At 49.5% G+C, this 57,671-nt stretch carries 46 protein-coding genes (2 of these 46 running past the window's edge); 5 read left to right on the top strand and 41 right to left on the bottom strand.

From position 1 onward, the window contains the following. The 3 genes in view from fsa to zwf are tightly spaced (at most 34 nt apart) and all read right to left on the bottom strand, a layout consistent with a single transcriptional unit that may run on beyond the window. On the bottom strand, positions 1 to 25 hold the 5' end (the start) of the coding sequence (gene fsa, locus D7Z26_RS01400) for a fructose-6-phosphate aldolase (RefSeq protein WP_120974049.1). The gene continues 641 nt to the left of window position 1, outside the view; 25 of the gene's 666 nt are visible here — the first part of the coding sequence; it begins with the start codon at positions 23 to 25; its stop codon lies off the left edge, out of view. A 34-nt stretch (positions 26 to 59) separates the two neighbouring features. Next, positions 60 to 2,054, bottom strand: coding sequence for a transketolase (tkt, locus tag D7Z26_RS01395; protein ID WP_233566545.1), 1,995 nt, complete (start codon positions 2,052 to 2,054; stop codon positions 60 to 62). After that, the gene (gene zwf, locus D7Z26_RS01390) at positions 2,032 to 3,558 is read right to left on the bottom strand and encodes a glucose-6-phosphate dehydrogenase (protein WP_120974341.1); all 1,527 of its coding nucleotides are present in this window, start codon (positions 3,556 to 3,558) and stop codon (positions 2,032 to 2,034) included. Before zwf ends, tkt begins: the two co-directional genes overlap by 23 nt. Before the next feature lie 121 nt (positions 3,559 to 3,679). On the opposite strand from zwf, the gene D7Z26_RS01385 reads away from it, so the two are divergent. After that, a complete protein-coding gene (locus D7Z26_RS01385) occupies positions 3,680 to 4,558 on the top strand; it encodes a LysR family transcriptional regulator (protein WP_120974340.1) in 879 nt (292 codons plus the stop codon). A 113-nt stretch (positions 4,559 to 4,671) separates the two neighbouring features. Here D7Z26_RS01385 and D7Z26_RS01380 read toward each other — a convergent pair whose 3' ends face one another. The 23 genes from D7Z26_RS01380 to D7Z26_RS01270 all read right to left on the bottom strand — a co-directional run bounded on the left by D7Z26_RS01380 (position 4,672) and on the right by D7Z26_RS01270 (position 37,769). Then, on the bottom strand, positions 4,672 to 6,153 hold the full coding sequence (locus D7Z26_RS01380) for a protein adenylyltransferase SelO (protein WP_120974045.1): 1,482 nt from the start codon (positions 6,151 to 6,153) through the stop codon (positions 4,672 to 4,674). Positions 6,154 to 6,321: 168 nt separating this feature from the next. Continuing rightward, positions 6,322 to 6,936 (bottom strand): DedA family protein, encoded by a 615-nt coding sequence (locus tag D7Z26_RS01375; protein ID WP_120974043.1) that lies wholly within the window; start codon positions 6,934 to 6,936, stop codon positions 6,322 to 6,324. Positions 6,937 to 6,977: 41 nt separating this feature from the next. Further along, complete coding sequence (bacA, locus tag D7Z26_RS01370) at positions 6,978 to 7,802, bottom strand: undecaprenyl-diphosphate phosphatase (RefSeq protein ID WP_120974041.1); 825 nt, start codon at positions 7,800 to 7,802, stop codon at positions 6,978 to 6,980. Between the two features lie 168 nt (positions 7,803 to 7,970). Next, positions 7,971 to 8,678, bottom strand: coding sequence for a response regulator transcription factor (locus D7Z26_RS01365; RefSeq protein ID WP_120974039.1), 708 nt, complete (start codon positions 8,676 to 8,678; stop codon positions 7,971 to 7,973). 7 nt (positions 8,679 to 8,685) lie between these two features. After that, positions 8,686 to 10,143, bottom strand: coding sequence for a sensor histidine kinase (locus tag D7Z26_RS01360; RefSeq protein ID WP_120974037.1), 1,458 nt, complete (start codon positions 10,141 to 10,143; stop codon positions 8,686 to 8,688). 18 nt (positions 10,144 to 10,161) lie between these two features. Further along, on the bottom strand, positions 10,162 to 11,352 hold the full coding sequence (locus D7Z26_RS01355; protein ID WP_120974035.1) for an MFS transporter: 1,191 nt from the start codon (positions 11,350 to 11,352) through the stop codon (positions 10,162 to 10,164). Next, on the bottom strand, positions 11,339 to 12,514 hold the full coding sequence (locus D7Z26_RS01350; protein ID WP_120974033.1) for an MGDG synthase family glycosyltransferase: 1,176 nt from the start codon (positions 12,512 to 12,514) through the stop codon (positions 11,339 to 11,341). The genes D7Z26_RS01355 and D7Z26_RS01350 overlap by 14 nt, the downstream gene beginning before the upstream one ends. 24 nt (positions 12,515 to 12,538) lie before the next feature. After that, entirely contained in the window at positions 12,539 to 12,997 is a 459-nt protein-coding gene (locus tag D7Z26_RS01345) for a divergent PAP2 family protein (RefSeq protein WP_120974031.1), read from the bottom strand. Positions 12,998 to 13,207: 210 nt separating this feature from the next. After that, positions 13,208 to 14,260 carry an SDR family NAD(P)-dependent oxidoreductase gene (locus D7Z26_RS01340; RefSeq protein WP_199731634.1) on the bottom strand — a complete coding sequence of 351 codons (1,053 nt, stop codon included), beginning with the start codon at positions 14,258 to 14,260 and terminating at the stop codon, positions 13,208 to 13,210. A gap of 19 nt (positions 14,261 to 14,279) precedes the next feature. Continuing rightward, a complete protein-coding gene (locus D7Z26_RS01335) occupies positions 14,280 to 14,612 on the bottom strand; it encodes an ArsR/SmtB family transcription factor (RefSeq protein ID WP_120974029.1) in 333 nt (110 codons plus the stop codon). A gap of 162 nt (positions 14,613 to 14,774) precedes the next feature. Next, complete coding sequence (metE, locus tag D7Z26_RS01330; protein WP_120974027.1) at positions 14,775 to 17,066, bottom strand: 5-methyltetrahydropteroyltriglutamate--homocysteine S-methyltransferase; 2,292 nt, start codon at positions 17,064 to 17,066, stop codon at positions 14,775 to 14,777. A 110-nt stretch (positions 17,067 to 17,176) separates the two neighbouring features. Further along, a complete protein-coding gene (locus tag D7Z26_RS01325) occupies positions 17,177 to 18,079 on the bottom strand; it encodes a LysR family transcriptional regulator (RefSeq protein WP_120974025.1) in 903 nt (300 codons plus the stop codon). Between the two features lie 155 nt (positions 18,080 to 18,234). Beyond that, positions 18,235 to 19,362: an Ig-like domain-containing protein gene (locus D7Z26_RS01320; RefSeq protein WP_120974023.1), complete on the bottom strand. Its 1,128-nt coding sequence runs from the start codon at positions 19,360 to 19,362 to the stop codon at positions 18,235 to 18,237. 155 nt (positions 19,363 to 19,517) lie between these two features. Continuing rightward, positions 19,518 to 19,883: an ArsR/SmtB family transcription factor gene (locus tag D7Z26_RS01315; RefSeq protein ID WP_120974021.1), complete on the bottom strand. Its 366-nt coding sequence runs from the start codon at positions 19,881 to 19,883 to the stop codon at positions 19,518 to 19,520. Positions 19,884 to 20,005: 122 nt separating this feature from the next. Continuing rightward, entirely contained in the window at positions 20,006 to 23,971 is a 3,966-nt protein-coding gene (locus D7Z26_RS01310; RefSeq protein WP_120974020.1) for a discoidin domain-containing protein, read from the bottom strand. Positions 23,972 to 24,223: 252 nt separating this feature from the next. Continuing rightward, positions 24,224 to 27,976: a phospholipid carrier-dependent glycosyltransferase gene (locus D7Z26_RS01305; protein ID WP_120974018.1), complete on the bottom strand. Its 3,753-nt coding sequence runs from the start codon at positions 27,974 to 27,976 to the stop codon at positions 24,224 to 24,226. Positions 27,977 to 28,131: 155 nt separating this feature from the next. Further along, entirely contained in the window at positions 28,132 to 29,346 is a 1,215-nt protein-coding gene (locus tag D7Z26_RS01300; protein ID WP_120974016.1) for an MFS transporter, read from the bottom strand. Positions 29,347 to 29,378: 32 nt separating this feature from the next. Further along, entirely contained in the window at positions 29,379 to 30,983 is a 1,605-nt protein-coding gene (locus D7Z26_RS01295; RefSeq protein ID WP_120974014.1) for a response regulator transcription factor, read from the bottom strand. Next, positions 30,976 to 32,760, bottom strand: coding sequence for a sensor histidine kinase (locus tag D7Z26_RS01290; protein WP_120974012.1), 1,785 nt, complete (start codon positions 32,758 to 32,760; stop codon positions 30,976 to 30,978). The genes D7Z26_RS01295 and D7Z26_RS01290 overlap by 8 nt, the downstream gene beginning before the upstream one ends. Before the next feature lie 85 nt (positions 32,761 to 32,845). Then, positions 32,846 to 33,676 carry a carbohydrate ABC transporter permease gene (locus D7Z26_RS01285; protein WP_120974010.1) on the bottom strand — a complete coding sequence of 277 codons (831 nt, stop codon included), beginning with the start codon at positions 33,674 to 33,676 and terminating at the stop codon, positions 32,846 to 32,848. A gap of 11 nt (positions 33,677 to 33,687) precedes the next feature. Further along, the gene (locus tag D7Z26_RS01280) at positions 33,688 to 34,596 is read right to left on the bottom strand and encodes a carbohydrate ABC transporter permease (RefSeq protein WP_233566543.1); all 909 of its coding nucleotides are present in this window, start codon (positions 34,594 to 34,596) and stop codon (positions 33,688 to 33,690) included. 192 nt (positions 34,597 to 34,788) lie between these two features. Beyond that, positions 34,789 to 36,141 carry an ABC transporter substrate-binding protein gene (locus tag D7Z26_RS01275; RefSeq protein ID WP_120974008.1) on the bottom strand — a complete coding sequence of 451 codons (1,353 nt, stop codon included), beginning with the start codon at positions 36,139 to 36,141 and terminating at the stop codon, positions 34,789 to 34,791. A 239-nt stretch (positions 36,142 to 36,380) separates the two neighbouring features. Beyond that, entirely contained in the window at positions 36,381 to 37,769 is a 1,389-nt protein-coding gene (locus D7Z26_RS01270; protein WP_120974006.1) for an ABC transporter substrate-binding protein, read from the bottom strand. 265 nt (positions 37,770 to 38,034) lie between these two features. On the opposite strand from D7Z26_RS01270, the gene uidA reads away from it, so the two are divergent. Beyond that, positions 38,035 to 39,828, top strand: a complete 1,794-nt coding sequence (gene uidA, locus D7Z26_RS01265; protein WP_120974004.1) for a beta-glucuronidase — start codon at positions 38,035 to 38,037, stop codon at positions 39,826 to 39,828. A gap of 75 nt (positions 39,829 to 39,903) precedes the next feature. Here uidA and D7Z26_RS01260 read toward each other — a convergent pair whose 3' ends face one another. The 3 genes from D7Z26_RS01260 to D7Z26_RS01250 all read right to left on the bottom strand — a co-directional run bounded on the left by D7Z26_RS01260 (position 39,904) and on the right by D7Z26_RS01250 (position 43,000). Next, the gene (locus D7Z26_RS01260; protein WP_120974002.1) at positions 39,904 to 40,767 is read right to left on the bottom strand and encodes a sugar phosphate isomerase/epimerase family protein; all 864 of its coding nucleotides are present in this window, start codon (positions 40,765 to 40,767) and stop codon (positions 39,904 to 39,906) included. Positions 40,768 to 40,769: 2 nt separating this feature from the next. Beyond that, positions 40,770 to 41,774 (bottom strand): Gfo/Idh/MocA family protein, encoded by a 1,005-nt coding sequence (locus tag D7Z26_RS01255; protein WP_120974000.1) that lies wholly within the window; start codon positions 41,772 to 41,774, stop codon positions 40,770 to 40,772. A gap of 65 nt (positions 41,775 to 41,839) precedes the next feature. Next, on the bottom strand, positions 41,840 to 43,000 hold the full coding sequence (locus D7Z26_RS01250; RefSeq protein WP_199731633.1) for a Gfo/Idh/MocA family protein: 1,161 nt from the start codon (positions 42,998 to 43,000) through the stop codon (positions 41,840 to 41,842). Positions 43,001 to 43,323: 323 nt separating this feature from the next. Here D7Z26_RS01250 and D7Z26_RS01245 point away from each other — a divergent pair, with 323 nt between their 5' ends. Then, positions 43,324 to 43,830: a GNAT family N-acetyltransferase gene (locus D7Z26_RS01245; protein ID WP_120973996.1), complete on the top strand. Its 507-nt coding sequence runs from the start codon at positions 43,324 to 43,326 to the stop codon at positions 43,828 to 43,830. 29 nt (positions 43,831 to 43,859) lie between these two features. On the opposite strand, the gene D7Z26_RS01240 is transcribed toward D7Z26_RS01245, so the two are convergent. The 9 genes from D7Z26_RS01240 to D7Z26_RS01200 all read right to left on the bottom strand — a co-directional run bounded on the left by D7Z26_RS01240 (position 43,860) and on the right by D7Z26_RS01200 (position 53,255). After that, positions 43,860 to 44,279, bottom strand: coding sequence for an HIT family protein (locus D7Z26_RS01240; RefSeq protein ID WP_120973994.1), 420 nt, complete (start codon positions 44,277 to 44,279; stop codon positions 43,860 to 43,862). Between the two features lie 34 nt (positions 44,280 to 44,313). Beyond that, entirely contained in the window at positions 44,314 to 45,387 is a 1,074-nt protein-coding gene (locus D7Z26_RS01235; RefSeq protein ID WP_120973992.1) for a Gfo/Idh/MocA family protein, read from the bottom strand. Between the two features lie 24 nt (positions 45,388 to 45,411). Further along, on the bottom strand, positions 45,412 to 46,674 hold the full coding sequence (locus D7Z26_RS01230) for a glucuronate isomerase (RefSeq protein WP_120973990.1): 1,263 nt from the start codon (positions 46,672 to 46,674) through the stop codon (positions 45,412 to 45,414). A gap of 138 nt (positions 46,675 to 46,812) precedes the next feature. After that, on the bottom strand, positions 46,813 to 48,186 hold the full coding sequence (larC, locus tag D7Z26_RS01225) for a nickel pincer cofactor biosynthesis protein LarC (RefSeq protein ID WP_120973988.1): 1,374 nt from the start codon (positions 48,184 to 48,186) through the stop codon (positions 46,813 to 46,815). Position 48,187: 1 nt separating this feature from the next. Further along, positions 48,188 to 48,862 carry a nickel pincer cofactor biosynthesis protein LarB gene (gene larB / locus D7Z26_RS01220; protein ID WP_120973987.1) on the bottom strand — a complete coding sequence of 225 codons (675 nt, stop codon included), beginning with the start codon at positions 48,860 to 48,862 and terminating at the stop codon, positions 48,188 to 48,190. After that, a complete protein-coding gene (gene larE, locus D7Z26_RS01215; protein WP_120973985.1) occupies positions 48,859 to 49,674 on the bottom strand; it encodes an ATP-dependent sacrificial sulfur transferase LarE in 816 nt (271 codons plus the stop codon). The genes larB and larE overlap by 4 nt, the downstream gene beginning before the upstream one ends. Positions 49,675 to 49,693: 19 nt before the next feature. After that, on the bottom strand, positions 49,694 to 51,214 hold the full coding sequence (locus D7Z26_RS01210) for a gluconokinase (protein ID WP_120973983.1): 1,521 nt from the start codon (positions 51,212 to 51,214) through the stop codon (positions 49,694 to 49,696). Beyond that, the gene (locus D7Z26_RS01205) at positions 51,211 to 52,488 is read right to left on the bottom strand and encodes a nickel pincer cofactor-dependent isomerase, group 22 (protein WP_120973981.1); all 1,278 of its coding nucleotides are present in this window, start codon (positions 52,486 to 52,488) and stop codon (positions 51,211 to 51,213) included. Before D7Z26_RS01205 ends, D7Z26_RS01210 begins: the two co-directional genes overlap by 4 nt. Then, positions 52,485 to 53,255 carry an SDR family oxidoreductase gene (locus tag D7Z26_RS01200; RefSeq protein WP_233566542.1) on the bottom strand — a complete coding sequence of 257 codons (771 nt, stop codon included), beginning with the start codon at positions 53,253 to 53,255 and terminating at the stop codon, positions 52,485 to 52,487. The genes D7Z26_RS01205 and D7Z26_RS01200 overlap by 4 nt, the downstream gene beginning before the upstream one ends. A gap of 162 nt (positions 53,256 to 53,417) precedes the next feature. Here D7Z26_RS01200 and D7Z26_RS01195 point away from each other — a divergent pair, with 162 nt between their 5' ends. After that, a complete protein-coding gene (locus tag D7Z26_RS01195) occupies positions 53,418 to 54,401 on the top strand; it encodes a LacI family DNA-binding transcriptional regulator (RefSeq protein ID WP_120973977.1) in 984 nt (327 codons plus the stop codon). A gap of 84 nt (positions 54,402 to 54,485) precedes the next feature. Here the strand turns inward: D7Z26_RS01195 and D7Z26_RS01190 are convergent, their stop codons facing one another. Next, positions 54,486 to 54,941, bottom strand: coding sequence for a GNAT family N-acetyltransferase (locus D7Z26_RS01190; protein WP_120973975.1), 456 nt, complete (start codon positions 54,939 to 54,941; stop codon positions 54,486 to 54,488). A gap of 181 nt (positions 54,942 to 55,122) precedes the next feature. Between D7Z26_RS01190 and D7Z26_RS01185 the strand changes: the two genes are divergently transcribed. Next, positions 55,123 to 55,542 (top strand): LysM peptidoglycan-binding domain-containing protein, encoded by a 420-nt coding sequence (locus D7Z26_RS01185; protein ID WP_120973973.1) that lies wholly within the window; start codon positions 55,123 to 55,125, stop codon positions 55,540 to 55,542. Between the two features lie 69 nt (positions 55,543 to 55,611). On the opposite strand, the gene D7Z26_RS01180 is transcribed toward D7Z26_RS01185, so the two are convergent. Beyond that, complete coding sequence (locus tag D7Z26_RS01180; RefSeq protein WP_120973971.1) at positions 55,612 to 56,574, bottom strand: NAD(P)H-dependent glycerol-3-phosphate dehydrogenase; 963 nt, start codon at positions 56,572 to 56,574, stop codon at positions 55,612 to 55,614. 193 nt (positions 56,575 to 56,767) lie between these two features. Beyond that, positions 56,768 to 57,671, bottom strand: the 3' portion of a protein-coding gene (locus D7Z26_RS01175) for a toxic anion resistance protein (RefSeq protein ID WP_120973969.1). 236 nt of this gene lie beyond the right edge of the window; the window shows 904 of its 1,140 coding nt (coding positions 237-1,140); the start codon falls outside the window, past its right edge — the gene reads right to left on this strand; its stop codon occupies positions 56,768 to 56,770.

Here is a 57,671-nt window from a genome sequence, read left to right as displayed (position 1 = left end):
TCGCGGTATCGATGAAAAATTTCATGTGAATAACCTCCGTTTGATGGGTTGAATTTGAGTTACTTCAATAGTTGTTTGGTCAGACTAACGACATGATCGACGGTAAATCCGAAGTGGGCCATAACTTCTCCGCCCGGTCCGGAAGCGCCGAACGTATCGATCGATAATACTTTCCCATTCGGTCCAGTATAGCGTTCCCAGCCTAACGATATGCCGGCTTCGATGGCTACGCGCTTCGTCGCAGAATCGGGCAGCACGCTCGACTTATAGTCCTGAGGCTGGCGATCGAACAATTCTCTGCTCGGCATGGCCACGACGCGAACGGAAACATTATCCTGTTCGAGCTCTGCTTTGGCGTTGACGGCCAAGGAAACCTCGGAACCTGTAGCGATCAGAATGACGTCCGGCCGATCGTTCGTTTCGGTCAGGACATAAGCTCCTTTGGCAACTTCTTGCTTGTTTGCTTTGGTCGCTTCGTAGATCGGCAGATTCTGTCTGCTTAATACAAGGGCTACCGGTCCTTCCTTTTGCTCCAGCGCATAGGCCCAAGCGCTTGCCGTTTCATTGGCGTCGCTCGGCCGGATGACCGTTAGACCCGGGATCGTGCGCAGCGCGGCCAATTGCTCCACGGGCTCATGCGTAGGTCCGTCTTCCCCGACCGCAATGGAATCATGGGTAAAGACATAAATAACAGGAAGCTTCTGTAGCGCGGCCAGTCGAATGGACGGGCGCAAGTAATCGCTGAATACGAAAAACGTGCTGACGAACGATTTGACTCCTCCATGCAAAGCCATGCCGTTGCCGGCAGCGCCCATCGCATGCTCGCGTACGCCGAAGTAGACGTTGCGGCCGGAGTAGGATTCGATCGCGAAGGTTTGCTCGCCTTTAATATCCGTCATCGTCGAGTGCGATAAATCCGCGCTGCCCCCGAAGATGGAAGGCACGATTTTCACGAAATGATTGATCGCTTCGCCGCTAGCTACACGTGTGGATATGGTTTTGGAAGCGTCGAAGGTCAGGATGTCGGCGGCGTCGATCGATACGGAACCGTCGATGACTTGAGCGAGTTCTTTACCTTGCGAAGGATATTGAGCCGTATAGGAAGCGATCAGTTGATTCCATTCCGCTTCTTTGGCCGCCCCATTTTGCTTAAGTTGCTCGAAATGAGCCTTGACCTCGGCCGGAACGGTAAACTCTTCTTCGTACTGCCATCCATACACTTGTTTGGTTGCTTTGGCTTCGTCTTTGCCGAGCGGATTTCCGTGGACTTTGTTCGTTCCCGCGGCCTTGCTACCGTAACCGATAATCGTGCGTACCTCGATGATCGTTGGTTGCGTATCGTTGCTCTTGGCCGCCGCGATCGCTGCGCCGATGCTCGTTATGTCGTTGCCGTCTTCCACCCGCAAATATTGCCAGTTCGCCGATTCCGCGCGCTTCTGAATATTCTCGCCGAAGCTTAGGTTAAGCGCTCCGTCCAGCGAGATGTCGTTGGAATCGTACAACACGATTAATTTACCCAATTTCATATGTCCGGCCATGGACATCGCTTCGTAAGAAATACCTTCCATTAAGCAGCCGTCGCCGACGAGCGCATAGGTATGATGATCGACGACCGGGAACCCGGCTTGATTGTATTTCGAGGCAAGATGAGCTTCGGCCATCGCCATACCGACCGCCATCGCAATTCCTTGTCCCAGCGGACCCGTCGTCGCGTCCACGCCGTCCGTGTGACCGTATTCGGGATGACCCGGCGTTAAGCTGTTCAGCTTGCGGAATTGTTTCAAATCGTCGATCGACACCCGATATCCGGACAAATGCAGAAGGCTGTACAACAAAGCGGAACCATGACCCGCGGACAGAACGAAACGATCGCGGTTAAACCACTTGGCGTTACCCGGATTGTGATTTAATTGCGCGGACCATAAGGCGTATGCCATAGGCGCGGCTCCCATAGGCAAGCCCGGATGACCGGAGTTGGCGGCGTTGATGGCATCGATCGATAACGTTCGGATCGTATCGATCGATAATTGTTCAATAGTTTGAGTTGTAGGCATATTGATCTCCTTCTTTGATTGCGTTATTTGGGTCTGGCTTAGCATCGAACCACCAATGATAACCGTCTTTCGCGAGCAGCGCGTCGGATTCGACTGGACCGTAAGTGCCCGCCGCGTAGGGATAAAGAGGAACGAGGTTCTCTTCGAACGCGTCCAGGATCGGTTGAACCCACTGCCACGACAACTCTACCTCGTCCCAATGCGCGAAGAACGTAGGATCTCCGTTCAACGCATCGCCGATCAAATTCTCGTAAGCCTCCGGAGAGTTTTGCGGGCTTGCCTGCAGGTCGATATGAACGGGCTTGAACGATCCTTTATGTTCGGGATCCTTCGCGTTGAGCTGCAGCGTAATGCCTTCGTTGGGTCCGATCTCGATGACGAGAAGATTAGGCTCCGTGCCGTCTTCGCTTTTCGTCGATGCTTGCTTAAGCGGCTCTTTGAATTCGACGACGATTCTCGTCGATTTGTCCTTCATCCGTTTACCCGTGCGAATGTAGAATGGAACGCCGCGCCAATTGTTATTGTCGATCTGCAGCTTGGCGGCAATGAACGTGTCGTTCATGGAGTCCGGCGCGATGCCCGGTTCGGACTTATAGCCGACTACCGGATTGCCTTGCATGCTGCCTTCTGCGTACTGTCCGCGGATCACGTTGGCGATAACATCCTCTTTTTGCACCAGCTCGAGGGCTTCCATCACCTTTTTCTTCTTGAAGCGCACCTCTTCGGAGGTACTGTCGTTAGGAAGATGAATCGCCGCCATCATCAGCAATTGCAGCATATGGTTCTGGAACATGTCCCGTATGGCTCCGACATGATCGTAATAACCCGCTCTCTCTTCGACGCCGACCGATTCGTTGGCCGTAATCTGCACGTTGGCGATATACCGGTTCGTCCATAAAGCTTGAATGACCGGATTCGCCTGCTGCAACGATTCCATTCTCTGTACCATCGGCTTGCCAAGATAATGGTCGATCCGGAACACTTCGTGTTCCTCGAACGATTTGCTCAAATTCCGATTGAGATCACGTGCCGAACTCAGATCATGGCCGAACGGTTTCTCGATGACGAGACGCTTCCAACCGTTCGCGGAACCGAGTCCGCTTTCCTTGATATTAGCTGCGATCGGCTCGAAATATTCGGGTCCTACGGATAGATAGAACAAACGGTTCGGCTGCATTTGAAGTTCGTTTTCACGACTTTCGACCAATTGAAGCAGCTTTAGGTAATCCTCTTGTCGGCCGATATCCAGCACGCTATACCGGAATGCACGCAAGAACTCTTTCACCAGACCGGCATCATTCGCTTCGCGTCTGGAAAATTGATGAAGAGACTTCTCGACGTTGGCTTGGAACGATTCATCGGTCCATTCTCTTCTTCCAAGGCCGACTAGCGAGAATTCTTTCGGCAGTTTGCCGTCGATGAACAAATTATATAAGGCGGGGTATATTTTTCTTTTGGCTAAATCCCCAGTCGCCCCGAACAAGACAATTGTAGTCGGCTCCATCTTCCTTCTCCTTCCGGCTGAGCTCGCGAGAGCTCTGGTTTCTTTTTCTTATTTTCACTATAATACGATTGAAGGCCATACAAGTAATTAATATATTTAACAGGAGCTATAGACCATGTCTATGACCAACAATTATGAATTGTACAAGGTGTTTTATTGGGCGGCAAAAACGGGCAGCCTGACTCAGGCCGCTAAAGCCTTGTACCTCACCCAGCCGAGCGTCAGCCACGCGATCAAACAGCTGGAGGACAGCTTCGGCCTCATTTTGTTTTATCGAAATTCCAAAGGAGTCGAGCTGACGCAAGAAGGCTCCATCCTGTATTCCTATATCGAGCAGTCGCAGATTTTAATCTCGACGGCCGAGGAAAAAATGGCCGCGCTTAAGAATTTGGACAACGGCGAGCTGCGGATCGGCGGAAGCGACTCGTTGTTCAAGCATTACGTGCTTCCTTATTTGGAAGAGTTCCATGAGAAGCATCCCGGAATCAAGCTGCACCTCAACCACGGAACGACGCCGGAAGTCATTACGTTCTTAAAAGAAGGCAGAATCGATCTGGGCGTCGTTCGCATGCCGATCGTCGATTCCCAGCTAGAAGTGCGGGAGAGCTTCAAGCTGCAGGATTGCTTCGTGGCGGGGGCTCGGTTTGCCGAGATAAAGAACAAAGTGTTGTCGCTGGAGTCGCTGTTGCAATATCCCGTCATTCTTTTCTCGCGGAATAGCCGGGCGCGCATGGCGATAACGGAAATCTTCCAAAACTACGGCTATACGATCAAGCCGGAAATCGAAGTAGGCAGCGTGGATCTTCTTATCGAGTTTGCGCGCAGAGGGCTTGGCATTTCTTACGTGACGAGGGAATTCGTCTCGAAGGAACTCGAAGAAGGTTCCCTCTTCGAGATTCGATTGGACGTTCCGCTGCCTCCCTCGCACGTCGGCATCATGACGATGCGAAACATGCCGCTTACGAGCGCCGCTAGCCGATTTATTGAATTGGTTCGATAGTTGTCCGCTACCTTCCGTGCGCAACCCAAAGAGCGTATCGCTAATCGCGACACGCTCTTAATTAATTACGTGCGGATTTATTTAATTACATTAATTATCCTTCGTTCCTTCATTCAAGTCCCGCAGAAAGTTCTGTAAGGACCCGCTGCATCCGATGAGAGCGCGCAGTATTCAACCTGATCCGGAGCATGCGCGAAGGGAGTCGCAAGAACAGCGAGCAATCGCTCCATCACGCTATAGTCATCTCGTTCGACGGCGGCTTCGAGCGCTTCTTCAACCCGATGATTCCGAGGGATGACCGCGGGATTGCTTGAGCGCATCAACTCCTGCGAGGCGGTTAACGGCTCCTTCTGTCTGCCTACTCTCGCCTGCCAAAGCTGATGCCAAGAAGCGAATTCCGGTGAACCGAACAACGCGGATTCCTCCGGCTTATTTAAGGTTAACGCACGGAAAGTATTCGTGTAATCCGCGCGGTTCTTCTTCATCATATCGAGGAGAGTTTCGATCAGGGCTTCATCCTCCGATTCTTCGTTAAATAGGCCCAGTTTGGCCCTCATTCCCGCAAGCCATTCCCGTTGAAACAACGCCTCATAATCGGCCAATGCACCCTCGGCGAGCTTGATGGCCTGCTCTTCATCGTCATGCAACAACGGCAACAGAGTCTCGGCGAACCTGGTAAGATTCCACCCGCCAATATAGGGCTGGTTCCCATAGGCATAACGACCTTGCGTGTCGATGGAGCTGAACACGGTTGCCGGGTCGTAGGCATCCATGAACGCGCATGGACCGTAATCGATCGTTTCTCCGCTAATGGCCATGTTGTCCGTGTTCATGACACCGTGTATAAAACCGACGAGCTGCCATTGAGCGATTAAGGCGGCTTGTCGTTTGATGACTTCCTTAAGTAACTGAAGATAGCGGTTCTCCTCGCCCGCCGCATCAATCTCGGGATAATGTCTCTGCAAAACATAATCCGCCAACGTCCGGAGCTCTTCGTCCGTGCCCCATTGCGCGATATATTGAAAAGTGCCTACACGCACATGACTCGCGGCCACCCTAGTCAGTACCGCACCAGGCAGCTCGGTTTCGCGAAAAATGGATTCGCCGGTCGACACGACCGCCAAGCTTCGGGTAGTCGCAATGCCGAGCGCATGCATCGCTTCGCTGATAATGTATTCGCGCAGCATCGGCCCCATCGCGGCTCGGCCGTCTCCTCTGCGGGAGTATGGCGTTGGACCGGAACCTTTAAGCTGAATATCGAAGCGCTCGCCTTGGGGAGTAAGTTGTTCGCCAAGCAATATTGCCCGGCCATCCCCTAATCGATTGAAATGACCGAATTGATGCCCTGCGTATGCTTGCGCTAACGGCATGGCTCCTCCGGGAATCAGGTTGCCGGCAAGCACCGCTACTCCATCCTTGCTTTGTAACGATTCGACTCTCAGCCCAAGAGTTGCTGCCAATGACTCATTAAGTAGAACTAACTTAGGCGAGCGTACGGGGGTCGGATTAAGAGCGGTATAAAAAGAAGGCGACAGTCGCGCATAACTGTTGTCGAAATTCCATCCTGCTTCTGGCGTTGTATGATTGTCCGTCATAAGTTCCCCTCTCCGTCCAATTATTCCTAATATTGCGATCCCCTCCATCTTGACACGGGACCCGAGCAACGTCAACTTTACCGATTGTGGCCGAGATCGGCAGTCATTTGCCCGAGTTGGTGCTCATGAAGACTCGCTCTTTTCTTATTATCGCCTCCTGCGTCATGACTAATCGCGAGCATCTTTTCTTTTCCGCACAAGCCAGATTACGAGCATTACGCATACAATTGCCGCGATCGCATAGCTGACGGGATGAAGATAACGTTCCACGGTACTTGTATTCGTGCCGATCTTAAAGCCTGCGTAGGTCAAAGCGATATTCCAAGGAATACAGCCAAGCGTGGTGAAGATGACGAATTTACGGAAATTCATTCCCGCGATTCCTGCGGGAAGCGAAATGAAAGTTCGGATAAACGGTAGATTTCTTGTGAAAAACACGGTGCTTTCTCCAAAGCGATCAAACCAACGTTGAGATTGTTCTAAATGCGAAGCCCTGAAGAGAACGTATTTGCCGTAACGTTCTAGTAGTACTTTGCCTCCGCGCAGTCCAATGTAATAAGCGATTATGGAGCCGATCACGTTGCCGACTACTCCCGCCGCAACAACCTCGGCAAAAGACATCGTCCCATTCGCCACGGCGCCTCCTCCGCATAGCATGATGACCTCGCTTGGGATAGGAATACAGGCGCTTTCCAGGACCATACCGATAAATATACCCCAAATTCCAAGCGTTTCTATGAGATGAACCGCGGTATTCGAAACCCAGTCAATGATATGTTGCATGCCGAATTCACTACTTCCTCTTGATATCCTTGATTAAACAGTTATGCGTTGAGCAACAAGTAGGCGAGAAAAACAATCGCGAGGGCAAAACGGTAATATGCGAAGGGGGCTAGCTTAAAACGCTCAAGCAGCTTCAAAAACGTTATGACCGCAAGCAACGCGACGACAAAAGCGACGATAAATCCGATTGCAAAAAAACCGATATCCGAAGACGTTAAGGTAGAATAGCTTTTCAGCAGCTCGTAGCCGCTAGCGGCAACCATCATCGGAATGGCGATCAGAAACGAGAAATTCGTCGTTGCTCGATAATTTACGCCCGACAGTAATCCGCCGGCTATTGTTGCTCCCGAACGGGAAAAGCCCGGCCATAACGCTAGGCATTGATACAAACCGATTAAGAAAGCCTGTTTATAAGACAATTGATCTACGCTCTCGGCTTGAACCTTCGCTTGCTTCTTTTGTCCGTATAGCATGAATGCTCCTCCCAGCACTAAGCCTACCAGTACCGTATAAGGAGAAAATAGATAGGATTTGATAAACGAATGCAAGATTAAACCTAAAGCCATAGCAGGCAAACACGCCAAAATGACATGGATCAGATTTAATTTGTGCGCCGAATCCGATTGTTCCAAAGAACCTGGCTTCATGCGAATTAATCCAAGCAGGTTCAAAATACGCCTCCAATAAATCACCGCGACGGCCAAAATAGCACCCAATTGAATTACGATTTCAAACGTGTCGGCCTTGTCGCCGCTAAAATCAAGTAACTTACCCGTCAGAATAAGATGCCCGGTGGAGGATACCGGCAGAAACTCGGTCAAACCTTCGACAATACCTTGGATAATTGCAATAACGCTATTTTGCATGAATGCTTGCACGCTCCCTCTGTCTATCGAATTCGTAAATACGTTTCCTATTTACCATAAGTAATAGTTATAAACTATCGGTGAACCCGTTATTAAATTATTATTAAAAAAAAAGCGCATCCCCCGATTACCGGAAGAGACGCTTTGCTATTTCAAATGAAGCAATTGTTAAGGTTTAATAAACTCGGAAGGGCTCCGAAAGCGATATCCCGCTCCCCATACGGTTTCGATGTATCGAGAATTGGACGAGTCCTTCTCGATCTTCTCGCGCAGCTTGCGAATATGGACGGTTACCGTTTGCGTATCCCCTATGGCGTCAATGCCCCATAATCGTTCGAACAATTGATCTTTGCTGAATACGCGATTCGGATGAATCGCGAGAAAATGCAGCAAGTCGAATTCCTTCGTCGTCAGTATAATTTCTTCGTTTTCCAAGTACACCCTGCGCGAATCGGAATCGATGCGTAATCCGTGAATATTCACCTCGTTGGTCATTGCTTTGTTACCGATCAGTCGTTCATAACGGGCTAGATGCGCTTTTACCCGGGCGACCAATTCGGCCGGCTTAAACGGCTTCATAATATAATCATCCGCTCCAAGCCCCAAGCCGCGGATCATATCGATATCTTCCCTTTTGGCAGTAACCATCAGGATAGGGATGTCCTTCTTTTCCCGGATAAGCCGACATACCTCGAATCCGCTCATCTTGGGTAACATCAAATCCAATAAGATAAGATCGTAGTTTCCCGCAAGCCCTTTCTCTAATCCGATTTCCCCGTTCTCGGCGATATCGGCGCGATAGCCATTAATCTCTAGATAATCCCTCTGAAGCTCGGCTATGCTCGCTTCGTCTTCCACGATTAATATGGTTTTCATTGGACTTTTAACCTTCTCTCCGAATCGGTAGGGTCAGTACGAGCGTGGTGCCTTCCCCTTCTTGGCTCTCGGCGCGAATGTCGCCTCCATGACCATCCATGATCTGTTTGGCAATGGCTAGTCCCAGTCCGCTTCCCCCGGTGTCCGTGTTCCGGGACTGCTCCGCGCGATAGAAGCGGTCGAACACGTACGGCAATGCTTCGGCGTCTATGCCGGGTCCGTTGTCCCGAATCTCGAGATGCAGCTGTTCCCCGTCGTCCCAAGCCTCGACCGCTATTATTTTGTCTTTCTTTTCCATATATTTGAGGCTATTTTGAATGACGTTCGTCAAAACCCGATTCAATTTATCCCGATCGACGAGCATGACTCCGTCGGTTCCCGATCGAATATCCGTCTCCAAACGCACACTCTTTTTCTCCAATTCGAATTGAAGATCTTCCGTCCAATCCCGTAAAAAAGCAAGAACGGGGACATTCTCGAACGAGAACGGAATGCTTTTCAAATCGAGCTTAGAGAAAAGGAACAATTCGTCGATCAACTGATCCATTTCCTCGGCTTTGGCCGCAATCGTCTTCATGTACTTTTGCGTTTTTTCGGGAGAGTCCGCGACCCCTTCCAAAATTCCGTCGACGTAACCTTTGATCGCCGTGATCGGCGTCTTAAGGTCGTGAGAAATGTTCGAGACCAGCTCTTTTCGATTTTCTTCATATTGCTTCTGAATGCGCAGGGAATCCTGGATCCGAGATCTCATCTCTTCGAACGCGACGCCTAATTGACCGATTTCGTCATTGCCGCCGACCTTCATCCGGAAATCCAAGTTCCCTTCTTTGATCTCTCGTGCCGCTCTGCGCAGTTCATGAAGCGGATGAATAATGTTCTTGGACATCAAATAGGTGAGCAGAGAATGCGTAAGAACAAGAATGACCACTAGTGCGATGAATAGGCTTGGAAAATATTTGCGGGCATAGAACACGAGCGGATCTACTTTGTTGAGCAAGAACAAGCTGCCAGGTCTCTGGTCGGCGGTCACGAAATCGAATTGCTTCATGGCATATAGATCGTTCCCATAGTTTCTGGTTGGCGCATCGTTGCGGTAACCTCTGTGTTTGAATGGGGATAACCCCGAGACTAAATCCGCGTTATCTTTAATTTGTTCGGAAGCATATAGCAGTCTGTCGCCGATGCGTACGGCGATAAAACCGTTCCTCGCTTGCAGTTCGTTGCTTAATTCGTCCAAATACCGGGTATCCGTCAGAAGTTCCGGATTATCCGCGATCGTATTTTTGATGAGATAGTGGACATCCGAATCTTCGATGCCTTCCAGCTGTCGTTCGTAGAGACTTTTCAGATTTTGCAAATCCCCCCGGAATACGAACACAAGAAGAAGCGCGGTCACGATCATTAACACGAGCGGCACGACAAGCATCGCCGCATAGGAGATGAGTAACTTTAATCGTATTGACATCTAACCATCGGCTCCCGTTCAGCTTTCTTCGATCAAACATAATGGATTTGACCGTAAAAAACAATAATATAAGCTGATAAGACCGAACAAAACGGCGCTGACGGCGAACGGAAGCGCTATGTTGCCGCTCGCGGCCAGCCAACTTCCGATTAAAGGTCCAACGACAATGCCCATCCCCTCTACCGTGGAAAATATTCCCCATCCGGCTCCTTGCGATTCCGGAGGAATATATCGTGCCATCAACGCGTTCCACGCGGGAAGCAGGCCGGCGTAGGAGACGCCCATGAGTATCGCTGCCCCTTCTATGGAGAAGAAAGAACGAACAAATAGCAATGCGAATAGCGCAACGGAAAACAATCCGAAACCGCAAACCAGAAACCATTTGCTGTTGTATCGGTCGAACCATTTGCCTAGCGGGACGAGTGAAGCAACGGCAAATCCCCCGCCCGTGAGGATAACCAAGGAAAACTGCGCATGGGACAGCCCTACGCGATCGACGGCGAACGTGGACAAGAAGGGGATAAGCATGCCGGCCGCCATTGTCTGAAGAACCATTCCAGGCACGAGTACCCGGGATTTCTTGAGTCTGTCCCATAGTTGTACGAGTTGCTTACGGATCGGTACGGACGTCATGGATAAAGAGCTTATCCTCCCATGTCCTCTTCCCACGAGCAGCCAACCTGCGACAAACATGCTGATGAGTAAAGTAAATGCGGCGCGATAGCCGTAATCGAGAAAAAGGTTGATGGTAAGCGGTCCTAACCCTAAACCCGCTAGCCAGAATACGTACAGCAAACCCATCTGTTCGGCGCGTTTCTCTTCTTTGACCTGGCTTAGGCTGACAAGCCATATCGGAGAAAAGCCGATGCCGAGTAAACCCGATGAGACAAGCAATACCCATGGAACATGGATGAATAGAGTCATTCCGATCCCGATAAGGGCAAGCGCGAAACCGCTATGAAGAACAAATCTCGCGGGATATCGGTCTAGCATAAAGCCTACGAAGCTTTTGACCAAATTGTCCGTTAAGTAATGAACGGATACGGCCGTTCCGATCAAAGCAAGCGATAACCCCCATCGATCCGCAGCGAACGATGGAAGCAGCGAAATCAGGAACGCTCCGCGGACCCATTCCATGAAGAAGAGCATCAAGGCATTCCGGAGAAAAGGCAACTGGATATTCTCTCGAAGACGTTTAACGAAATCCATGTACGGCCTGCCTCTCTTCCGTAGACGGAACCCATTGACGAATGCGTTGGAACTGCTCGGTGTATTGCAATACCTCGGAGACGATATACGATCCCGTATCCGCAACGTGTATGTCGTGTATGGCGCTACCCATTCCGACTCTGAAGGTTTCTTCTTCCAATTGAAGCAAATGACGAGCCAATTGTTCCGTCGTTCGCGCGACAAGCACCGAGCCTTTCTTGGACAGCGTATCCGCGTTTCCTTCTTCCTGTCCGGGGAGCGGACGGTATACGACGACGGGGAGCGACAGAGCCGACGCCTCCGTAAGCGTGATAGCGCCGGCCTTCGTAACTAGGCACGACGAGATCGACATCAGTTCCTCCATACCCTCGACGAATCCGAATACGCGTACCCGTTTATCGCCAGAGTAAGCATCGATCATCCGGTGTGCAAGCTTTTCGTTTTTTCCGCAAACAAGCAATACTTCATAGCCCGTTCGCTCCAGCACCGTTTGGAGCACTTGCCGTACGTTCGACAAAACGCCGTAAGCTCCGGCAACTAACAATAAATAGTTTTTACCGGATTCCAGACCGTACTTTTGCCTTAAGGCTGCTTTGTTTACGGGCATACGAAACGATTTCCGAACAGGTATGCCGGTTACCGAAATGCGACTGTCATTGACCCCTCGTTTCACCAATTCGCTCTTCAATTCGTTCGTAGCGACGAAATAGCGATCCGTTCCCGGATGGATCCACCTGTTATGCGACACGTAGTCGGTCAATACCGTGAACGTCGGGACGGCGAGGTCACCGTTATCGTTTAATTGGGGCACGGCTAGGAAGGGAAACGTATGAATGACGGCATCCGGCTTTATGCGTTGGACCAGTTCCACTACTTTACGTTTGCCCAACCCATGAAGCCACTTGTATATGCGCGCTTCCGGCTTCGATATATTCATCCAATGGTAGCTCATCCCATACAGCTTCGGAAAATATAAAGCGCTCTTCAAATAGGTAAACCGCGAGATTGCATTCCAAAAAGGATGGGTTTCCGCGAATAAGTCCACCAGGTGAATCTTATGATACCCTTGGGCGGCGAAAGACTGTTTCAGGGCGTTAGCTACTTGATAATGACCGTCGCCGAAGGTGGAATACACGATGAGAATGCTGGGATCCTTGTTCATGGGTTTTATTCTCCTCTCTCTTGTTTAGCGGTATACGAGAAGGTAAAGCATAATACAGACGAGAAAGCCAAAAACGGCTCCGGCGGCGACTTCGATCGGGCGATGGCCGAGTCGTTCGTTAAGCGCGTTGACGTCCTTGCCTTCTTGGAAATCCGCATCGGGATACGATTTCAAAATTCGATTAATATAGGTGGCGTGAATGCCCGCGTGACGGCGGATGCCAGCTGCGTCATACATCGTAATCAGGCTAAAGATGACGGCAATGGCGAATACGGACGAATCAAGCCCGTTCGTTATGCCGATAGCGGCAGCAAGCGAAGTGACGCCGGCCGAATGAGAGCTCGGCATGCCGCCTGTACTAAAGCCGCGCGCGGGACTCCAACTTCTGCTGACGAGCCAGTGCAAAGGAACTTTTACCGTTTGCGCCAATACGATTGACGTAAACGCCGCGATTAATGCGAAGTTCGATAAAAGTGAGGTCATGGCTTGCTCCTTAGTCGCGATTGCTGGTGTAGGAAAATATCCTCTGCAAGTAACGATACGCTTCAATCGTAAACAGCTAATGAAGCAATTCTTAAAAAATTATGAATTGCGCGGCTTTCGTTTTTGTTTTTGTCCGTAAAAAAATACAACAGCGGCCTTTCCCGAGGGCAAAGGTCGCTGTTGTGCTTGAAAACTGAATATAAGCAGACTCTAGAAATTGAACTTCACACCAGTTAGCTTCTCGCTGAGCTGCCACAGTCGTTGGGCATTATCAGGATCGATCGCCCACGGACGCACTCCGTACCCGCTTAAGCTCCCGACCGGAACGGCTTCGGCGATATCGCAATCCTCGCAATAAACCCCTCCCTTATCATTTAGCGCTTCGCTCGTAGCGCACCATATCGAAGTGGCGGCCCCTTGTTTGATCGTTTTGAATCGATTCCCCTGCCCCATCTTAAATCTATTTATTAACTTAATGATGCTTCCCCTATTCAATAGTTTTAAGGCAATTTTGTTTAGACTTACGGAAAGGCTTGACGCTTTTTCATCGAGACTGAATCTACCTATTCCCGTACTCGGGATTAAACCCGGATGAACTGCAAAAGCTCGTACGCCATGAATTTGGGCCATTTTATCCAGTTCTACGGCGAACAAGACGTTAGCGGACTTGGATTGGGCATAGGCTTTCCACTTATCGTATTCCGTCGTTGCAAAATTCGGGTCTTCGAATAAGACGCCACCAAGACGTTGCGCTCTGGAGGAAACTGCGATAACCCGGGCGTTTCCCGCTTTTTTCAAGGCAGGCCAAAGTCTTGCCGTTAATTGAAAGTGACCCAGATGGTTCGTCGCGAATTGTGCTTCGTAGCCTCGTTTGTCGAGCATGAATGGCGTAGCCATAATCCCGGCGCCGTTGATAAGCATATGAAGCGGTCTATCCGAGGATAAGAACCTCTCCGCGAACGCGTCGATCGATCGCGGAACCATTAAATCCATGATCTCCAATTCGATGTTCGGAATGCCCTTCAACGCAATACGGGCTTTTGCCTCCGTGCGAACAGGCACGATGACGGTCGCGCCAGCTTCGGCAAGAACGCGTGCCGTCTCCAGGCCGATGCCGGAATAACCACCGGTCACGATCGCGACTTTACCTTTGAGTTTGCGCTCACCCAATGCTTGCTTGGCTGTCGTGTTAACTCCGAAACCTGAATGTATAGGGACTTGTTTTGAATAATTAATATGATTAAATATCTGTGTACGAGTCATCTTCGTTTCCCTCCCGTGTTTACTGCGATACGATGAGCAAATCTTCTAGGCCGGCGATTAGCTTCTTGAGATCCATGAGCTTACTGGATGGGTCCAAATAGTAGTAATTCATCGTAGTGACCTTGTACACTTCGACGATTCCCGCATTTTTCAATATTTTGAGATGATGCGATACGGCAGGCCTAGACAGATGGGTTTGAGCGGTAATTTCTCCAACGCGCATTCCATCGCAACCGGCATCGATAAGCGTAAAGAGTATCAGTTGACGCGTCTCGTCTCCGATGGCCGATAACACCCTCGTACAGGACTTAAAATCCGATTTCAATCGACTCAATTTCAAACTATCGTGCATCTTATTGTTCTCCTTGGGCAATCGGTTTAAATGCTTGAACCACTGAAAAATAACACATGGAAATCAGTCGAGCAACATCGGGAAAGAAAATCGAGACGAAGCTCTATCGTAAAATCGCAAAAAGCCGCGATGTATATCGCGGCTTTTTGCGGAACGCACTATTTATTTTACCGTTAAGGAATGCTTCTCGCGTGCGATCCGCGTCGCTTCGACCATGTTGCGCAAGGAATCGACCGTTTCTTCGAATCCGCGGGTTTTGAGTCCGCAATCCGGATTAATCCAGAAAAGCTGAGGGTCCAGCACGCGCAAGGCGCGATCGATCATCGAAGACATCTCCTCCACTCGCGGAACGCGCGGACTATGGATGTCGTATACGCCTAAGCCGATCCCCAGTTCATACGTGTTCAGCTCGAAGCTGTGAATCAGTTCGCCGTGGCTGCGGGAAGTCTCTATGGAGATCACGTCCGCATCCATCGCTTCGATCGAATCGATCATGTCGTGGAACTCGCAATAACACATATGCGTATGAATTTGCGTCGTGTCCTGAACCGTGGAAGTCGTCATGCGGAACGCTTTGACCGCCCATTGCAAGTAGTTCGCTTGATCTTGTTCCTTCAGCGGAAGACCTTCTCGTACCGCAGGCTCATCAACCTGAATCATCCCGATGCCGGCCTTCTCTAGAGCCTCTACTTCTTGTCTAAGAGCATAAGCGAGCTGGTAGGCGATCTGTTCGCGCGTGATGTCCTCCCGGACGAACGACCAGTTCATGATCGTAATCGGGCCGGTAAGCATCCCTTTAACCGGACGTTCGGTCTTCGATTGGGCATATTTCGTTTCCTCGACGGTCATCGCTTCTTCGAACGCGACGTCCCCGAAAATGATCGGCGGTTTTACGCATCGGGAACCGTACGACTGAACCCAGCCGAACTGCGTAAACGCGAAGCCCGCAAGCTTCTCGCCGAAAAATTCGACCATATCCGTACGTTCGAATTCGCCATGCACGAGTACGTCTAACCCGATCTCTTCCTGCAATTTTACCCAGATGTCGATTTGTTCCTCGATGAACTTGGCGTATCGCTCGTTGCTCCACTCGCCCTTGCGCCATAGCTGGCGCGCTTTGCGAACTTCTGCCGATTGAGGGAAGCTTCCGATCGTAGTCGTCGGGAATAACGGCAATTGCCATTTGTCCCGTTGAACAAGATGACGTTCGGTAAAAGGAAGATGACGCGCCGGATATTGCGCGCTAATGGCGGCAACGGACTGTTGAATGTCGTTACGATTGCGCTCGCCGGATTGTTTGAGCGCCTGTAGGTCACTCTCGTACTGTACCAACTCGACTGCGATGCTGGTCTCGCCCGACACGTCGGCTTTGGTAAGCAAAACGATTTCGTCCAGCTTCTCGTCGGCGAAGGCTAGCGCTCCCTTGAGCTCGGGAAGTAGCTTCTTCTCGTTCTGTACGGTAACCGGAACGTGCAGCAAACTGCACGAGGATTGGATGATAAGGCGATCGGACGAAACGATTCCGGTTAGTTCCTTCAGAAGCGCGAGTTTCTCTTGCAAGGATGCTTTCCATATACCGCGGCCGTCGATGACTCCTGCGCCCAATACCTTGTCCGCCGGGAAGCCCGATTGCCGGACAGCGGATAAGTTGCCGGACAAGCCATGCACGAAATCAAGTCCGATTCCTTTAACCGGCAAAGCGACGATATCGCTGTAGTTTTCTACCGATTCAAAATAGGTTTGTAACATAATGTTCAGTTCGGGCACCGCTGACGCGAACGAATCATAGATCGACTTAAGACGGCGTACGTCTTCCGCGCTTACTTTCGTCACCAGAATCGGTTCGTCGATTTGTACCCATTGAACGCCTTCATGGGCAAGCTCCCGAAGAATCTGCACGTACAGCGGCAACAAACGCTCTAGCCAAGAATCCGTCTCCGTTGCCGCATAGCCTTTCGACAGCTTCAAGAAAGACAGTGGCCCCAAGATAACCGGCTTTCCTTCGATACCGAGCAGTTCCTTTGCTTCACGATAGGCATTTAGGGGTTTGTTTTCGGTAATCGCCGGCTCCGCCCCGTCCAGTTCGGGTACGATATAGTGATAGTTCGTATTAAACCACTTCGTCATTTCGCTGGCCGTGGCATCCTTCGTTCCGCGGGCGATGCCATAATATAAGGACAACGGCACGACTCCGCCTTCATAGGAGAAGCGCTTCGGAACGATACCGAACATCGTGGCCGTATCGAGTACATGATCGTAATAGCTGAAATCATTAACCGGGATGAGGTCTATGCCTTTGTCCATCTGCTTGCGCAAATGATTCAAGCGGATTTCCTTCAGCTGTTCGTGAAATTCCGATTGATCGAGCTTGCCTGCCCAGAATGCTTCAAGAGCCTTCTTCCATTCGCGTTCCGCGCCGATACGTGGATAGCCCAACACACTGCTTTTCGCCATCTTGTAACACTCCTATACGAATTGTTACAAGAAAGATACCATTTACGCGCGGATATAGCGTAACTGGAAATAACTATACCTAGATATAGCCATTGGCTATATCTATGTTGTTACGGGGCGACTGCCCGGTTAAGCGCTTCTATATAAGCCATTCCGAGCTTGGATAACGACGTGTTCTTGTGGGAAATCCAGCCGACGTTAATCGTTTCCCCTACGTCCAAAGGTACGGGTATGATTTCATTGCCGTTCAAATCCGCGCTCAGCACTCCGGTCGAGATCGTATACCCGTTCAACCCGATCAATAAATTAAAAAGCGTCGCACGATCATTTACGCGAATGCTTTTCTTATGCGACATCGTACTGAGAATTTCTTCCGAGAAATGAAATGAATTATAATCGCCTTGATCGAAGAACAGATACGGATAATCCTGCAGTTGGTCGATGGTCACGACCGGTTGAACGGCTAACGGATTTTTAACGCTAATAAAAATGTGCGGCTTGGCCGTAAATAAACTGTTGAATTGCAAGTTCGCGGTTTTGAGCAGCTTGTTGATGACTTTTCCGTTGAATTCATTGAGATATAGAATCCCGATCTCGCTGCGCATCTCTTTGACGTCTTCGATAATTTCATAGGTTTTGGTCTCGCGCAAAGTTAATTCGTACTCCTCCTGTCCATACTCCTGGACGAGGCTTACGAAGGCATTTACCGCAAAAGCATAATGCTGGGTGGATACCGAGAAATGCTGCGGCGACGGCTTGGCATTCAAATATCGGCTTTCCAACAATTCCGCCTGCTCGACGACTTGCCGCGCGTAGCTCAAAAATTCGACGCCTTCCTTGGAAAGCGAGATGCCCTTGTTCGAACGGTCGAATATTGCAAAGCCCATTTCCTCTTCCAAATCCTTAATCGCGTTCGATAGAGTCGGCTGAGAAACGAACAATCGTTTGGCCGCCTCGTTAATGGAGCCCCGATTCGCGACCTCGATGACGTATTTTAATTGCTGCAAAGTCACTGAAAGTATCCCCCTCTAACCTCGCGCTGCCGAAATGATTAACGAAATAAGAGTAACAAATTCAAAATGAAAAAGACATCTATTCCTTGGCGATTCCCCTAATTACGCGAGTAATCGCCTGGATAGATGTCGATGAGTTCGAATGAGTAGCTTTTCTAGTCTCTAAAATGAGGAAACTTTTTCAAATCGTTCAACAACGAGCTCGAAGCGTTTTTCAGAGCATCGACCGTGGACTGTTGGTTGTCGGTTAATGTCTTTATCCACACCTTGAACAGCTCCGCCCTAGCAGGGTCATCGTATCCAAAAAAACGTGCAAACTTGGTTTTATACGTATCCGAGAATTGTCCGTATGTCAGCACAACTAAATTGATAAAATTGGGATCCGTTCCGGCTACTGAGATTAAAGAAGCGGCTTCGTTCGTCCATGCCGATTCGTCGGTTTCCTTCATCGTCGCGTTGATCAGTAGCGAGAGCGCCTCGGAGTTCCCCTCGAATTTGCTGATCAAGTAAGCAACGCTGTACCGCAAGCTCGCGTCCGACGAATACATAAGCAGCGAGCCGAAGGCTTTCAGAGCTTGATCCGACTTGAACGGCCTCAGCAAATCAAACGCGGCATGTTGCAAGACTTGATCCGAACCTGCATTCGTGAATAACGCTGCTATATCTTTGATATTGCCTTCCAGGTTGTGGACGGCGAACTCCTGCGCCATAGCCGTAGACCATGAAGGCGTTCCTTTCGCGACGATCGATTGCAGACCGGTCAGCAATTGCTGGCGATCGATTTGCATCAGCTTGTCTAGTTGTGTTTTTTCATCGTCCGTTAGCTTCGCGTAATCCTTCTTGAATAACGTCTGCAAACCTTTACGGATATCGGCGTCCAGCAGCGCCATATCTTTGTAGACGACAGATTTGGTAGCACCAATCGCTGCGCCGTCGCCTGTTGTCGGCGCGCCCACTTGAATGACGACGCTTGCTTTGCCGCTATATCCTGTCTGAGAAACCGTCGCGGTTACCGTTGCTTTACCCGGAGAAATACCCGTAACGACGCCGGCAGCGGAGACAGATGCCACTTTGGAGTCGCTGATCGCGAAGCGATACGAGACCTTGGCCGTTGATTTCAGCTTAGAATTCAAATCGACTTTATCGCCTTTTTTCACTGTGATCGACGCGACCGTAAATTTCGGATTCGCGGGTTTGTTCGGCGCAGCCGATACGGTACCCGCTGCCAGATTAAAAACGAGGAACAAAGATAGGATTAAGGAAATAGCGCGATGTTGCGACATTATGAATTACTCCTTTGGCGAATTATGGAAGCACTTTAAGATAAGTATAACATGATAGCAACACAATCTGACAAAAAAGGCTCTTTTTTAACATTTTCAATCGAAACAAGCCCCCTGTTCTCTCCAGGGGGCTTGCCGTTTGATCGTTCGCTTCATTATTCATGTTTCAAATGTTGCAACGTGAGGACGAATAATTGTTCGATATGCGAATCGTCCAAGGAATAATAAACGGTTTTGCCGGACTTACGTCTTTTTACGATTCTTAGGTTACGCAAGTATCTGAGTTGATGCGAGATGGCAGATTGCCCCATTCCGAGAAGCACCGATATATCGTGCACGCATAATTCGCTAATTAACAGGCTACCGATTAGCTTAACGCGCGTTGGATCGCCGAGCGCCTTAAATAGTTCTGCCAGTTTATCCGCCGAAAGATCATCCACCATTTTTTGTTTCACTTCGGATAGATTCGTTTCCGTTCCCACGCAAGTCTCTTCGCATTGGTCTATGACTTGCTTCTCCATTCAAATTCACCTTCAATCAAAGAACCGTTTTCCTACATTATACCAACATACGCGCTTTTCAAAAAGGCTCGCAAAAAAGAAGGAGTTCCGAAGAACTCCTCCCTACTGATCTAGCCGCTTGATTAAGGATTGATAGTCAAGTTAAATCCGCTCTGCAGGTAATACAGGCCCGGATAAGCGACATTGCTCGTCGTCAGGTGATTAAACGTAGCCGAGCCGTTGCCGGTGTAAGTGAAGATGGCCGCACCCAGATGCGGTCCTGAGAACCGCGAGGTGGTTATGCCATCCCGCCCCGTACCGTTAATCGTGATGTTGTTGAACACGATGTTCTGGAATCCGCCGCCGTAACCGAACTGTATCGCATCGCGTTGAGAATTGATGATATCGATGTTCGTGAACGTGACGTTCTTAATGGCGTCATTCGATGCTTCCAGGTCGATCGCGCCGCGTTCTCCGTTGTACAGATCTTGGCTTGTGCCGCTGTTAATGATGGTCGTGTCGGAGAACGTAATGCCCGTATTGTTCTGGAAATGGTAGCCCGGGAACACTGTATTCATGCGAATAGCGGAACCGCCTACGGTGTCGATAATGAGATTGTGATCGGCCTTATGTCCGCTTCCTCCGAAGAACGCAATTCCTCCCGCGCGCCAGTTATCCTCGATAGTGTTATAAGAGAAAGTATTGTTTACGCCCGCGGTTGCACCGTTGTCATTGCTGGTCCATACGGCAAGAGCGTCATCGCCGTTATTGCGAAGACTGCTATTCCGTACGGTAGAATTGCTCGTTCCTTGGGCGAAGTTGACGCCGTCGGCGAGGTTATTGCGAATACGGCTGTTTTCGATCAACAATCCGTTCGCGAAAATCGCCGGAGTATGCGCATAATCCCCTACCCAGAAACCGCATTCGAAATGTTCGACCCAGACGTCGTGAATGACGGAATTCGTTCCGAAGTTATCCATGAACCCTTTGTAAATCGCATTCTGGCCGTATCTCGAACGCAAGTTCGAATTGAGATATACGTTGCCGAAATCAAGCTTCCCAGACATCCGAAGCGAGATTCCGCCGCCAGCCGCGTTAGGGTTCGTGAACTGGATGTTCGTGTACCAGTACCCCGCGCCCGTTACTGTAAGGTTATTGATCAAATTGCTTGCCGTACCGATCTGCCACATGCTGCTCAGGTTAAAAGTTCCTTCGGGAATATACAAGGTTTTACCGCCGGCTACCGCCGCGGTTACGGCAGCATTGAAGGCCGCTAGGTCATCTTGGCCGTCGTTCGCGACGGCGCCGTAGTCCGTAACGGATACCGAGTTAGACGGACGGGCGATTGCGGATGGAACCGGCTCGATCTCGATGAAGTCGACGCCGTATTCGATGCTATCGTTTCCTTTCTGAATCCGGATCGTATCGCCGGGTTGAAGCGGCGTATTCAGTTTCCAATGCACTTCATCGAAACGGAATAGCGGTCGTCCGCCGCTTGGCGTATCCGCCGGCATGTCTCCCGAGAAATATTGCCAGCTATAGTAGGACGTTAACGAAACCGTCTTAACCTTGGTTCCGTTGACGTACACGTCAAGCGAACCGCTTAAGCCCATGCCGTCCGACGAATCGGGCATCGTAAATCTCATCGTGACGCCCGCGCCGCCTTGCCCTTGCCGTACGGTCCATTGAAGATTGGAGCCGTTGGAAGGCAGCGTGACATAACTCTGGCCGGAAGCTTCCGACGCGGTCAGCGCTTGATTAAACGTCGGTGCGGTTCTTAATGCGGCTCCGCCGCCAAGAGTAGCATCCTCGGTATCATAGCGGCTATACGGCACGCTAGCGCCGCGTTGCGCATACACGACCAAGTTCGAAGTGTTGACGTTGTTCGCCTGTTTGGTCGCGACTTCGTTGGCATCTGCCGCAACGGTAGTCGTTACGGTGTAATTCCCGTTTACCGCTGTCCAGGTCCCGGGAATGGCGACGTTAACGGAAGCTCCCGAAGCTAATACTCCGGAATACGAGCCGGTAAGAGTTTGGAGCGTAGTACCTGCGGAATTCTTAATGACGAGCGTAATGCCATGAGCGCCGCCCGCCGAAGCAATCGTCCCTTGATTCTTGAGGTTTACCGTAAATGCAACCGAATTATTGACGACCGGTGTACTTGGGGACCAGGAAGTGGTACCGATCAAGTCGGAACTTGATACGGGAACGACGATGAGAGTCGAAGAGTTCGTATAACTATTGTTCGACTTGTTCTGCTCGATGATCGCGTTGCTCTCGTCTACTATCGAGCTCACCGTATAAGTCGCGGCGGTTTTCGTGCCGGCATTCAGTGATACCGTGGACGAAGCGCCTGCGGCCAGAGCGCCTACTTGAGCGAAGCCCGCAAGCTCATTGTTCAAGTAGAAATTGACCGTAGTCGCCGGCGAGCTGGCGTTACCTATGTTCTTAACGGTAGCGTTCAACGTAATCGCGTTGGTCTCGTCCGGTGATACAGGCGTCCAAGACATGCCCGTAATCGTCAGATCAGGATTTGGCGCTGGCGAGCCGAACACTTGGAACTCGGCGATCTGTCCTGCGGGAGCACCGGAGTTCGACGTAATGTTCAACTGCAGACGCTTAACCGTCGCCGTAACCGGAATCGTTACGGAGTTGCCGGTAGCCGGATTAAACGTATACGTTTGCGCTGATACCAGGTTGCCGAATGTCGTCGTGTTTTGGTCGTGGCCGAGCACTTGAATCGTTTGCGTGCGTGTAGACCAGACCGTCGCAGGGTTCAGCTTCAGCACGATCGACGTAATATTTTGGTTCGCTCCGAGATCAAGCGTCAGCGTACTTGGATTGGAGCTACCTTCCCAATAAGTGTTAGTGTCGTTGTCGTTCGCGTTCGTTGCCACGAAATTCTGCGTCGAGGAAGATGCGGTAATCGGTTTACCGATCGCGATATTGCTGCCTGGTGGAGGCGTTGGCGTAGGTGTTGGCGTAGGTGTTGGCGTAGGTGTTGGCGTAGGTGTTGGTGTTGGTGTAGGTGTAGGTGTAGGTGTAGGTGTAGGTGTAGGTGTAGGTGTAGGTGTAGGTGTAGGTGTAGGTGTAGGTGTAGGTGTAGGTGTAGGTGTAGGTGTAGGTGTAGGCGTTGGAGTTGGAGTTGGCGTAGGTGTTGGTGTGGCTGAAGTTGGATCTAATGTGATTTGGTCAAGGTTGACGTTGGCCGTATCGCCCGCGTCGTATTTGTAAGCGATCGTGTTATTACCGGCATTCAAGGTAATGGTCTCTACCTTAGTCCCCCAAGTATCCCAGTTCGCCAAGTTAGGCAAAGTGGTTTGCCGGATTTTCGTTCCGTTGACGTAGAGGCTTAACGTCTGCGCGCTGCCGTTCGCGTTTCCGTACTTCAGCGTCGAGTTGTAGTTTCCGGCGGACGCTACGTTAACCGTAAAGGTCGTCGTCGCGCCTTGCGTCCAGTATCCGTCAACGAAACCGGTCCCGGAGTAGCCCGTATGGTCTGTATTAACTTTCGCTCCGCCGGTCAGCGCTGCCGATTCGGCTTGGTAGACGTTCGAAGGCGTTGGCGTCGGAGTTGGTGTAGGACCGCTGGCGCCATAGATTTCGAACTCGGACAATTGTCCTGCCGGCCAGCCCGTATTCGCCGTGAAGTTCAGGCGGACGTAACGCGTGCTCGCCGCCGTGAAATTGATCGTGACCGAGTTATTCGCAACCGAAGGGTTGAATACATAACCGGCGGAGCCTACGAGGTTCGTGAACGTCGAGCCGTTCGTGCTGCCTTGAACGGTCAACGTCTGCGTACGCGTTCCCCAGCCCGCGGGAAGCTTCAGCACGACTTGATCGATGCTCGTATTCGAGCCAAGATCGATCTGAACCCATTGCGGGAACGCGTTGTTCGTGCTTTCCCAATACGTGGCTTGATTGCCGTCGTTCACGTTAGTCGGCGTATACACATCGGATTGGCCGCTCGCCGATACGGTTTTGCCTAGCGCGAGGTTAGCTCCTCCGGCCGCGGAGGCGGGAGTCGGAGCAAAAGGACCGATAGCCATGAACAAACTCGCGAACAGCATCGTGACTACTAGAGACCATGCGACATACTTGTTGCGCATTATATTCCTCCTCATCAATTTGTTTAATGCAATTAAATACTTACCTCTCCGCTTACGCTCTGATGCTTGGGTTGAAGTCCTCCTTCGTCCTCAGAATGACAGCGCTTACATTACCTCCTTTCATTTAGATATCCTCATTATAGAAACAGAGGGCATCAACAGATAAGAAGCAATCCTACGGATTATATATGCGATTCCAAGATCATTAAAAGGGAGGGGAAGAAATCTTCCCCTCCCTGCTCCAACTCTTGCTTAACCGTGAAAGATCCACCCCTTAAACCATTTCAGAACTCCGTCGGCGTAAGAGACGTAAATTTCCGTTCCCGAGAGAATCGGATAATACAGCACGAACAACAGCACGACTGCTCCCGTATACAGGTGCGTCCATTTTCGATAAAGGGGATTCCCCTCTTCGATTTTTCGAATCCAATAGACTATGCATAACACGAGAAAAGGCACGCAAGCGAAAAAATGATAGATAAAGGTTAGCCTGGAGACGAGAACCCAAGGAACATAGGCCGCTAGTATTCCGACCAGGACGACCGTCATGTCGTCGTTTTTTCTTTTCCATGCCGAGCGGAACGTAGCGATCGCCGCAATCGTCCCCGCCCACCAAACCGCAGGGTTACCCATGGCCACGATGCTCGACATTTTGCCCGGTGCGAGTTCGGAGCTTCCATAATACCAAATCGGCTTGCGGATGATCGGCCACTCCCACCATGTCGACGAGAAAGGATGCGTAGCGTTCAGCTTGCTATGGTAATCGAACATAAATTTCTGATAGGAGATCACGTTCTTCCACCCATGCCCGGCACCAGGCACGAGCATAAAAGGAATATACGAAGCCGTGTAGATCATCAAAGGCACAACGATAAAAAACAACCCGCACGAGAGCAAAGTCCAGAGCGCATTTTTTCCGAAAAGAAGCTGTCTGTTTCCCTGGTACTCCTTATATCTTTTCCATAAAGAGAGAAAGAACAGGATGGCCAATCCCGCGCCCGCATACAGCCCGATCCACTTGGTCGCGGATGCTAGACCGAAAGCAAGTCCGCTTAGCGCAAGAGGCGCTAAAGTCTTCAAGAGCTTGTCCTTATAGAAGTTCATCACATAGTAACGATGCATGCGTTCGTAAGCGAGCAGGATGAAAAATACGGCGAAGGTATCGACGGTTGCCAATCGGCTCTGCGTAAATAACATGAAGTCGAAAGCGATCAGAATCGATGCTAGAGCAGCGTAACGAGTCTCCCTGAACAATCGCTTACCGAAAAGATACATTAACGGTACGATCGCAATACCGAAGAGCACGCCTGCAATTCGCCAACCGAACGGATTCATGCCCAATATGGCCACCCCGGCGGAGATTATGACTTTTCCGAGGGGGGGATGGGTCGACTCGTAAGGTTCCATATGATGCAAATTCTCGTAAGCGGTTCGAGCGTGGTAGATCTCATCGAAATACATGCTATTCAGATAGGACGGTCGTATCGGAACGGTACGCTGTTCATCGAACGCCGGTGAAGACAAACCCTCGCCGACCAAGGAAATGAGCTTCTGATCCGCTCCTAGGAAAGCCATTTCGCCTAGTGCCGCGCCCGGCTGAATCGATTCGATTTTCACGTAACGAGTCGTAACCGAGGCCTGAATCTTCTTCCATTGGAATACGGTGCCATCATTCAAGTCGATGTTCGTTAATAAAGTCCAGGTTTGCCTGTCTTCAGAGGACTCGATTTGAAAACTGCCATTGCCGATGCCCCCGTACCATTCTATCGCTCCTACTTGTTGCGCGCTTCCGAAATCGGCGATCGCGCTTTCCCCTTGCGATACCGGCTTCCAGAAGCTCTGCGGGGCGACGCTCGAGCCGAGCTGGAACAAGGCAATCGCTGCATACACGACCGTAATGACGGTCATCGCGAGATAGTCCCGGCGAATCATCGGAGCGGGCGTTTCGATCTTGGCTATCGTCGTTTTTATTCTCGTTTTTATTCCCGTCTTTACTCCGGGTTTAACTACCGATTTTATTCCCTTATCCTGTACGACGCTCGTTTTTTTGATCAGGAGCTCATATCCCACCCATACGGCATAAATCGCGAGACATACGTTCGTGAAAGCGACGAGGTTCATGAATCCGTTGCCGTTCGGGATAAAATAGTCGTGTCGGAGTCCGAATTTCAGCACGTAAGCTACATTGGCGAAATTCGTGATCGAAACGCCTAGAAATAGCGCGAACACGCGAGTATCCCGGAAACGAAGCCAACACATGAGCGCAAGCGGAACGGTCGCATAACCGTAGCGTTCGTGAAGTCCGGTCTTAAACGCGAACACGAGCAAGGCGATCAGGAAGGCCGCGTAGAAAATATTCCCCTCCCTGCGGCTTCGAAGCAGAAAAAACCCAGCGATTAGGACGATAATCGCGATAGCCAGAACATCCCATGTAGCGAAGGTGATCCCCCACCACTTTTGACTCGTCTCGACGCCATTTGCGCCAAGCAAGGCATAACCGTTAAACGCGTTAAACGTAGCATACGGATACAATCCGAACATCGCTTTGTAATGCTTAAAAATCCACAAAGGACCTTCCCGAATCGAGAAAGGCAACGTGATCGCTACGAAAGCGAATAATCCGTAAATCGCCGCGTTTAACGTTTCTTTCCGGAATCGAATCGATAAGAGAAGCAGCGGCGCGAAAATAAGCGATTGAGGCTTTATCAATATCGCGATTACGAATAAGACGGTAGCCGCCGTCAGCTTTTGTTTATGCAGGAAAAGAAGCATTAACACGACTAACAGACAAAATACGGAATCCATTTGGCCCCATAACACGGAATCCAAGAACACGAGCGGATTCAGCACGTACAGCAGCGCGGCTAACAGAGCCGTTTTCTCGTCCCATAGACGCAGTGCCATTTTGTAGATGAACCAGCCCGTCACGAGATCGGCGACCATTGCCGGAAATTTAATCAGAATGATCGACGCGGACGACTCCGGAGCCAAACCGAACCACGACTTGATTAGACCGAGGACGTATAACACGTAGATGTACCCCGGCGGATAATCCGCGAACACCTGGCCGTTATAGAAGTTAGACAAACCATTCCGATAGGCCTGGTCCGCCCAAGCCATAAAATCGAATATATCTATCGGATGCCCTTGAAGCATCGGCGCGCATACGAGCCTCAACAGAAAAGCGCCCCCGAACACGACGATGACGAGCCACGTCCGATTTATGCTTACTTCTGGAGCTTTATCGGATGCTATAGTCGAGCGGTTACGGTAACGGGACAACAAATAGACGCCCATCGCCGCATAGGCCACGCCGTAGAAGATCATCCACCCCGAGAATCCGGAGTGCGATGGAACCGACTCCGACCCGCTGGCCGCTCCCTGATCCGCGGCTGGCTCGAAGGGGACGACGACCGCTCCGGCGGGAGCTTCATCGAGCTTTTCCATTCGGAAATCGTCGAAATCGGCTCTGCCCGCGTTCAGGCTTCCATAACCGCCAAGCCGGACCGCAACCGTAATTTGGTTCTGCCCTGCCCCCGTACGGCCGACGAGTTCAACGTTCTCCCAACCGCCGGCCGAGTCAGTCAAATCCCGCGATGTCGTACCGATCCCAAGAACGGAGATATTCGCTCCGGTAGCGCCTTCCCCGGCTTGAACGACCCTGACCCAACAGCTAAGTTTATACAACGAATCGGGTTGAACCGATACCGTCTGTACCCACTTGGCGTCGTTCGGCTGAAAGCTCTCTATGGTTGCAAAGCGCGAACCCGAGTGCGCGTCTCCCTCCACTACCTTCATCAAGCTATTTTCATCGCCGGCCAAATAAGCATCCTTGCTCCAATTCGTCGGCTCATCGGCATTAACTTCCTCGAAGCTGCCGTTAATAACGAGATTCGTTTCCCCGTTCTCCGCGAACGCCGATGCCGCTGGAAACAGTAAAGCGATCAGCAAGAGTAGAAACAGGGAAAATCCGATTATCGCGCTTGTCTTCGCTTGCTTGTTCATCACAAGGTTGATCCCTCCGCCGTACTTCGGTTAAAGAATGAGTGATATTCGATATGTACAAGATTCAACAGTTACGATTCATTTCCTTCAAACGCACCAAAAAGCCCGCGATTAACGCGAGCTTCTTTCTGCATCGAATCTATTATCAAGCGCGACTATAACGTCAACTGCCGATCATTAAGTCCTCTCTTCTTCTGACGAGACTTCCATTCCGACGCCACGTATACAACGATCAACGCGATGTAAAATAGACTTGATAGACGATACATCATTCCATAACCCACGAACCCGGCAACAAGTCCTAACAAGGCAGCGCCGCCCGCGATTCCGATATCGAACAAATTAAAGAAGGTCGCGGTAGCTGAAGTGCGTGCATTCGGTTCTACTCGATTAATGATCCACGCTTGAAGAGCGGGGAATAACGCCCCGAAGCCGATACCGAACACGGCGGCTGCTCCCAGCATCGTTCCCATATTCGTCGCATAGGAAAGCATTACGGTCGCCAAGCAGGTTAGAAATGCGGAGGGAACGATGACCCAAAAAGGACCTTTGGCATCGAAAATTTTCCCTGAAACGAATCGAACCAACACCTCGAAAATAGAGGTGACAAGAAAGAAATAGCCGATATTAGCAAGCCCCGCTTCCTTCCCGAAGAGCGCTATGAAGCTAATAATCGCACCGAATCCAAAACCCGACAGCATGCCAAGCAATGAAGGAAACAACGCTTGACGATTGACCAGACGGGAGAGGAAGGGTTCGGCAACGAACTTCTCCACAGGCGTATTCTGCTTATGGGCAGGCGCGCTTCGCGGTATCTTCATTATGATATTAAAGAAGCTTGATATCACTAGGAAAGCCGTTGCGATCACGATAGCGATATCGTAACCGGCGTGTTCGAACAAGATGACGCCGATGAAAGGTCCGATCGACACCGCGATCGTGTTGGATAACCCGAAGTACCCCATGCCCTCGCCCATTCGGGAAGGCGGAATCATATCGGCTGCCGCCGTACCGTACAAAGTCGTAGCAATGCCGAACCCGACGCCGTGAAGAAGACGGAACATAATCAACCAGACCACAACCATGGCTACGTCGTAGAGTCCGGTTGCAACCAGACAGATGATCCCGCCGATAACGAGTAGAGACTTTATGCCGATCTTGTCGGCGAAAAAACCCGTGAACAGCCGAATCAAAATCGCGGTGACCGTAAAAATTCCCATGACGATTCCGATCTCGGAAGACGTACCTCCTATTGTCTCCATATGAAGAGGCAGGATCGGCATCAACATTTCGAAAGCTAAAAACAAGAACAAATTGGAGTATCCAAGCAAAATAAAATCTTTCGTCCACAATCTTTCTTTGTGATTCACGCTGCTTCTCTCCTACTATGTTCCTCGGATTTTCATATTCTCTTGCGATACTCTGTCGGGGTCATTCCCATGAATCCGCGAAATAGCTTAAAGAAATAGCTGGAATTGTCGAAGCCAAGCTCCTCCGCGATGACTTCGACAGACTTGTCCGATTGATCGAGAAGCTCTCGAGCCCTCTCCATTTTGCGATTGGTGACGAATTCGACGAAGGTTTCGCCCGTTTCTTTCTTGAATATGCGACTAAAATGCGATGGATTCAGCTCTAGTTTGATCGCTAGCTCTTCCATGCTGATCTTTTCGTTCAGATGCATCATGACATAGCGTTGGGCCGCAACGATTTCTTTGCGAATGGATTGATTTTGCTGAGCTTTGACCAATTCCATCTTCCCCAGCAAAAATTGGATCAGCCAAAGACTAAGATGCTCCAACGTATCCATGGAATTGATCGCTTTCTGCAGCATCACGGCATTATAGTTCGTGAGAAAATGCTGCATGACCGTATACTTAAGTTCTATATCGGTCACGATTTTGAGAAGGTAGCTTCGGACGGATTCCACCGGATATTTGCACGACGAGATGTGATCCATCCATTTCGTAACGACCTTGTGGATCTCGTCTTCATTCTGCGTAAGAATCGTATCTCTAAAATCGTGCAGGGCTTCCGTATAGTGAACGAAAATATCCTCCGTCGTCAGCTCTACCGGCTTTAATCTCGCAATAATTTGCTCTCCGGAGTAGAAGCGGAAGTTATTGCCGTTTAATAGCAACACAATCTGCGCTTTTAATTCGATGATCGATTTGCTCTTCTCTCCGAAATAATAAGAAGTCGGAACCTTCAAATAACGCTTCATATCCTTTTGAACGGATGACAATTCATTCTTAATCCCTTCAAGCACGTTCCACTTGATCGTCTTCGGGAAGGGATAGATGATAAAGTAATGCTGCTCGTCCAGCGCCAACACGACGCTTCCTTCTATTTTTACCGCTTCGTTCAGCGCATTCTCGATGACAAAGTGGATCTGATGCCGGCCTCCGAAACGCAATTCGAATTCCTGATATCTGTCCGGCATGCAAAGAACCGGTAAGTAATGGGTATCTGCGGCAATCGGAATTTCCAGCGACTCGGCTTTTAACGACCACTCCGCCTCGTTCCAGATCGGATTGTCGATCAAAGTACGCAGGAAGTCCGTTCGAAGCGAGGACATGTTCTGGAAGACGACATCCTGTAACTTCTGGCGTCCCTTCTTCTCCGCCTTCTCGTTATCCATTTGCCGGATAAGATTACGCAAGACTTCCGTGATTTGCTCGATTCTCATCGTTTCTTTCAGAATATAATCCGTTGCGTTCAGCTTCACCGCCCGCTGAGCATATTGAAAATCTTCGTGGCAGGACAGAATGACCGTCTTTAAGTCCGGATTGATTTTCTTGGCCTCTTCGATTAACTGCAACCCGTCCATGATCGGCATGCCGATATCGGTAATCAGCAGGTCCGGGGGGTGAAGCTTGCAAGCTTGCAAGGCTTCCTCTCCGCTAGAACAAGCTTCCACTAGCTCCAGCCCAAGATCTTGCCAAGGAATCATGGCCGTCAAATACTCGATTACGGGAACATGATCGTCCGTGATTATCGCTTTATACATTCGCATTCTTCTCCATCGGTTGAATTGGGAGAACAAGCACCACCGTTGTCCCCTGATCTTGCTCGCTCTGCAAGCTCATTTGAAATTTATTGCCATAAATCAGCTTTAATCGGTCATAGACATTGGTTAATCCGATTCCGATGTTGTTTGAATGGTCTTTCTGGACGGATTCTTCAATAATCTGCAGTTTATTAATCATCATGCGTTCCTGCAAAACATTTTTAATGTTAACGTCCATTCCTTGTCCGTTATCTTTCACGGAAATGAACAAGCAATCTTCCGTTTTTCTGGCGCTAATCGTAACATTGCCGCTTTTGCGAACGAATCCATGCTTATACGCGTTTTCAATAATCGGCTGAAGTATGAACCGTGGTACGTTCTCCATCAGCAACTCCGAGTCCACATCGATTACGGCAACAATCGGAAACTTGGCGGTGAAGTTCATGAGATCCATGAATTGCTGGGTCATCTCGATTTCCGCCATCAAGGGAACGAATTCCTGCTTCGTGGAGAAGGTCGACCGCAGCAAGGAAGCCAAGGAGCCTATCAATTCGGCGTTCTGCTCGTCATGCTTCATCAACAATTTTAATCTTATCGAACTCAACACGTTAAATAAGAAATGAGGATGGATTTGCGCGTGCAACATCGCGATTTCGGCTTGGCGCTTCAGCTCTTGCTCGATCTTCACTTGTTCAAGAATCACCATGATTCGATCGAGCATCTGATCGAAAGCTCTGCCCAACCGCCCTACTTCATCCCCGCCTCTCACATGCGACCGCACATCCAATTCACCGGCCTCGACTTTAAGCGCGGCTTGTCCAAGGATATGAATCGGCCTTGTAAATTTGCGGAGCAAATAAGCGAGCACAAGAATAAATCCGGCCACGGATAAAATCTGCAAAATCAATCCGGACTTATATATCGCGTTTAATTTGTCGGTTAATTGTTCGTAAGGTGCCAGACTAGCCAATGTCCAGCCTGCATAACGAAGGGGCACGGACACGAACACTTGATTCTGTGCCTCAAAACGAATAATCTCGGGAGACTCTAAGACGTCCTTCCCGATCATGCCGTTAAAATCCCTACCGATGAAATTCTTATCCTTATGGGACAGAATATGCCCGCTATCATCCATCAAAAGGAATTGCTCGGAAAAGCTTTCGAAAATATCGCTGATCGTGTTCTCCGTGCGACTAACGATCATATAAGCAAATGGCTTTGACGAATAATTCATCAAAGCTCTTGCCGTCATAATGACATAAGGTTGAGTCGAAGCCTGCGGTTTAATATAGTTGGGCTGTACTCCTATGAACAAGGTATCGAACGCATTCAACCCGGATAACTTAGGGAACCAAGTCCGATCGCGGAAATCCTCCGGATTAAAATCGTAATAGGAGTAATTCGTATAGTGCCGGCCATCCAACGTAAGCAAGTTGATCTGCATATTGGGCTTGCCGCTGCTTAACTGCTCGATCCTAGTCGTGACCGCCTGGGACTTCAAAGGATCGTCGTCGCTCTGCAGAAGAATGTTCATGATTTCGGGATCGAATTGGATCATATTCGAAACGCTGACCATTTCCTCTAATATTCGATCGATTTGAACCTGTACGTTATTCAGCACCTGAGCAGAGTTTTCCAACGTATGTTCGCGGATAATCCGTTTGGAGAAAACATCCGTGTTGTACAACATGATTAGGGTTGGTAGGATTAAACAAGCAATGGACGTCAGAATGAGTTTATTCCTGAGCGACGGCTTATGGAACAATAATCGTTTCATTCTCGCTGCTCCTTCGGGCCGAATTAAGGAGGAATACGACAACCGCGGCAGCGATTGTCGTATCTACTGAGTTACTTCTGTAACTTTAGCCTTTGACACTTCCGGAAGCAACACCTTCGATCACATATTTCTGACCGAAAATAAAGATAATGAGCAGCGGCAAAATGGCGGACACGGATGCAGCCATGATCAGCGAATAAAATTCACCGTTAAAATCCGCGAACTTTTTCATCCCGAGCTGGAGCGTAAACAAACGATCGGAACGGAGAAATATCAACGGGTTCTGGTAATCGTTCCAAGTGAATACGAACCTTAAGATCATTGCGGTTGCCAGTCCCGGCGCTACTAACGGCGTCGCAATCCGGGAGAAGGTCGTCCAATGGTTTGCCCCGTCTATTCTTGCCGACTCGAGTACTTCGTTGTTAATTCCCATGAAGAACTGTCTAAGCAAGAACGTCCCGATTACGCCTGAAGAACCGAGCAAGATCAAGCTGAGATGGGTGTCGAATAACTGCATCCAGCGCATGATGATGAATTGCGGCACTAACGTAGCCTGAGTCGGAATCATGAAGGTCGTTAGCACGAGCAAGAAAAGAACTTCGCGTCCTTTGAATTTCACCTTGGCGAAGCCGTAAGCCGCCATACAAGAAAGCAGCAAGGATAACGCCGTCGTCAGGACGGTAACGACGATCGTGTTCCAGTAATAAAGCGAGAAAGTAACTTCCCCTGCCCAGACCTCCTTATAGTTCTCGACCGCATGCCAGGTTTTCGGAATCCATTGAATGGGATAGGCCAGCACGTCCAATTCTGGTTTTAACGAAGCCGAGATCATCCATAGGAAAGGCATGACGAACAGGATACCTACGGCTCCCATAACGATCGTAATCAATACGCGGTCCAATCGAATTGTTTTCATATGCACACCCCTTAGTAGTTAACCCATTTCTTCTGGCCGACCCATTGAATAAGCGTGATGGCGAGAATGATGAATAGTAGCATTATGCCTATTGCGGAGGCGTAACCGGATTTAAGATTAACGAATGCGTTTTGATATAATTCAAACACCATAACGTCCGTAGACCCCGCAGGTCCTCCCCCCGTCAGAACCATGATTAGGTCGAACGCCCTGAACGAGCCGACGATTCCGGTAATGAGCAGGAAAAATGTCGTAGGCGAAAGCAACGGAAGCGTAACGGAGAAAAATTTCCTGATCGATGACGCGCCATCGATATCGGCCGCTTCATACAAATCGTTAGGGATGTTCTGCAAGCCTGCCATGTAAATGATCATATCGAATCCCAAGTTGGCCCAGAGCATAATGATCATGACGGATATTAGCGAGTAAGACGGGTCTGCCAGCCACATGGGCGGATGTTCGATCCCGATGGACATTAAGAACCCGTTAATCGGACCGCTGCTCGGATGGAACAACACCCGCCATAGAATGGCCACAGCCACGAAGCTGGAGATGAACGGCATAAAATAGATGACTTTGAAAAAAGACTTAAAGTACGCGGCTTTATTAATAATTGCCGCCAATACCAATGAAATAAACATCGATACAGGGACAATGGCAAGCAACGTAAAATTGTTTCTCATCGAATGAAGAAAATCGTCATCCCGGAACAGGTTCGCGTAATTGTCGAATCCGACGAAACGAATCGTATTCAGACCCGCGATGAAATTCCAATCCGTAAAGCTGACGATACCGGATAGAACGATCGGAATGGCCGTAAGCACCAGCGTCAAGATCACCATCGGAGCGGTAAATAGATATCCGGCCCAAGCATCGTAATAAGATTGTTTTCGCGTGCGTTTTTCCACCGCTTGACTCACTTCGACCACCTCTTGTTGTTTTATATTTTCATTATAGGAAGGCCCTGCACGAAAAACATTTAAGTAATTTTTCTGATTGAAAAATATTTTGCCGCTTTAAAATAAATAAAAAAAGACAACGATCTCCCCCAAATTCGCACATTGGAGAAACCGTTGTCGGTAAGCAAAAACGCCTTCGGCGTCCTCTCTTTATTATTTGCCGTTGCTGTCTACGATTTTTTGAATCTTGGCTGCCGCATTTTTCAGAGCCGTGTCCGCATCTTCCTTGCCGAGCAAAAATAAATCCATTTCTTTCGTGAATTCCTGGTCGGCTTGATCGTAATAAGATGGAGGAACGCTAAAGTTTTGCGGAATTTGGTTTTGCATGACATACATCAACGATTCTTTGTCGACCATTTCCGGGTTTTTGGCGGTTGCCAATTGGTTGTCGATTACCGTTGCGATATCCGCTTTTTTATATGATGGAATATACTTTCCTTGCAGTTGAATGCCTTCCGTCGTGTACCAGCGAATAAACTGGTAAGCTTCTTCCTTATGTTTCGACTTCGAGTATACGGACATCAGATCCGCATTGTTAAGCGTGGACATCGGATCTTCCTTATTCACTTTCGGGTAAGGCGCGAAGACGGTCGTGAAGGTAGCAGGCACTTTATCCGTACCGCCGGCTTCCGGGATCATATAATCGCCCGTAACGATCATGCTGGCTTTTTCGCTGAAATACTGAGGGCGATAATTCAGCTTTTGGCTAATAACCTCCGCAAAAGGCGTAGCCGATTTGTCCACGAATTCTGCTTGATGACGAATCTCCAACGATTTTTTCATGAGCGGGGTTTCAACGTTCAGCGTCTTGCCGTCGGACTTCAAGAGGAAGTAATCATCCATCTGAGCTAATTGTGCTAGGGAGGAGTAATTGCTCCAAGTATGGAAATATGTCCCGTATCTCTTATTCGCGCCATCGCTTTTAGTCAGTTTCTTCGCATAATCGAGATATTCATCCCAAGTCCAATCCTTCGGAACGGTTAAGCCGGCTTCATCCAGATGGTTCTTGTTCAGCATGACGAAGAAAGTGGATTTCTTGGCGGGAAGTGCATAAGTCTTGCCGTTAATGACGGGATCGGAATAATACTCGTCCGCCACTTTATAGCCGTCTTTCGCAATATACTCGTCAAGCGGCTCCAGCATATTGATCGCGGCCCGCTGAGCATAGTATTGAGGGGCAGAGAACATCATGAGATCGATCTGATCGCCGGAAGCTGCGGCAAGATCGAGCTTCTTCAAGTATTCTTGCGAATTGTTATCGCCGGCAGTAACCGATTCGATCTTAATGTTCGGATACTTGTCTTGGAAAGCTTTGTATACGTCGTTCCATTTGTCTTGATCATCGTTGTACCAATGAAAGAACTTTAGGGTTACCTGCTCCTTCTTATCGGACGATGTCGGGTTGGAGCTGCCTGTTGCATTGTCGGAAGTTTTGGATCCGCAACCAACGAGCGATACTGCGATCAGAGAAATTGCCACTGCCATTCGGAACGAATGCTTTAACATAGAATCAGTCCCCCTCTTATAATTGCTGTTAGTTAGCACTTCTTCTGTCTTCAAGAGATACTGAAAACGGATTCGGCGAGTAACAAAATGAATACTACACCATAGCACATTCGGCTACACCGAACAATTTTGGCGGTTCCCGAAATATTTTTTCTCCGTCCCTGCTATTTTGCTTAAGAGAACAAAAAAAATGAGCATCCATTCTATTTTAGAATAGATGCTCATTTATTGTAGCCTTATTATTTACTGTTGCTGTTTACGACTTCTTGGATTTTCGCCGCCGCGTTTTTCAATGCCGTGTCCACGTCTTCTTTGCCCAATAGGAACAAGTCCATCTCTTTCAGGAATGCCTGATCGGCTTGATCGTAATAAGACACCGGAACGACGAAGTTTTGCGGAATTTGGTTTTGCATAACGTACAATAGCGATTCCTTATCTACCATTTCCGGAGTTTTGGCGGAAGCCAACTGGTTGTCGATGACTTTGGCGATATCCGCTTTTTTGTACGACGGAATATACTTTCCTTGCAATTGAATGCCTTCCGTCGTGTACCAGCGGGCAAAAAGGTAGGCTTCTTCTTTATGCTTCGATTTCGAGTAGACGGACAACAGGTCGCTGGCGTTAGTCGTGGTCTGAGGATCGCCCTTATTCACTGTCGGAAGCGGAGCAAAGGCGGTTTTGAAGTTAGCGGGAACTTTATCCGTTCCTCCGGTTTCCGGGATCAGGAAATCGCCTGTAACAATCATACTCGCTTTTTCGCTGAAATACTGAGGCCGATAATTCAGTTTCTGGCTGACGATTTCGGAGAAAGGCGTTGCGGATTTGTCTACGAATTCCGCTTGATGACGAATCTCCAACGATTTTTTCATGAGCGGCGTTTCAACGTTCAGCGTTTTACCGTCCGGTTTCAGGAGGTAGTAATCGTCCATCTGAAAGCCTTGGGCAAGTTGCGTATAGTTACTCCACGAGTGGAAATAAGTTCCGTATCTTTTGTTCGTGCCCTCGCCTTTTGTTAGCTTCTTCGCATATTCGAGGTATTCGTCCCAAGTCCATTCCTTCGGAACCGTTAGGCCCGCTTCATCCAAGTGATTCTTGTTCAGCAAGACAAAGAAAGAAACTTTCTTGGCGGGAAGCCCGTATGTCTTGCCGTTAATGGCAGGATCCGAATAATAATCGTCGGCCACTTTATAGCCGTCTTTCGCAATGTAATCGTCAAGCGGTTCAAGCATGTTGATCGCCGCGCGTTGAGCATAGTACTGAGGCGCCGAGAACATCATGAGATCGATCTGATCTCCGGATGCCGCGGCAAGATCAAGCTTCTTCAAGTATTCCTGCGAATTGTTATCTCCGGCGGTTACCGATTCGACTTTGATATACGGATACTTTTCTTGGAAAGCCTTGTAAACGTCGTTCCACTTGTCCTGATCGTCGTTATACCAATGGAAAAACTTCAACGTAACCATTTCTTTTTTGTCTGCTGAAACCGGAGCCGAGTTGCTTTCTTGACTGCTTGCCGATTGGCTTGCGGAAGCATCGGACGATTTGTTTGAGGCTTTGGAGCCGCAACCTACGAGCATTACCGCGATTAATGAAATTGCCACTGCCATTCGGATCGAATACTTAAACATTGAATCAGTCCCCTTTTTGTAACAGAATTTTTAATGCGATTTCCTGTTTCAAAATCTCTTGGAAGCGGTTTCAACTGGCTGCATTTTGAAATTACATCATTTCCCCTTCTCAGGTAACCCAACTATTTTTGCATTTTCCGAAATTATTTTTCTCCGGATAAAAATTTGTCCGATATGCAAAAATCCTTTAATGTCCCTTATCGAGCATTCCCTTATATTGAAACCGTTAGGGTTAAAATAATCGGGACGAAAAGGAGCGATCCATATGTTATACCCGCAAAACAATACCAAAAGAGAAGTTATCGAGCTTAATGGCATGTGGAACTTTAAGGTCGAGGAGCCTTCTCATTCCCAGAACGATTGGTTCTCCGGTAAGCTGCAGGATACGATCCCCATGCCTGTTCCGGCGAGCTACAATGATCTCGTGGAGGACTTGAAAGTTAAGGAGCATGTCGGAAACGTCTGGTACGAAAGAGACTTCTACGTGCCCGAAGCTTGGATCGGCAAACGAATCGTTCTTCGGTTCGGCAGCGTTACGCATTACGGCAAAGTATGGGTTAACGGACAAGAAGTCATGGAACACCGCGGAGGGTATACGCCTTTCGAAGAGGACATCGCATCCTATGTACAATTTGACCGTAAGAACAGGCTTACAGTACGCGTTAATAACGAATTGGATTTGACTACGATTCCGATTGGCGAAGTCGAGATTCGGACGAACTTAGCAGGCGAACCCATCAAGAAGCAAAGTTACTTTCATGACTTCTTTAATTACAGCGGCATTCACAGACCCGTTAAAATCTATGCCACGGCCAAACAATTCGTTAAGGACATAACGATTCGAACTGATCTATCGGATCAAACCGGTCTTGTGAACTACGAGGTAGAAGTTGAAGATAGTCCGAATATCCAGGTGTTCATCCTGGACGAGGACGAGAACATAGTCGGGGTAGCTTCCGGCCTGAACGGCGTTATTTCGATCGAGCAGCCTGAGCTATGGGAGCCCGGCGCTGCTTATTTGTATACGTTACGGGTCAATGTTCAGGACTCGGAAGGCAAAATCGTGGACACTTATGACGAGAGCTTCGGCATACGGACCGTAAAGGTCGAAGGAAATCAATTTCTTATTAACGGTAAACCCTTCTATTTCAAAGGCTTTGGCAAACATGAAGACGCCGAATTCCACGGCAAGGGATTGGATGAAGCCTTAAACGCGAAGGATTTCAGCTTAATGAAGTGGATCGGAGCGAACTCCTTCCGAACATCCCATTATCCCTACTCGGAGGAAATCATGCGGCTTGCCGACCGCGAAGGGATCGTGGTCATTGATGAAGTCGCCGCCGTAGGTCTCCATTTGACTCTAGGCGGGTTCATGTCTCCCCATAAGCGCAACACCTGGCAGACCGTTCAGTGCCAAGAAGCCCATAAAGAAGCGATTAAGGAATTAATCCGACGCGACAAAAACCATGCCTGCGTCGTGATGTGGGTCGTCGCCAACGAACCTGCCGGCGAGGAAGAAGGCGCATACGAGTATTTCAAACCTTTAGTTGACCTGACACGCGAGCTTGACCCTACTCGTCCGCTTACGATCGTCAGTTTCATGGCGGCAACTCCGAAGATCTGCAAGCTTCATACTTTAAGCGATGTTCTCTGCCATAATCGTTACTATGGTTGGTATGTCCATGGAGGCGATTTGGAAACGGCGGGACAAGAGCTCAGGAAAGAAATGCTGGAATGGTGGGAAACCTCGCGCAAACCGGTCATCTTGACTGAATTCGGCGCGGATACGATGCACGGCATTTCTTCCACGGTGCCTGCCATGTGGACGGAAGAATACCAATGCGACTATTTGGCGGCCTATCATCGCGTATTTGACGAGCTTGATTTCGTCATCGGCGAGCACGTATGGAACTTTGCGGACTTCGCCACCAAACAAGGGATTATGCGGGTGGATGGCAACAAGAAAGGCGTGTTTACCCGCGATCGAAGACCTAAGAAAGCCGCTCATATGCTTCGCGAAAGATATCAAAAAATCGAAAATTATTTCTATAAAAAGTAAAAACCCAACCCCCGTCTCGCTTAGGAAACGGGGGTTAGTTTTTGGGTGGAAGTTTTTAATATATTTCGTCTTTACTTAAAACCAATCCGCAAAGCCTAATTTTCTCAGGTTGTCGCCGGAAGTTCGTAAGCAATCGAACGGATCACGCCCGTACACGTCGTCTTGCTCTACTAAGAAATACTTTGAACCGCTCTCGAGCCCGGCTTCCATGATGCTTTTTATATCCAGGTTGCCTTCGCCGACTTCCGCGAATTGTACCGTATTGTTGAACGCTTGAAAAAATTTATCCATATCGAAACCGCCGGCAAGGGCATTCAAGTCGATCTGGCCGATACGGTAATCCTTAATGTGCAATAACGCGATACGGCCCGCATATTTCCTAATAAACTCTACCGGATTTTCCCCGCCTCGTTGAATCCAGTGAACGTCGAACTCGAAGCCTATATGAGAAGTATTGTTCTTGATAATATCCAATAAGTATTCTCCATCGTATTTCTGGAACTCGATATGGTGGTTATGATAATACAGCTCAATGCCGTGCGCCGCTAGTTTCTCCGCGTAGAAATCCGCTTTTTGCACGAATTCCATGATTTTGTCTTTATGTCCGATCGACGTGAACGGAAGCATGCCAATGCGTAAATAGTTGCAATCCAATGTTTTGCAGTCGTTTACGATTTTGTCGAAATCGGCAGCAAGTGTCTCTCCGGGCATGCCCGGCATCATCGGTTCTACTGCTGCGGAAAGCGAGGCAATCTTGATATGGAAATCCAAGCTCGCCCTTCTTAGTTCGGCGACGTTCTCGGGCGTCATTGGAATCTGCGAAACCTCTACGCAATAATAGCCCAGCTCGGTCAGCTTTCTCATCGTTTCGTAGACGCCGATTTCATCCACTTTACCTTTTAGCATCATCATTTGCACGCCGATTTTACCTTTTTTCATATTTAGAAACCTCCACGGATCGTAAGTTTAGTTGCGGATGATTCACGAATGGCATCGATCATCTTTACGGATGTTAGCGCGTCCTTCACATGTACGTAATTATGCGTGTCCGCCTCGATGCAACTATAGAATTGATGAATGAGCTTGAGGTGACTTGCCCCGTAATAGAACTTGGTGCCCGGCAACTTCGTGTCTTCAATGAGCGTTTCTCTCTCGCCATGTTCGTTAAGAAAAGTTAGAATACTGTCTTTGATGATGAATTTCGCTTTCTCTAACATGACCTCCAACTCCACGCTGGAATTGTCCGGATTCGCTATCGTTGCATAATATAACCCCGTTGCGCCGTTCTCGAACATGATACGCGCGGTTGCGGTGTCCTCGACTTCGATGCCATAATCTAATAGTTGATCGATCGTACCTCTTATGGATTCGATTCGTCCGCCGAGAAGCTGCATTAAATCCAAAGTGTGGACGGCTTGGTTAATCATGACCCCGCCGCCCGCAAGCTCCATCTTGCCTCGCCATGGCTTCGCTTCGTAATAAGATTTGGGCCGATGCCAGGCCACTAATCCCTTCAAGCCTTTAACTTCGCCATATTGGCCGCTATCGACGATTTCCCGTAGCTTTTCGAAGGTTTCGTTGAACCGATTCTGAAAGCATACGCATATTTTAACCTCCGGATGGTCTTGCTCTAGCTTAGCTAGGGTTAAAGCTTCCTCGGTGTTTAAGGCCACGGGTTTTTCGAGGAACACATGGACGCCTTTCGCTACGCAGGCTTGCGCCACGGGAACGTGAAGATAATGCGGCAGACAAATATGCACGCAATCCAAATCCTCTTGCTCCAGCATCGCATGAAGATCGGTATAGAAATTCACGCCGGGCACGGCATTGCTTAAGGATTCATCGATATCGCAGACCGCGACCAGGCGGGCATAGGGATTAGCTTGAATGGCGGGAATATGAATATGAGAAATATCCCCAAGACCGATAACGGCTGTCTTTATCATTAAATCCTCCATTTGGGAAACTAACTCATAACCTAAGCGTTATGAGTTAGTTTCATTTTTGATATTTAAGAACGTGTTGGATACTTGTTCTCTTCTTTAATTTTTTTGTTTAATTCAACCAAATACAGCTCTTCATCGAAAGGAATCTCTACTTTTTTACCTAGGAAACTCGACAGATGGATTGCATTGGCAAGTCTAACGCCATGTATTCCGTCGCTGCCGGGAGCGATTAACGGCGTGCCGTCCACGATATTAGCTGCGAAGTTTTCCAACACGGTCATATGCTGAGCACCCCATACGTTTTCGAACTCCAGCACTTCTTCGCTGTAGATGTTGGAATCGCTTTGGCCCATGAATATTTTCATGACATCGTTCATGCTCATTGTCGCGTTCATTTCGGACTCGGGCTTAACAAGTCGTTTGATCGTGATTTTCTTGCTGTCATCGACGACGATCTTACCCTTCTCGCCAAGAATCTCGAAACGGTCCGTACCCAGAACGTCATGGGTGCAAGTAATGAATACGCCAGTCGCGCCATTCTCGTAGTCGAATACAGCGGATACTTCGTCTTCAACGGCGATATTCCTTTGGTAGCCGTATTTCACGTTGGAGTACACTTTGCTCGGCATACCGCAAATCCACTGAAGCAAATCAAGCTGATGCGGAGCTTGGTTAACGAGTACGCCTCCGCCTTCGCCGCCCCAAGTTGCTCTCCACGCGCTTTGATCGTAATAGCCTTGCGGTCTCCACCACGTCGTAATCATCCAGTTCGTGCGGCGAATCTCTCCAATCTCGCCATTATCGATCAACTCTTTGAGCTTCTGGTAGAGCGGATTGGTTCTCTGATTAAAGAAAATCGCAAAGGTCAACTCCGGTTTGGATGCCGCATAATCGTTTAATTGTTGGACCTGTTTCGTATATACGCCGGCCGGTTTTTCTACCAACGCGTGGATGTTTCTCTCCAATGCCGCAATTCCCATCTCCGGATGGAGGTAATGAGGAACGCAAGTAACGATAGCATCGACCTTACCGCTCTCCAGCATGTCCAAATAGTTGTCATAGAAAGGCACATTCGGATATTTCTCGGCCGCCGCTGCCTTTTTGGCAGGGTCGATATCGCAGATTGCTCCGATGACCATGTTATTCACTTTACCTTCCGCCAGGAACCCAGCGTACATTCCGCCTTCCGCTCCTAAACCAATAATCCCTAATTTTACGGCTTTCATAATAATCCCCTGCTTTCTGATTCCTATTTTATTGCATGCACCATTGACTCGTTGTTCCTAAGATTACGGAAATATGCCTTTATTTTAAGTCGGATGACTCTCCGAATACACTCAACTATCTTTGCAAAAAGCGAAATAATCTTTCTCTTGGAACAAAAAAACCGGATATTAAAAGAATCCTAAAAATCCTCGTATTTAAAAGAAGGCTAGGTTAAATTGTATTGTTGATATTTGACAAATACGAACATTAGTTCTATTGTTGGACAAAAGGGTTTATCACTTCAAATATGCAGAAAAAATTTTTACCTATAATGAGGTGTAAAATGGAAATCGTGATGTTGCGTGACGTAATCGATGATGACCTGTCGATTTTTTTTGATCAGCAGATGGACACGACTGCCAATTTTATGGCTGCCTTTACTGCTAAGGACCCGTCGGATAAGGTCGCTTTTAAGGCACATTGGGAGAAGATTTTAAACAATGAGACGATTATAAAAAAGACAGTAATTTATAGTGGAAGTGTGGCTGGACATGTCTCTAGCTTTGAACAGTTCGGTGAACGGGAAGTCAGCTACTGGATCGGACGGGAATACTGGGGGAAAGGTGTCGCGACTGAAGCACTCTCTCAATTTCTGGATTGTATAACCTTTCGCCCCCTTTATGCTCGTGCGGCGAAGGATAACATTGCTTCCATTCGCGTATTAGAAAAGTGTGGCTTTGAGATTAAAGGGGAAGACAAGGGGTACTCCAATTCACGAGCTGAGGAAGTTGAAGAATATATCCTGAAGCTATATCCAAAAAGAAAAAGCCCCAAAACGGGACTTTTTTAGAATGTGCGCACATGATGCCTTCTTGAATCTTACAAACAATCCTTTATTTTTCCGATTATCTCTTGGTATTCTTCGTCCGTAAGCTGCTTATTCTCGGACGGATTCATCTCGAACATTTTACCCCAAGCCGGTCCGTCTTTATATTTAGGTACGATGTGGAAATGGACATGAGGCATCGTATCCCCGAACGCCCCGTAGTTGATTTTGTCCGCGGAGAAGGCTTGCTCAACCGCCCGCGCAGTTTGAGCAACGTCTCTCATATATGCGTCTTGCATTTCTTGGGACAGCTGAAACAACTCCCTGTGATGCTCGTTCAGCGCCACGACGCATCTTCCCTTATAGGTCTGTTCCCGGAATAAAAATACCGTGGAAACTCGAAGCTTGCCGATCTCGATCATGATCTTCTCCAACCGGCCATCGCTCGTACAATACATGCACTCCGGATTCATCGGGCAACCCCCTTATCATCGTTAGTCGAAACCGCTACTCCACGCGAACCGCTTGTTGCTGAGCCGTAAGACATAACTCCGCCGCCTTGAATACATGCTCCTGCGTCATCGCAAGCTCGGTTCGGTTCAAGCAATCCAAAATGAATTGTCCGAAGAACGGAAACCCGACTTGACCGTTTAACGCATAACGACGTTCTCCTTCGTGATTGACCAAATAGAGTTGATCGCCTTGCGGATCGCGCGCGACGTCGATATATTTTCTTATTTCGATATACCCGTCCGTACCTAGAATGATCGTGCGTCCATCCCCCCAAGTGCCGAGCCCGTTCGGCGTTAACCAGTCGACCCGGAAATAAAAAGTCGCGCCATTGTCCCCGATCAGGGTCGCATCCCCGAAGTCTTCAAGCTCCGGGTATTCCTTGGCATGATAGTTCGCTACTTTGCTGCTGGCCACGGTCGCGTCCTTACAGCCCGCGTAATATAAAAATTGCTCGATCTGATGGCTTCCGATATCGCATAGAATTCCGCCGTACTTCTCGAATCGGAAAAACCAATCGGGGCGCGATGGAGCGTTTAATCTGTGCGGACCCAAACCGATGACCTGTACGACGCGGCCGATCGCGCCCTCTTGAATCAATTGCCCCGCGAACACGGCGCTTTCCACGTGCAAACGCTCGCTGAAATAGACGTAATATTTTTGGCCGGTCGCAGCCGCTTTTTCTTTGGCGGCAGCCAATTGCTCCAGTGTCGTAAAAGGGGTTTTATCCGTGAAATAGTCCTTGCCGTGATCCATCGCCCGCATCCCGAGCGCAGCCCGTTCAGACGGTATGGCCGCTGCGGCGATCAAGCGTACCTCGGGATCGTTGAGAATTTCCTCCTCCGAGGATGCGGCCTTGACTTGCGGATATTTATCGCAAAACGCTTTCACTTTTTCGGAATCCGGATCATACACCCACTTTAATTCGGCTCCCGCTTCTATTAAACCGTTACTCATGCCATAAATGTGGCCATGATCCAGCGCGATCACGGCGAAGACGAACTCTCCGGGCTTCACGACGAGATTCGGCTTACCTTGCGGTGCATAATTCATTCCGTCTTTTTTTTGCATGGTCTCGATCCCCTTAAATGGTAGTTAAGCCTTCCCCAGAAAACGCCAGAAATTCCGATTAAACAGATCGTCAATATCCCGCTTGATTTCCTCTTCCGTTAAGCGCCAGCCGCTCAGGTGTAGCTTCTCATATTTGTCCGCAAGTACGTTCCCGATAATTCTTCTGGAATGTCCCCATTTGTAGATCAATTGTTCGAAGACGCGACAATCGGAATGCTGAGGGATCATTGATGTTCCTAACAGCTCCACCCGGAACTTCGTCATCTCCTCGACCATGGATTCGATGTGAAGGAACCACCAGCAGCCGAAAATCATCAAATTGCGGAATTTGCGCGCAAGCACCGTCAATTCATGCTGATTCTCTCTTGCGAGCATCGTGATTAAAAACTTCTGATCCGGATAACGGCGGCATAAAGCTTCGACTGCCGACACGTCGGATAACATGCTCATATCGCCCGCGAGCTTAAGCGAAGGGTTAACTCTCCGGCGTACGCCGATCATTAGCGCGAACGGAATATTCCTCTCTTGGCATACCGGAACCATAACTTCGTCGATCATCTTGCTGCGATGATCCTCCGCTGGATATCTAAAGTCGCCAGGCATCGAGACGGCAAGGTAGAGCGCGTCCATTCGAACGATCCATTCCGACAGAAATCTTCGAGTCTCGGCTTTTGTCCGTTCCGTCCACTCCGCTTGTACTTCATAACCAAGGTTTTGAAGTTCCTTAACCGCATTCGGCCAGTCATTCAGCAAGGCATCCACCCGAAGCGCGGCATAGAACCGAGGATCCGTCTTTCCGCCGCCGGACAGCCAGACCGGGCGTTCAATCGGGTCGAACGGGTCGTTCGTCATGACGATTTTGTCGACGCCCGCGAGCTTCATGACGTCGTCCACTTGTTCGTTCGCCGTACGTTTCTCCAGCTCCCGACGATAGTCATCCAGATTACGCGAGGTAACGTCCAGACCAAGGCTTTGGAGGATCGTGATAAACCCGGTAGCCGCCTCGCTTACTGGAGAATGGTCGATAAAGAGCTTTTTCCATATCCAATCCGCTTGCTCGCGTTTGGACATCGACCAGAAATGACTATAATCCTCTTCCGACCATCGGAAAGACTCCGATATCAAATAATGGTAAGTAAGTAATTCATCGATTCCCCATAGTAGCAGTTCGCCGAATTCGGGCGCGTATAAATGTGTATGCATATCCGTAACAGGCAGGCTGCTTGCTAACCGTTCGACGGTGCTACGAAGCAATGCTAGATCTTCGATCTTTTGTTGTTGGCTCAAATTGATCTACTCCTTGTTTAGTCGAATAAGTTAACAACGTTGTTATAGCGGGTTAAAAAAAGCTCTTTCCGGTTAAAATCGCACTCCCGGAATAAAGCTGAATAGATAGGCGGCATACCTTGAACACGAACATTCCCGCTAGTTTAACTTTTTGTGCACCGCGCGATAGACTTCCTCTAGGGGTACCCCGAACGAACGGGCGGCTTGTGCCGCATCCTCGTATTCCGGCGCTTGGCGAATCAGTCTCTCTCCATCCATTGCTTGTTTTACCCGAAGGGGTCCGTATGGAGTTTCTATCTGAATCCATCGACGTTCAAGCGCTTTTCTTTGCCAATTACTTTTGCGTACTCCGAAGGTAGAGGTTTCCGTTAACAGCGTCTCCATGCATCGATCACAATTTGCTGGATGACATAAGACGCTGATCAGAACGCCGGGACGATTTTTCTTCATATACACGGGCGTGTAATAAACATCAAGAGCGCCGGCCTCGAATAGTCGTTCCATCGCATAACCAAGCGTCTCGCCCGTCGTATCGTCCACCTGGGCTTCAAGTACGACGATCGTCTCTTCCGTAGCCGCAGAACGTTCCTCTTGGTACAAAACGGCTCTTAAGACGTTAGGATGCTCGAAATTTTTCGTGCCTGCTCCATATCCGATCAGATCAATGGTTCCGGCGGGCAGAGGACCGAAGCCGGACGCGAGCGCCTTCACGATTCCCGCTCCCGTCGGCGTAGTCAGTTCTCCTTGCGCGGTAAAGGAGGATAACGGCACCCCACGGAGGAGTTCAGCGGTCGCAGGCGCCGGTATCGGGTATAAGCCATGAGCCATCCGGAGTCTTCCGGTTCCGGTAGGCACGGGCGAAACAATGATTTCGCCGATATCTAAGCTTTCTAGCGCTAGACAAACACCAATAACGTCCACTATGGAATCCATAGCCCCTACCTCGTGAAAGTGAACATCGGCCGGATCCATCCCATGAATCTTGCCTTCCGCTTCGGCGATCAATCTAAAGATCGATAGACTCCTCGCCTTAACCCTTTCAGGGAGACTAGAGCTTTCGATCATCCGAAGGATGTCCGAAGCTTTTCTATGCTCGTGAGGATGGTGATGGTGATGGTCATGGTCGTGATGATGGTGGTGGTCATGCTCATGATTGTGGTGATGGTCGTGCTCGTGATGGTGGTGATGGTCGTGCTCATGATGGTGGTGATGGTCGTGCTCATGATGGTGGTGATGGTCGTGCTCATGATGGTGGTGATGGTCGTGATCGTGATGATGGTGATGGTCGTGCTCGTGCTCGTGCTCGTGATTCGCTTGATCAAAGCTTAACTTCAGCCACTTTGCCGTAATCCCTCGTCGATCAACCTTTTCGAATTCCATCCGGAAAGGATCGATCGGCAATTGTCTAAGATGCCGGATGACGTAGTCAGGATCCGCGCCTAGATCAACCAATGCGGATAAAGCCATATCTCCGGCGATGCCGGATACGCAATCCAAGTAAAGTGTTCTCATGTTAGTCGGCCTCCGCTACCAATTGTAAAATCATGGCCGCTTGATATCCCGCACCGAAGCCATTATCGATATTCACTACCGTAACGCCTGCAGCGCATGAGGTCATCATGGCCAGCAACGTCGTTATGCCTTGAAGATTCGCTCCGTATCCCACCGACGTCGGTACGGCGATCACCGGTCGGCGAACGAGTCCGCCAACAACGCTAACCAGCGCGCCTTCCATTCCGGCCACTCCAATGACGACAGAGGCTTCCCGAATTCGATCCTTATGCGTCAGAAGACGGTCGATGCCGGCAACGCCCACATCATAGATACGATCGACCTCGCAGCCCATCCACTCTGCCGTTCCCGCGGCTTCTTCGGCTACCGGAATATCGGAGGTACCTCCGGTCAGAACGGCTACCTTACCTGGAAGTTTGCGAAAGGGCTTACCGAATCGGATAAGCCTAGACTGTCCATCATATTCGGCATCCGGATGTTTAGCCTTCACTCGCTCGGCCATCTCGGATGTTGCCCTGGTGACTAACGCCCTTCCATGAACCTCCACGAGCCTGGCAAATATCGTTTCTACTTGATCCACCGTTTTCCCAAGACCGAATACGACTTCGGGGTGTCCGGTCCTTTCCTCGCGGCCAACGTCCAGCTTAACAAATCCATGATCCTCGAATCCGTTCACGCTAACGCGCCTCCCCGGCTAAGTACCTGGTTCATGCTGCCGCTGCGGTAGCCCGTAAGATCCATGGCCACGTAAATAAAGCCCAATTCCTTAAGCTTATTCGAGATCGCCGAAGCATGGACGATGAGCTTATCCATCGCGTCGGGTTCCACTTCGATTCGTGCGATATCGCCATGACTGCGTACCCGGACTTGGCCGAATCCGAGCGAACGAATATAACGTTCGGATTCGCCGACGCGGCCGAGTTTCTCGATGGTAATCGTCTCTCCGTATGCGATACGGGAGGATAAACAAGCGAATGACGGCTTGTTCCATGTGGGAAGTCCATGTTCTCGCGATAGATCGCGGATTTCTTCTTTATATAGCCCGGCTTCCTGAAGGGGACCTCTCACCCCGCGTTCCTTCGCGGCTCGCACCCCAGGGCGATGCTCGTTCATGTCGTCCGCAATAAGTCCGTAAATAATATGTTTATAAGCTCCATCCTCAACGAATGGTTCCAAATGCTCGAATAAGCTTTGTTTGCAGAAGTAGCAACGGTTTCCGTTGTTCTCTTTATAACCCGGTATATTAAGCTCCGACGTCTCGATAACGACATGTGCGGCTCCGAGCATACGCGCAAGACGGGTAGCTTCCTCAAGTTCTTCCGTCGGGTACGTCTCGGAGTCGGCCGTAACGGCCAAGACTCGCTCGCTCCCTAGCGTCTTCAGTGCCGTATCTAAAAGGAAAGTGCTGTCGACGCCCCCGGAGAACGCCACGACAACGGATCCCATATCGGAGAGAATCGATTGCAACTTGTTGTATTTATCATGCATGGTGTAAATCCCCCTTCAATTAAGACAGGCCATTCGAATGAAGCTGTAATCTCGTCATCTCATGCATGGGCTCCTTCAACCGGTCATACAAACTTAGATAGAGCGGCAGAAGGTCTTGATACACTTTATGGTTTGCTGCAACCGGTTCGTACAGGCTGCCCTCCATGTCTTTCCATCTTAACAACGCGCCGCTACATCCGTCCATCGCATAGAGACCTAATTGCGCTGCTCCGAGTCCGGAGCTTTCTACCAGATCGGGAACGCGAACGGGAACCCCCAGCATATCGGCCAAGATTTGACACCATAAGGAGGATCGTGCGAAACCGCCGGATGCTCGAACTTCTTTCGGTTTGTCTCCAGCTTGCTCCATTAAGGAAGCAATAGCTGTAATTTGAAACAGTACTCCTTCCATTGCGGCTCGGAGCATGTGTTTCTCGGTGTGCGCAAGCGTCAGTCCGAACATGACTCCTTTAGCCTGCGCATCCCAGAAAGGAGCGCGTTCTCCGGATAACAAAGGCATAAAAAGCAAGCCGTTCGCCCCAGGCGGTATATCTGCCGCTAATGGAAGCACCTCTTCCAAATCGCGTCCGGGAAATAGGCGATCCGAAATCCATTGAGCCACGATGGCTCCGTTGTTGGATGGCCCCCCGACGATCCAATGATCTTCGGTTAAAGCATAACAAAACATTCTTCCTTCCGGATCGAACGTCGGACGGTTCACGGTGGCCCGTACCGCGCCGCTCGTTCCGATCGTCACTGCCACCACTCCGTCTTCCACCGCGCCTATTCCGAGATTGGCAAGCACGCCGTCCTGTGCGCCTACTACGAACGGAGTTTCATCCGAAAGACCCATGCGCAATGCCGCGTCCTTTTTGAGCCCGCGTAAAACTTCAGTAGTCGCAACGAGACGAGGCAATTGCTCCTCGCGTATACCGGCGAGCAGCAAGGCTTCCTTATCCCATGCCAACTCTTCCAGATTAAATAATCCCGTAGCGCTTGCGATCGAATAATCCATTACCATCGTACCGAACAATTGATAAAGGACATATTCCTTAATGCCAATGTAATGATGAGCGGAATAGAATAGCTCCGGACGTTCTTCCCTCATCCAAATCAGCTTGACGAGCGGCGACATCGGATGAATCGGGGTTCCGGTCCGCTTGTAGACTGCCAACCCCGTCCCATCGCCGTTCATTCTCTCGGCTTGAGCCGCGCTACGCTGATCCGCCCAAGTAATGCTTGGAGTAAGCGGTCGACCTTCTTGATCGATTAGGATCAAGCTGTGGTTCGCGGAGCTAAAGGTGACGCACAAGATTTCGTCCGCCGTCCAGCCGCCCTGCTTCATAACGTGCTCTACGCAATCTAATACGGCCTCGTAGATGACATCGGGATCCTGCTCCGCGTAACCGGGACTTGGCGTGTGCAGCGGGTAACCAATCGAGTGGCTACCGAGCAACTTCCCTTCCTGGTCGACCGCTAAGGTCTTGGTGCTTGTCGTGCCGATATCGATGGCTAGCACGAGTCTTTTATCGATGCTCATTTGGGTAGAAATCCTTCCTCATCGAATGTCCACTCATAGGGTCCTTCCACAACCTCGATCCGCGGGTTGCGCAAAGCTTCCTCAAGCAAGGTTTCGGAAATTTCGATGGTCCCAAGATGGAGGGTGTCGCGAATATGGACAAGCTTGCACTTCGTGTAATCGAGAATGTTGCAGGTCTTAATCGCCGCTTTTATGGCATCGCGGTCATTCTCCAACGTGGTCGCCTGCTTCGTAGGCGCACAAACTGTCGACGTGAGTCCATTCGCGTAAGTGCCCGGCCAGTCCGCCTTGGAGACCAACCTGCTCGTCGTGAAATCCGCAGTACCCACCCCGTTCGCATTGCCTTTGGATTCGGGAGTGAGATCCAGAACGACCATTTTGTTTACGTCGGGCCCTCCATGCGCATAAGGGGTCGGATACCTTCCCGTAATATTCGGGTCCGCCCCGTCTCCGCTTATGTTCTTGCCGATATAATCGATAACGAGCACGTCGAACTCTGGGAACAAAATTTGCGGAAGCCGGCTCTTCGCTTCTACAAGTAGCTCTTTCTCCCGTTCCTCCATAATATCCGTTCCGAGAACCTCTACACGGCATATTTGGTCGTAGGCATTTTCTACGATCGCTACGCCGAACAAAATCGGCAGCTTATCGATCATCACCTTGGCCATAGCGGGGACATTCTCGGCCATATATTTGAAGCCCAATTGATGGCAAGCTTCCGCGCCCTTCTGCTTGCCTAATCCGATGGCAATCATCTTGAGCAGTCCGCTCTCGATCGGTCCCCGGAATGCCGTGTGCGGCTTAATCCGATTGAGGACGACGATGACGTCGGCTTCTGTAGCCGCAATCCGATCGCAATAAACCGGCAAGCCGTTAGGCAATCGGTCCAGCTCGACAACCTCCATAGAGGAACGGATCGGGCAGCCCATCCGTTCTTCGTCGATGCCCAAGTGGGCAAGCACCTCGGTTTGCCCCTTGTCCGTTGCTCCTCCATGGCTACCCATGCAGGGTACGATGAAGGGATCGGCGCCTTTTCTCTTGATTTCATCGATAAGCGCTTTAGTCAGCTCGTCAATCCGGGAAATCCCCCTGCTGCCTACCGCGACCGCAACCTTCTGTCCGGCTGCGATCCGGGCCACCGAATCCGAAGTTCGCAGTTGTTGGATCAGCTCGCCGATAGGATCATCTAATTTCGTAGCGTCAAACGACTGCCTGATCTTAACCATTCTCGGAATCGGCGTGTTCTCGACTAACTTCCTAAGAATTTCGCTCATATCGTCATCGCTCCGAATCCGCCGTCAACCCGCATTAACGCTCCGGTAACGAACGAGGACGCTTTGGCCGAAGCTAAGTAAACAACGGTTCCCTTCAACTCTTCGGGCTCGCCGAAACGGTTCATCGGAGTATGCTTCATAATCGATTCCACTCGATCCGGCGACAGGATCGCCCGATTCTGTTCGGCCGGGAAGAAACCGGGAATAATCGCGTTTACTCTTATTTTATTGGGAGCGAACTCGCGAGCGAGGAATTTGGTCACGCTATTAACGCCCGCTTTCGAGACCGAATAAGTGAATACGCGAGAAAGCGGAGGTTCGGACGATACCGAAGAAATATTAATAATTGAGCCGCCTTGGCCTTGTTCGATCATTTTTTTGCCGAATATTTGACTCGCCAGCACTACGCTCTTGAGGTTAACGTCCATGATTCGGTCCCATTCGTCCATATCGATATCGAAGAACGGCGTCGCGCTGTTCGTCCCCGAAGCATTCACTAAAGTGTCAACGCGTCCGCCCCATTCCAATACGCGGGCTAATACGGCTTCAAGTTCGTCTTTTCGGGTAGCATCCGCTTTAATGGATAAGGCAGAGCCTCCGGCCTGTTCGATCTGCTCGCAAACCGCTTTTGCCTTTTCCATGTCCCGTCCGACAATAGCGACCTTTGATCCTGCTTCGGCAAGCGCGGATGCCATAGCGCTACCCAATACTCCATTGCCTCCGATTACGACGGATACCGTGCTTTGTAGGTTAAACAATAGAAACAAGCCCCCTAATGAATAATTAACAACGTTGTAATTTTCATCATATCCGAATATAATTGAACTGTCCAGACGAAATAAAAGAGGCTTTTCAAGTTCATGTAAGCGCATTATGATGATAAGTACGACAGACCCTATACGCAGGAGCGTTTCTTTCGGAGGGAATTCATGGTAACGATTAAAGATATCGCACAGCGGGCGGGAGTCAGCTTTTCCACTGTATCCAAAGCGCTGCTAGACAGCCCTCTCGTCAAGACCGGAACGAAGCAGCATATTCTCGCGATCGCCAAAGAAATGGGCTATCAGCCCAATTTCGCCGCTCGGAGCCTCGTCTCCAGGAAAAGCGGCGTAATCGGCGTAGTGTGGCCTTCGATCGAACGGGCAGCCCTTTCTTCGCTCATTACTAACCTTAACGGCGAGCTGGAAAAAGACGGGTATACGATGCTGCTTTCGATGAGCGGAATAGATTCGGCGATCGACACGTTCCGCAGATTCCAAGTTGACGCCATTCTCGTCTTCGGAGACAAGGACAAGGATGCTAATTCTCCCTCCTTTCAACCGTCGCCGATTCCGATACTTACGTACGGGGCAGCCAATTATACTCCTTTCTCGGCAGTCGACGTTAACCGGGGGCAAGCGATTCGTCTGGCGGTACGCCATTTAGCCGAGCTTGGTCATCGTAATATCGCCTTCATAGGCGAACCTGAAACGCATGATCCCCTGCAAGCCGTTAAAATTGAATCCTTCCGAGACGAGGTCATTCGTCTTGGTCTTCCCTTCGCCGATGATTCTATTCTTAAAATGAAGGGTCTCGCCTTTCATGACGGTTATTTGGCAGCTAAAACAATGCTAGAACTTCAGAATAAACCGACTGCCGTAATTAGCGGCGGGATCGATCTGACGAGCGGAATCCTGCGGGCGATTGCCGAACGAGGTCTTAGAGTTCCGAGAGATATGTCCGTTGTCAGCTATGATAACCTTCCCCAGATGGAGGATCTTGATGTTCCGATGACGGTAGTCGGCGTAGCGATCTCCAAGATTACATCCGTCATTGCCAAGACGCTTCTCGAACTTATCGGAGAGCCGGACAAACTGAAGACAGTCCACTTGGAGCCCGAGCTTGTCGTACGTTCTTCTAGTAGCGCTTTGTAAAATAAAAAGGTGAGTTAGCGTCGCGCATCCGCAACGCTAACTCACCTTTTATTATTGTGGCGCAGGGCGCCGATAGAAATACACTTATAATTCTTTCGTCATAAATACGCTGTAAGGGTCCTCTATGTAATCCGCGAACGGTTTGCATTCTCGGAATCCAAAGCTTGCATAGAGTCTCATGGCCGGCTCGAAAGCCTCCATCGAGCCCGTTTCCAGACTAATGCGAACGAAGCCGCGCTTCTTGGCTTCTCCAACGATGTGCTCGAGGAGTCGCTTCGCAACGCCCTTTCTTAGATGCGCTGAAGAAGTTCGCATGGACTTGAGCTCCGCATGTCGACTATCCAGTTCTTTTAACGCTCCGCAGCCTAATAATTCATCGCGTTCCCATACGCTCCAGAACGTGATTTCCGGCTTTCTCAAACCCTCGAGATCCAGGGCATGAATACTTTCCGGCGGAGAATGCTCCGCCATTCCCAGAAGATGTTCTTCCAGTAATCGGGCGATTTCGGGCCCGGTTAGATCGTCTAATCTAATTTCCAATATAACCACTCCGTAGGCTCTAATCTATTGATCAAATATATGATTTATCGAGGTCTCGTTCAACCGCATTCCATAATTCGATTACCTGAACAAGCGCCCATTTTTAGCTGCTTTTGTAACCTATCGATCCAATAACGATACCCTGTATAGACAAATGACTATTTCATGCGGAGGTTATGCTATGGATCGCGGATTTTTTCCAGGCGGCGGTTTTGGTGGCGGATTCGGTGGCGGTTTTGGTCGCCCGTTCTTTCGGCCCTTTTCCCATCCTTTTTTTCCGAACCGTACCTTGTTCCCGTTTTTCTTCTTCTCCCCGTTCTTTTTCCCCTTCTTCAGAGACGGCAAATCGGACGACATGTTATTCGCGCAGCACCAAGTTCAACGCGGAGACACGTTAGCGGCGGTAGGTCACAAATATAATATCCCTCATCCCATACTTGAGGAGGCTAATCCGCACATCGCGAACCCGAACCAGCTGAATGTAGGCGAAATGATTTACATTCCCCGCATATCTAATATGATGTGTCAGAAAACGTATACGGAAATGCCGACTTCCGGGCAGCAAGTTCAACCGATGATGCAACAAGGGAAAAAATCGTAAACCTCGAATTTGACCATGCGGCGATCTTATCCCTGTCAATGACTTGGGAAAGATCGTCGCGCGTTCGGATTAATGACTTTCGAATTTCACGGGTCTCATGAATAACCTCAATAATTGCTCCTTCGGGTCGTTGCCGCCGTCGATGACGGAATCGACCGCTTGGCAGATCGGAAGCTCCACGCGATATTCGGCGGATAATCGCAATAAGGCTTTCGCTGTAGCTACTCCTTCGGCCAGCTTTCCGAAAGATTCCTTCCTTACGAAAGCTTCTCCGAAACGCCGATTGTTACTATGGGCGGAAAACACCGTTGCTTCGTAATCGCCGAGATGCCCTAGACCGTAAGCGGTTATTTCGTGCCCGCCCATGGCTTTAATCAATCTCGAAACCTCCTTCGTCCCTCTGGCCATTAACGCCCCCTTCAAGCTTGTATATCCTAATCCATCCAACATGCCTGCCGCGATTCCGATGACGTTTTTCGCCGCTGCTCCCATCTCGTTGCCTATTAAATCTTGCCCGTAATAAAATCTGATCGTCTCGCTTCCGAAGCTATCGACGATCCTCTTAGTGACGTCGATATGATCCGAATCGATAACCATGCAATTGGGAATATCTTTCGTGAATTCCTGAACGTGCCCTGGGCCGACCCATATGGCTACGTCTACTTTCGAGCGTATTTCTTCCTTCATCACTTGCGATAGCCTTTTTCCGGACTCCATTTCAAGTCCTTTCATACATAGAACAAAGGTTTTACCTTCGATTTCCAACGCATTAAGTTGCTTCGCGAAACCTCTTAGTTCTTGAGCGCTAATTGCGACGAGAACGACTTGGGCTGAAATGATGGCTTCCTCGAGTCTATTCGTTATATGTATGTTAGGAGACAGAGTTAAATATTCGTTAGCTCGACGATCCTCTAATCCCGCATAGCTTTTTGACCCTTCTCTTCCCCATAGAACGACTTCGTGCCCGATTTTATCCGCATACCAGGACAAAAAAGAGCCCCATCTTCCGCAGCCTAACACTGTTACTTTCACCAAGTAGCGCTCCTTTGCATGTTTACCTGTCGTTTTTCGTCCGACCTTCTCCCCCTATTATACTTAGATTTTAAACATGGACAAATTTGCTTACCATTCACTCTCTAGCATGCTATCAGCGTACTACACGAACAACCCGCCTGATATGTAAAAAAGGAAGACCCCCTCGGGATCCTCCTCCGCCTAGTCATCCTTATAGCCCTAATTTATGCCCCTTCTCCAAACGCTGAATCTGTTGCTCACCGTTATCGGCCAGCTCCCTGAATTGATTAATGGTCTCGCGCATCTTAGGAAGAGCTTCCTGCTTATAAGTGCTTATGGAATCCAAAGCCGATAACACGTCCGTGAATGCCTGTTTCAACGTATCTACCGAAATGCTCGCTTCAAGGGATTGCTTATGAATCGCCGCGCCCTGATCCTTTAACATTCTCGAGGTGCCGCTAATTAGACTGTCCGTCGTCTGATTGAGAAGCTCGATTTTCTTTAAGACGATCCTTTGATTATAGAGCGCGCTAGCCACCGTAACCGAGATTCTGAGGGCCGAGACCGTAACGTTCCTCGCTCTGTCCACCCCTCTGATCAGCTCTTTGTTGTTACGGATAACCACTTCGATCGCCATGATTCCTTGCTGGTTCACGACCATCATTTGTTGCAAATCCATCACTCTTTGGCGCAGAGGGAACAGCACTTCTTCCGTAATGAACCGAACCTTATCTTCGGATTCGCCGCGCGCTTTCGCCGCTTCGATCTGCGACTCGATCTCTTCGTCCATCAACGTCCCAAGCTGGATTTCCTTTTGCAGTCTTTTAGTAAGCTCCCTAAGCGCTTGTTGTTCGAACTCCAAGGTCGTATTGTCGTTTTTTAATACGGTTTTCCCTTTGTCCAGAGAAACGATGATATCCGATATAACGGCATCGGCTTTCTGATACTTGGCAAAATAACTGCGCAAAGGATTAAAGAACTTGCCTAGAAAACCGCTTTTGGCAAAATCCACCGCGCTCGGGTCCAAGTCCTTCAACTGGACATGCAGCTCGGTTAACCCTTTGGCGACTTGCCCCCCCTCATCGCCCGTCTTGGATAGATTGCCGACGGACACT

It is taken from the genome of Cohnella endophytica, assembly GCF_003628305.1.
Taxonomy (GTDB): domain Bacteria; phylum Bacillota; class Bacilli; order Paenibacillales; family Paenibacillaceae; genus Cohnella; species Cohnella endophytica.
Note: the sequence above shows the minus strand (reverse complement) of the source record. Positions and strands in the feature narration are given on the sequence as shown.

Excerpts from the sequence above, each read along its gene's own strand:
- tkt (WP_233566545.1), bottom strand. The coding sequence starts at position 2,054 with ATGCCTACAACTCAAACTATTGAACAATTATCGATCGATACGATCCGA.
- zwf (WP_120974341.1), bottom strand. The coding sequence starts at position 3,558 with ATGGAGCCGACTACAATTGTCTTGTTCGGGGCGACTGGGGATTTAGCC.
- D7Z26_RS01385 (WP_120974340.1), top strand. The coding sequence starts at position 3,680 with ATGACCAACAATTATGAATTGTACAAGGTGTTTTATTGGGCGGCAAAA.
- D7Z26_RS01380 (WP_120974045.1), bottom strand. The coding sequence starts at position 6,153 with ATGACGGACAATCATACAACGCCAGAAGCAGGATGGAATTTCGACAAC.
- D7Z26_RS01375 (WP_120974043.1), bottom strand. The coding sequence starts at position 6,936 with ATGCAACATATCATTGACTGGGTTTCGAATACCGCGGTTCATCTCATA.
- bacA (WP_120974041.1), bottom strand. The coding sequence starts at position 7,802 with ATGCAAAATAGCGTTATTGCAATTATCCAAGGTATTGTCGAAGGTTTG.
- D7Z26_RS01365 (WP_120974039.1), bottom strand. The coding sequence starts at position 8,678 with ATGAAAACCATATTAATCGTGGAAGACGAAGCGAGCATAGCCGAGCTT.
- D7Z26_RS01360 (WP_120974037.1), bottom strand. The coding sequence starts at position 10,143 with ATGTCAATACGATTAAAGTTACTCATCTCCTATGCGGCGATGCTTGTC.
- D7Z26_RS01355 (WP_120974035.1), bottom strand. The coding sequence starts at position 11,352 with ATGGATTTCGTTAAACGTCTTCGAGAGAATATCCAGTTGCCTTTTCTC.
- D7Z26_RS01350 (WP_120974033.1), bottom strand. The coding sequence starts at position 12,514 with ATGAACAAGGATCCCAGCATTCTCATCGTGTATTCCACCTTCGGCGAC.
- D7Z26_RS01345 (WP_120974031.1), bottom strand. The coding sequence starts at position 12,997 with ATGACCTCACTTTTATCGAACTTCGCATTAATCGCGGCGTTTACGTCA.
- D7Z26_RS01340 (WP_199731634.1), bottom strand. The coding sequence starts at position 14,260 with ATGACTCGTACACAGATATTTAATCATATTAATTATTCAAAACAAGTC.
- D7Z26_RS01335 (WP_120974029.1), bottom strand. The coding sequence starts at position 14,612 with ATGCACGATAGTTTGAAATTGAGTCGATTGAAATCGGATTTTAAGTCC.
- metE (WP_120974027.1), bottom strand. The coding sequence starts at position 17,066 with ATGGCGAAAAGCAGTGTGTTGGGCTATCCACGTATCGGCGCGGAACGC.
- D7Z26_RS01320 (WP_120974023.1), bottom strand. The coding sequence starts at position 19,362 with ATGTCGCAACATCGCGCTATTTCCTTAATCCTATCTTTGTTCCTCGTT.
- D7Z26_RS01315 (WP_120974021.1), bottom strand. The coding sequence starts at position 19,883 with ATGGAGAAGCAAGTCATAGACCAATGCGAAGAGACTTGCGTGGGAACG.
- D7Z26_RS01310 (WP_120974020.1), bottom strand. The coding sequence starts at position 23,971 with ATGCGCAACAAGTATGTCGCATGGTCTCTAGTAGTCACGATGCTGTTC.
- D7Z26_RS01305 (WP_120974018.1), bottom strand. The coding sequence starts at position 27,976 with ATGAACAAGCAAGCGAAGACAAGCGCGATAATCGGATTTTCCCTGTTT.
- D7Z26_RS01295 (WP_120974014.1), bottom strand. The coding sequence starts at position 30,983 with ATGTATAAAGCGATAATCACGGACGATCATGTTCCCGTAATCGAGTAT.
- D7Z26_RS01290 (WP_120974012.1), bottom strand. The coding sequence starts at position 32,760 with ATGAAACGATTATTGTTCCATAAGCCGTCGCTCAGGAATAAACTCATT.
- D7Z26_RS01285 (WP_120974010.1), bottom strand. The coding sequence starts at position 33,676 with ATGAAAACAATTCGATTGGACCGCGTATTGATTACGATCGTTATGGGA.
- D7Z26_RS01275 (WP_120974008.1), bottom strand. The coding sequence starts at position 36,141 with ATGTTAAAGCATTCGTTCCGAATGGCAGTGGCAATTTCTCTGATCGCA.
- D7Z26_RS01270 (WP_120974006.1), bottom strand. The coding sequence starts at position 37,769 with ATGTTTAAGTATTCGATCCGAATGGCAGTGGCAATTTCATTAATCGCG.
- uidA (WP_120974004.1), top strand. The coding sequence starts at position 38,035 with ATGTTATACCCGCAAAACAATACCAAAAGAGAAGTTATCGAGCTTAAT.
- D7Z26_RS01260 (WP_120974002.1), bottom strand. The coding sequence starts at position 40,767 with ATGAAAAAAGGTAAAATCGGCGTGCAAATGATGATGCTAAAAGGTAAA.
- D7Z26_RS01255 (WP_120974000.1), bottom strand. The coding sequence starts at position 41,774 with ATGATAAAGACAGCCGTTATCGGTCTTGGGGATATTTCTCATATTCAT.
- D7Z26_RS01250 (WP_199731633.1), bottom strand. The coding sequence starts at position 43,000 with ATGAAAGCCGTAAAATTAGGGATTATTGGTTTAGGAGCGGAAGGCGGA.
- D7Z26_RS01245 (WP_120973996.1), top strand. The coding sequence starts at position 43,324 with ATGGAAATCGTGATGTTGCGTGACGTAATCGATGATGACCTGTCGATT.
- D7Z26_RS01240 (WP_120973994.1), bottom strand. The coding sequence starts at position 44,279 with ATGAATCCGGAGTGCATGTATTGTACGAGCGATGGCCGGTTGGAGAAG.
- D7Z26_RS01235 (WP_120973992.1), bottom strand. The coding sequence starts at position 45,387 with ATGCAAAAAAAAGACGGAATGAATTATGCACCGCAAGGTAAGCCGAAT.
- larC (WP_120973988.1), bottom strand. The coding sequence starts at position 48,186 with ATGAGAACACTTTACTTGGATTGCGTATCCGGCATCGCCGGAGATATG.
- larE (WP_120973985.1), bottom strand. The coding sequence starts at position 49,674 with ATGCATGATAAATACAACAAGTTGCAATCGATTCTCTCCGATATGGGA.
- D7Z26_RS01210 (WP_120973983.1), bottom strand. The coding sequence starts at position 51,214 with ATGAGCATCGATAAAAGACTCGTGCTAGCCATCGATATCGGCACGACA.
- D7Z26_RS01205 (WP_120973981.1), bottom strand. The coding sequence starts at position 52,488 with ATGAGCGAAATTCTTAGGAAGTTAGTCGAGAACACGCCGATTCCGAGA.
- D7Z26_RS01195 (WP_120973977.1), top strand. The coding sequence starts at position 53,418 with ATGGTAACGATTAAAGATATCGCACAGCGGGCGGGAGTCAGCTTTTCC.
- D7Z26_RS01185 (WP_120973973.1), top strand. The coding sequence starts at position 55,123 with ATGGATCGCGGATTTTTTCCAGGCGGCGGTTTTGGTGGCGGATTCGGT.